Here is a 57,671-nt window from a genome sequence, read left to right as displayed (position 1 = left end):
GACTCTATTATGCGGAGAACTGGGAGGACGCAGTTGACTACAAGCCTTATGTTTATGTAGATTTCTCCAGAGAAGCCTATGATCTGTGGGTTAAGGCAGTGTCCTTGCACTGGTTCGTGACAGGCAGCGCTTCCTTCCCTTATCTGGAATACTACAAGCATTTAGTTCGAGTTCGCGGCATTGAAGCAAGAAAGGAATATGCGGAAACCTTCATGGTTCCAGAAGAAAGCATGCGTGTGCTTAAAACTGAATTATAACAACAAATGACTGTAACTACGCATCGTTACAGTCATTTTGCAAATTGCAAACGAATGATGGGAGGCACCTATGATCCGAAACGGTATTGATTGTATTGGACAGTATACTCATCTGTTCAAAGGAAAACGATTAGGGCTGATTACGGCACCGACCGGATTAAACGATGACTTTGTAGCTACGATCCAAATTATGCATGAGAATTTCAACTTGGTCGCTCTATTTTCACCAGAACATGGCGTACGTGGCGATCAAGCTGCAGGAGCTCAGGTAGATACTTATTTGGACCCTATTACGGGGGTGCCAGTGTATAGCTTGTATCGTAAGGATTCCAAACGATTAAGTCCAGACATGCTGGATGAAGTAGATATGGTCGTATACGATATTCAGGATGTGGGGGTCCGGTATTATACCTTTATTTACACGATGTTGTACGCATTGGAAGACTGTGCTAAAGCGGGGAAGGAATTCGTCGTATTGGACCGGCTCAATCCATTGGATGGAGTGACGGTAGAAGGAAATATATTAAAGCCGGGCTATCAATCTTTTGTCGGCAATTATCCGCTATGTGTGCGTTACGGTCTGACAGCCGGCGAGGTGGCGACGATGGCGAACGAGCAGATGAATTGGAATTGCAAGCTGCATGTCGTGCGTTGTGACGGTTGGGAGCGGAAGATGCAATTCCCCGATACCGGGCGTCCATGGGTAATGCCCTCCTTGGGAATTCCGCGGTTCGACACGGCATTGTTGTATTCAGGCACCTGCTTATTCGAGGGCACCAACATTTCTGAAGGCAGAGGAACGACAGCTCCCTTTGAAATCATCGGGGCCCCATTTATCAATGCTGAGAGACTAGCAGATGAAATGAACAGTCAGAAGCTGCCCGGGGTCATATTCCGCCCCGTTTATTTCAAGCCTTCTTTTTCTAAGTTTCAGGGAGAACAATGCAGTGGCGTGCAACTTCATGTGATCGATAACCGTTCGTTTCAGCCTTTGGAAACAGGGGTCATGCTGATGTATGCCATCAAGCGTAACTATGAATTGTTTACTTTTTTGCCGCCGCTAAAGGAGAATTCCAGACCTTTTATTGATTTGTTATGCGGAGATAAGCTATATCGGAATGAATCCGTAGATGTTCCGGCTTTGTTGGAGCAATTCCGTGAAGAGAGTCGGGAGTTTGCTCACATGAAGCAACAATATCATCTATATGAATAGTTCGTGTTCCAATGAGCCGCACAGGGTAGAGGAAGGATGTGAGCCTATGTTGAGATATGTGGCAGGACTGGATGGCGGCGGCACGAAAACCGCCGTAACCGTGGCGGACGAGAAGGGAGTGGCCGTGCACGCCTTTACATCCGGCGCGATTAACTATAATGGGCAGGACGAGGCCAGTATCCGAAGCAGCTTGCGAGAAATATTCGAAACGATAGCCAAGGTATGCGGGGGATTGGATCGTTGCGCTCAAGTCTGCATCGGTGCGGCTGGTGTTAGCAATCCAACGGTCATTACCCGCCTGGAAGCGAGTGTCCGAGCATGCGGGTATCAAGGAGGATTATTCATTACGGGCGATCAAGAAACGGCGCTGTGCGGCGCGCATGATAGCGAATACGGTATTATTCTCATTGCGGGGACCGGGTCTATCTGTTATGGCAAAAATGAATCCGGCCGTTCTCATCGCACTGGCGGTTGTGGTCACCTCATTGATGATGAGGGCAGCGGTTACAGTATCGGTCGGGAACTCATTTCAGCTTTGGTGCGCGCGCATGACGGGCGTATACCCGCAACACCAATCACTGGTATGGTGTATGAGCAGCTTCAATTGGAATCGGTTCAGCAGATTATTGGTTTTGTGTATGACAAACGCACCAATAAAAAGGACATAGCGGCCTTGGCTCCGCTCCTGTCACGCGCTTGCGCGCTCGGTGATGAAGCGGCTCTGTCGATTGCGAAAAAAAGCGCTTGTTCCTTGTTCGAACTGATAGTTCCCGTTGTAGAGAAGCTGTCCCTGCAGGCTGGAACCCTTGCGATGGCAGGAAGCGTTCTGCTCAACAACACCTATGTGCAGACTGCTTTTGCAGACATGCTGACACAGCGCTATCCAGACCTGAAGTGCATAACTGCCAAAAAAGATGCATCGCACGGTGCGGTTCTAATGGCATTGGCAAAGCTCGCTGCCCGCTCATAGACATTTCATCTGGCGATCCTGTTGGTCGCATAGCCGTCCGCATTTTGATAACGGAACAAGTAAATGAATGTTTAAAGCGAAAACCGTCGATCCACCATTCGAAATAAAAGGCTCTGGACAAGCTTGATCCCATTTTGATACATGAACTAATTCAGAACTTTGCTAAGTTATTGGACACATTCCAATGGTCGAGACAAAAAGGGTCGTATTCCCACTAAAGGAATCATGACCCTTTTTTTCTGTAGACAAGGCCAGTCGTTGCCAGTACACTAATAAATATTATTGAGCTACGGAGTTACTATCCGAGTGACAAATAAATTGATCGTATACAAAATATATGATATGGAGGAAGCCTATGTTTAGTCATAAGATAAGTGATGATATTCAATTGAAGATACTTGAAAAGCGATATGCTGACAGAGTAGAGATCAGGGCAGCTGTATTAAATTCGAAGAGCAGGGTAATCCCTGAAAGACTCCATTTTGTTAATGAAGGTACAGTCAGACGAGCTGAATGGCTCTATGATCATTATGTTGATCATGTTGTCTACGGGATGTTGAAGGACGATTGGAATGCGAATTCAGCAGGCAACCCTGCGAAGTGCGAAGAAAGAGAGGAGAATATATGAAAAGCAGGAATTCTATTAAAAATCTTCTTTTGCAGATTAGGCAAGAACAGTACAAGGTTCCTAAAGAAATATCCGCATTCGAATTGGCATTAGAGATGATGACTCAAATCGGAACCGTTGATGCTGAGCTTCGAGATAAGCTCATCTATTCCACGCTGTGTAAATGGTTTGAAAATAATGAATTTACACCAGAGCAAATGCGAAGTTTATTACAGATTAGCCTTAGTGATAGTCACCTTTTTTGCGGGATAGGCGAGACGGAGACGGATACAGTTTTTACTCGTTCTTTCTCTGTATTAATCGTGCCACTGGCCGTATATGCCCATAAACAATCCAACTATTTAACTGAAAATGAAATCAGTTATATGAAAGAAAGATTGATTCTATATGTAGAGCTTGAGAATGATTTAAGAGGGTATGTGACTGGGAAGGGCTGGGCTCATGCCATTGCACATGCTGCCGACGGTTTGAATTCTATTTCAACCTTACCATCTCTCAATCATGTTGATCTTCTCGATATCCTGCATATCATACAGAACAAAATATGTATAGACAAATACTTATATATTAATGAAGAAGATGAAAGAATGGTCACTGTCGTGAAGACTATTATAAATCGTGAAATAATTGAAGAAGATATATGTATTGAATGGATAAACAGTCTAGGTTTGATAAATAAGAATGGAAGGTTTCCCGAAGATGATATTTTAAAAGGAAATACGAAATGTTTATTAAGAAGTCTGTACTTTAGATTATTTGATCAAAGTAAATTCAATAGGTATACTGATGCAATCATAAAATCTTTAAGCACATTATAATACGGCTGTGCGGCTCCTACGGAGTCTAGGTGTGCAGCAAGCCGCTAAATGAGCGGTTTCCAAGAAGCATTTCCCTTGCTTTGCAAGGGTTTTTCGTCGTTCCCGCACCTTCGGTTGTTAGTGAGAATCATTATCGTTTATAATGGTTATTGAAGCAGCGGGAATTGAATCGGAGAGGGTTGAATGGACACGATGATCGAAAATGACCATATATTGCTGTGGAATCATGCTTCCATTACGGTGCTGGATGTGCGCCATACGATGATGAGAACAGGCGAAGCCTTGCGTTCTTACAGGCTGCCGGCCAGTGTGTTTCTGCTTGCGACGCGCGGTGGCGCCCAAGTGCGGCTGGACGGCATGGAATATATCATAAAGCGATTTCAAGTGATGCACAGCGGCAAAGGGGCATACCTGGACATTTTCCTGACAGAAGAAGAATTTGAATATTATATGATTTTCTATAAAGCATCGATTCCGCTTCCAAGTCGTCAGGACATGGTGAGCCTAATGGAGAGGAACAGTCCGTTTCATACGCAATACAGTTTTTCACCGAACTACCCGCTTTCACTTTTTCACAAAGTTAAATTAATGGATCAGGAATGGAGACAGTCAGGGCAGATGGAGCAGTTCCAGGTGAAATCGTTGTTTTATCAATTCGTCTGCAGTATATTGCAGCAGCTTCATAGACAAGGGATTGATATGAAAGAGCCGGATCTTGCTGCTCAAGCGATCATGTACATCCAGGAGCATTATTCGGAGACGATCACTTTAGAGTCGCTTGCAGAAAGCCTGAACTACAGCGTTCCGCATGTATCGGCTTTGTTCAAAAAGAGTACCGGATACAGCCCGATCGAGTATTTGATTCGGATACGGATCGATATGGCGGCAAGCCTGTTGGTGGAAACGGATGCGACCTTGCGCGAAATTGCTGAAAGCGTGGGATATAAGGATCCTTATTATTTTGGCCGGCTTTTCAAAAAGTACAGGGGGATTTCGCCTGCCCGGTTTAGAGCCAGGGAATCGGGGCAGCGCAAAGCAGAAGATAATCCCTCTACAATCATTCGATCCTCCATTGTTGTTCGAAGATTTCGGCGTTATATCGATGATGATAATCGTTATCAATACGAGAGAGTGGGAGATATACCGATGTACAGACAATCCAAGTCAACTGCTGCGGCAACATTATTGCTTTGCCTCGCATTGCTGCTCAACGCTTGCTCTGGGGGCGCTTCGAACACGAGCACGTCAACCGGGGGGGAGCGATCGCCCTCAAATTCGGTGTCTGCACCGCAAAGTTCGGCCCAATCCAATTCCGGCCAGACTTCCGATAACCTGCAAACCAAAGTGGTATCGACGATTAACGGTGAAATAGACATCCCTGTTAATCCCAAGCGCATTGTAGCGGATCAATATTTAGGCAGTTTCATTGCGCTCGGCATCACTCCGATTGGAACGCCCGGACTGCACCGGAAAAATCCGTATTTCGCCGAGGCTCTCAAGGACGTGGAGGATATTGGCGATGTGAATGGATCTTTGGAAAAGGTGATCGAGTTGCAGCCGGATCTGATAGTGACTGGGGCGACACCCGACCAAAGCAGATATGAGCAATTATCCATAATCGCCCCTACTGTTTCTGTTCCCTATGGTGAATTAAAGAACGCGCATGAAGAGTTGACCTACTTCGGCAAGCTGCTGGGCAAAGAAAAGGAAGCGGAAGCTTGGCTTGCCGAATACGATCGCCGTATTGCCGCTGCAAGAGAAAGTGTAGGGAAAGCAGTACCGTCCGACGCGACGTTTTCTATCTTTGAGTTGACGAACAAGTCGACCTATGTTTACGGCGACAATTTCGGACGGGGTGGACAAGCCGTATATCAGGCGCTGGGCTTCAAACCGCCTGCCCATATCGCGGCGGAAATTTTTGATAAGCAGTGGGCGGAGTTGTCCAATGAGTTATTGCCGCGATATGCCGGCGACTATATCATCCTGACGTCTAACGACCGCACCTTGGAGGATATTAAAGCCGACCCGATCTGGGCTACGCTTGATGCGGTCAAAAACAATCGCGTGTACGTATGGAAAGAGGAACGTTCTTGGTACTTTGATCCGATTGCGGTTCTGTCGCAGACGGAGGAAATCGCTGCTTGGCTGACGGGACAGCACTAAATTACCGCCAGTCTTTCCTGCGTGTACGTGTTCAACATGGATATGGATAGAATAACTGCTTATCCATTCGACGCTTCCGGCCACTCTCCCTTTCGATCAGTAACAACAACATTCGCGCATGCTCAAGCGCCAGACGATGTGAACTAACGGTGATGTTGCTGTATCGTCTGAGAAGCGATGTTACTAGAGACACGCAACCAAAGTTAACCTTAGCAACGAAAGGGATGCCTCTCTGAACAAGAGGGAGAGTGGAGAGAAGTACTTGGCAGCGTATGTTAATTGATACTAAAATTGTTGAAAGGCCTGCAATTAATCGTTTTCCAGAAGAAGTATATCGAAGGGATGATTTCCGAACCGATCTGGCGCGATCTGCCGGCCGTCAAAAAAGGAAACGTTTATTTTATTAGCGGTGCCCTCTGAAATATGATCCCTTTCGAGTTCATCGAAAATTACAATTCGAATTTAAGCCTGTTAAGAAATCTCTTGGAAACCTGAGAAGCGTGCTTCTCTTCAGGCAGCACCCATCCGTAATAAAGGGGCTCGGTATTTGGTGATTCCAGCTCTAAGGGAATAATATGCGGTCCATCGCTTTTGAACGAATAATCAAGTCCAATGGTAAGCGCTAACCCTTCTGTGACCGCATTTTGGATAGCCTGCGTATTGTTGCTGATAAAAAGAATGTCAACGTCCCCATATGTAGAGATAAACTGTGTCATGAATTCACGAATGTGCTCATCATCATACAAAACTAACGTTTGCCCCACTAACTTTTCTGGCGTTATCGTTTTCTCCAGCAAAAGAGGCGACTGTTTATTTACCCCGACGACTATTTTCCCTTCCAGCAATCGTTCAAAGGATAGAGTATGATGTTTTTCTATTAGATTTTCGGATAGAGCGATTAACCCGATATCAATTTTGTCGTGCTTCATTAGATTTAATATTTCCTTAGGCCCCTTTTCGAATATTTCGATTTTGACATTGGGAAAATCCCGCTTGAAATTCGATACGACGCCCACCAGCAAATGCATGGGCCCGGGTATCGTGGCTATTCTCAATTGTCCGCTTAAGGCATTGCTATATGATTGGGCTTCTTCTCTGAGCTCATTTATTTTCAATAATACTTCACTGGCTTTGCTGATGATAGCCTTGCCCTCCGGCGTCGGGACAGCTCCCAAGCCGCGCGAGCGGTTGAATAAACTTAACGCTAACTCCGATTCGAGCAAGGATATCGATTGGCTAATCGCCGAGAGGGTGACGTGGGAATTTTGCGCAGCCTTCGTTAGAGAACCGGTTTTTGCCACTTCAACGATGTATTCCAATTGTTCAAGATTCATGTGTTCACACCTCCTCTTAAGTATTTCTTAACTATAATTTAATATATGTAAATTTTAGTTAATAGAAAGCGATGCTACAATAAGAACATAAAAGAATATTTGCTGTCAGTGATTATACTCACTATAGAACAAAAAACTGAGAAATGTAAGATAAGGGAGGAACAAGAGATGACTTCAATTAAAAGAGTTGCCGTCATTACGGGTGGAGCCAGCGGGATCGGAAGACATACGGCTTTAAAATTTGCGAGTAAAGGCGATCGAGTCGTTGTCGCAGATTTTAACGAAGAAACAGGAAATGAAACCGTCGAGTTGATTAAGGCGGAGGGCGGGGAAGCGATCTTCGTCAAAACGGATGTATCCAAACTTGAAGATGTAGAAGCATTAGTGGAAAAAGCGGTCGAGACATTCGGAAGAATCGACGTCATGTTTAATAATGCCGGCATCGGACGCGTGACGCCCGTGCTGGATCAAAATTTGAATGATTATCATAGCGTAGTTAATGTGAACCAACATGGAGTAGCCTACGGAATTATTGCAGCAGGCCGAAAAATGAGAGAATTGGGCATTAAAGGCGTCATTATTAATACAGCATCTGTGTTTGGATTCTTAGCGTCACCTGGAACTTTTGCCTACCATGCAACAAAAGGGGCCGTTATTATGATGACCAAATCAGCAGCGCTCGAGTTAGTTGCCTATGGAATTCGTGTTGTGGCAGTTGCGCCAGGAGCAGTAGATACGCCAATTATTCAAGGATACAAGGATAATGGTTTAGTAGATTCGATGAAAGCCAAGGTCATGGGCAATAAATTGACGCAACCTGAACAAGTAGCAGATACCGTGTATTTGATTTCATTAGAAGAAGCAAGCGCTATCAATGGCAGTGTTGTGATGGCTGATGAAGGATATGCTTCTTTCAAGTAATTATTGATCGGAATGAATATGATAGAAAACTCAGGCTAAAATCCGGCTTGAGTTTTTTTATGTTTGCACAAAAACTGGGAAATATATATTTAGTGAAACTTTTTATAAACTCCATACATCGATAGGCCTGAGAAATTAAAACAAACACACTAAGTAGAGTGCACAGAATGAAAAAACATAACTTCATTCTTATGTTGACAATCATATTAAGCTTGGTGCTTAGTGCCTGTTCCAGTAACAAGGAAACACCGATTGAAGCAACGCTGCCTGCGAAAGAAATGGCCGATCAGATGATTGCACAAGTGGAGCAACCCGCGTTAATAGAACTGCAAGCGGATATGGTGAAGGAGTTATACCATCTAGACCCTGCGTTGGTCCGACAACGACCGTTGAGCAGACGATTCAGGATACTTATGAAGTCGTGGAATATTTAAAATGTAAATATAACAAAAAGAAGATTATACCCGCCGCTTGAATCTCAATAATGAAATGCTCAAAAAGCTTGCAAGGGTTCGAAGATATCAAAGCAAATATAATTAGCGGCTGGAGCTACATTAGATTTAGTGGTAAACGGGTTCTGTTCACCATTTAATAGACTCAGGGACGTGAGATGCTTTTTCCGCACTGGAATTACCAGCAAAGGTCAGCGTCAAATTATGGAATTTCTGATGGAATCGTTCGATCTGCCATCACTGGGCACAGAATATGAAATACCTGTCTTTTATATCCAGGGTGAACGAGACTGGCAAACACCCTATCCATTGCAAAACAATTTTTTCCGAAAATAGCAGCGCCGCTCAAGCTATTTTATTCGATTCCAGATGCGGGACACATTCCGATGATAGATCAGAAGGAGAAATTCAACGAGGCGTTATTTGATATTTTGGAGCAGATAAATAATTAGGTTAACTTCAAACCATATTCGTAGTTTGCTCTGTATCGTATGGAAAAGGAAGCGCCCTAGATAATTCTATCTCTAGGGTGCTTCATTGGTTCACATTACAATATGTGTTACCTATGGTGCTTGATTTATTTCGATGTTGAAGACAGCCGCCGGCGGGTTAATGCCCAGAACAAGAGCGCGAAGGCACTGACCGCGGCACCCAACAGGCACACTCCGGTCCAGCCGGCTAATGCGTACATGTTGGTCGATGCGATCGAACCGGCGGCACTGCCGATGGAATAGAAGATCATGTAACCTGCGGTAAGGCGGCTCTGTGCCTCAGGCCGTACCGCATAGATCATACTCTGGTTAGTCACATGCACGGCTTGCACTGCTAGGTCAAGGATAATGACACCAATAATCAAAGCGGATAGCGATTGTTCGGTATAACCGATGAGCAGCCATGATGCCAGCAGCAGCGTCAGGGCAACGCCGGTGGTCCGCTGTCCTAACCCTCTATCGGCGAGGCGGCCTGCCCGGGCCGCCGCCAATGCTCCGGCAACGCCTGCGAGACCAAACGCTCCGATCTCGGTATGCGATAGCGACAGCGGCGGCGAGCTGAGAGGCAGCACCAGCGAAGTCCACAATATGCTGAATGCGGTAAAAATCAGCAGAGCGAGCACGGCGCGGATGCGCAGGATTCGCTCTTGCGCAAATAGCATAAGAACTGAGCGCAGCAGCTGCGGATAGGACAGAGACGTTCGATCAGGTTCATGATGTGGAAGCACACGGAACAACGCGCTGGCCATTATAAGAGTCAACACCGCAGAGACGAGATAGACCGAACGCCAACCCGCGAGATCGGTCAATATGCCGGCAACGGTTCGCGCCAGCAGGATGCCGATTACCACTCCGCTTGTCACCACCCCGACTATTCGCCCGCGCTCGGCCGGAGCCGCTAAAGATGCCGCGAACGCTACAAGCGTCTGCGTCACTACTGCAAGCAGTCCGACCGCAGCCATGCCTATGAGCAGCATCGTGCTGTTGGCGGCGGTGCCAACCACAATAAGAGCCAACACAGACAGCAGCATTTGACCGGCGATCAGCCGCCGCCGATTCAGAAGATCGCCGAGCGGCACCAGCAGCAGCAGTCCCAGCGCATAACATATCTGCGTGATGGTAATGACAATGCCAACGGATGAATGGCCGATGCCGAACTCACTTGCTAAAGTGTCGAGCAGCGGTTGTGCGAAGTAGATGTTGGCGACAGCCAGCCCGCAGGCGGTTGCAAACAACAGTGCCACATAACGCGGCATTGAAGAGACGGTTGCCTTTTCTTCAAGCTTCCCCATTTTTATACACTCCCCATATCATCATTTGTTAGTTATATACTAATAAGTATAATATACTGAACGGTATATAATGTTTGTAGGTAAATTTAACTCGAAAAACCGGTCATGTCAAGAAGTTATTTGCAAGTCAGTATAGGGAAATACTGTTTTCTATAAGAGGATTAATAAACGAAAAGGAATACCCATAAGTTGACAACGCATCTTTTAAAGAATAAAATCATAACATACTGAACGATATGAAAAGAGGGGTTGTCATGGTTCGGCCAAGGGAATTTGATGAGGAAAAGGCATTAGACGCAGCTATGCAAATTTTTTGGAAGAAGGGGTTCGATGCGACTTCACTAACCGATCTGACGACCGCAATGGGCATTCAGCGGCCAAGCATTTATTCAGCCTTCGGAGACAAAAAAGAATTATTCGAAGCCGCGCTGCGAAAATATACGCGCTTCCACGCTTCTTATGTTCGAGCTAAACTTCAAACCAGTCCATCTGTAAAAGAATCATTCCGCGCTTTTTTTGAAGGTATGGTGTCAGAGCAATATGAAGGTTGCAACCGGGGATGCTTTTGCCTCAATACGATGGTGGAGCTTGCACCCCATGATGAGAAATTTGAAATCCTTACAAGGGAACATCAGATGTATCTTGCGGCCATATTTCAAGAGACGATTGAAAGAGGTATCCGATCAGGTGAGCTTGAAGAGGGGAAGAACGCAAAAACTTTAGCGCAGACACTCGTTGTGTCATTAATCGGACTTACCGTGATGATGAAATCCCGTCCAGAACGATCATTTGTCGATAATTCTGTATCGGTCATACTTACATTGCTAGAGTAGCAGAATAGGTCAAGCAAGTTAATATGCCAATGGAAGAGAGTTGAAGGGGCACAAGAGTTACAAGTTCCGTGCCCGGCATTGATGTGAACAGGTATAACGATATTTGGAATGAACAGATGGCGATGTCGACATCACATAACAAAAGTGTGCTAGGGACATTAAATGAAATCATTTCTGCAACAAAGGATACGTATGGTGATTTCTCTGAACATCATGAACAAAACCCATGGAATAATAGATTTATATATAAAGCAAGAAATCGAAAAGCAATATAAATGAACTTTTACAATAAAAGGCGGAGGGAAACGTGGTGGAAACTAATAGATGCAGACTAATTAAACAACAAAAATGTGTGATTATGACGATGTTAAAAAACTTTATATGAATGAAGAAGTGCGGAAATTCCTCGGAGGAACGATTATTGATGAAAAAACATTCAAAGCTAATTTTTCGAAAGGTGGGGATTTTATGCTGTCAAGAAAAGAAGAACAGAGCCTAAGCAAGTTTATGAGCAAAATACTTCGTCACACCCCTCACGAATTCGGCTTATCCTTAGATCATCACGGATATTGCAGGATTGAAGATTTGCTCCATGCGATCCGAAGTGAACAGAGATGGATCAGCGTGGAACAAGAGGATATTAAATTAGTCGTGAACCATTGCGATAAACAACGTTACGAGATTAGGGGCGAACATATTCGCGCTAAATACGGTCATAGCTCTGAGCGTTTGAACTATAAAGCTTTGCAGCCTCCCGAAGTTCTATATCATGGGACGAATAGTAAAGCAGCGGACCGTATATTTACCGAAGGGATCAAACCTATGGGCAGAAAGTATGTTCATTTATCAGAAAAGCTGGACTTCGCTATCATTGCCGGTAAAAGAAGAGGCGAGTTAGTGATCATTCAGGTTGATACGAGCAAAGCGTTGTTGGATGGAGTCGAATTTTATTTTGCTGAAAATGGGGTGTGGTTAGCTGATTATGTAGCGCCCCAATATTTGGCGTTATATGAGTAGTTATTCACTTCACTCCATTCTCCCTATCATTCAGAATGGGAGGGTGAACGGAAACGCCGACAGATTTCAGCCTTTGATGTTCAAGAAAAATGAAGAATTAGACTGAGATAGCGGCGAGGCTGACACCCCGAGGAATAGATGTATCGTTTGGCATTATTGAAAGTAACCCAGATAGGAAGCAGGTGTAGTACAATGATAGATTTGGATAAATTAGCCGAGATATTTGCTAGTGGTTCCTGTGATATAGAAGGTGCCTACCGTTTAGTCATCCAGCCGAAAAGTATATTGCGTGACTTTAGGACCGTAAAGCATGGATTTCTTTTTATCATTCGTGGAGAAGCTAAAATGTGTGTGAACGGAACTGCCTACGAATTACTTCCAGGATCAGTATTTCATGCGGCTCCAGGCATGCAACTGGACTCCCAAGTTATAGGACAATCAGAGTTCGAGTACTATTCACTTTTTTATCGATTGGACAAGTTAGGTGATGAAAATAGAGGTCATGAATGCGACGCTCATTTCAAGCTTGAACCGGGAGCAAATCCGAGAGTGATAGAATTACTGATCATGCTCCATCAGAATGCCCATACACTTGGAGGGATTGGGAAACTTCGTGTCAAGGAATTATTCTTAAGCATCGTGCATCAAGTTCTGGTGGGTTGCAGGTATCGGGAGAGTGGCAGTTTTCCAAGTAAAAGGGTGATAGAGGAGGCCATTGCATACATTAACGGGCATTATATGAATCCGTTGACACTCGACGAGTTAGCTGAGTTGCATGCAATGAGTCCCAAACGCTTCTCATACTTCTTTCACAAATATACGGGGTTCCGTCCCATCGACTATGTCATTAATTATCGTATGGAAAGAGCGAGTGAATTACTTAAAGCAGGCCATTTTCCCATCCGCGATATTGCTGTCAGTGTCGGTTATGCCAATCAGCTATATTTCAGTAGAGTATTTAAAAAGAAATTCGGTGTGTCTCCCTCCGCATACACACATAAAATAGATAATCATAAATAACCACACAGCAAGCCTGGATTAGATAATCATACATATAGCATTCGCGATTTGTGTATTTTCATTTTTTTTAGTCCTTGCTACACTTATATTGATAATGAGAATCATTACTAATATTTCTGGGGTTGCATTATGATCACTGGGGCGTTTGATGCCGTGGAGAGGCGTAAGTCTTTGATGACCAATCGGTCTGTTTCGTCTTTTTGAACATGCACGGATCGGAGTATCTCCTAGGCGCAAAATTATTATTATATATAGGGAGGCTGGTAGAATTGACTACAAATAGACAATTATGTATTGGATTATCCTTATCCGCAACTTGGATGAAAGGAGTCGGCTGGCGGCACCCAGACAGCAATGTGGAAAAAATGGAGTCAATTGACTATTACATTGATTTGGCAAAAATGGCGGAGAAGGCAAAGCTCGATTTTCTTTTCAAGGCGGATTATCTTTATGTTAGCCCGCAGATGCTGGGCGATTCCGCTAATTTTGGCAGCCCAGACCCTACAATGATGTTTGCGGCGATTGCTCGTGAAACCGAGCGGATTGGACTGGTTACAACTGTCTCCACTACTTTTAATCCACCATATGTTGTGGCAAGGCAGCTTCAGTCGTTGCATTGGCTCAGCAACGGACGTGCTGGCTGGAATATCGTAACTTCAATAGAAGGCGCAGAAAATTTCGGTGATTCACCTATGCCTTCACCGCAAGAAAGATATGCGAAAGCAATGGAATTTACGGATGTCGTACGCAAGCTATGGGATAGCTTCCCGAATGAAGCAATTGTGATTGACCGTGAGTCAGGCATCTTTTCTGATACGGATAAGGTTTCCTCCATTAATCATTCAGGTGAGTTTTTCAGTGTCCGGGGACCGCTTACTTTACCTGCCCATAAATCGGGATCCATCCCGTTATTTCAAGCAGGCGCTTCAGATATAGGACGAAATTTCGCCTCTTCAGTAGCGGATGCTATTTTTGCAGCGATGCCGGACCTTGAGTCGGGAGTGGAATTACGAAATGATCTGAGAAGAAGGGCCAAGGAACATGGACGCAATCCGGACGCAATCAGAGTTTTGCCTGGATTATATTTTTTCTTGGCTGAAACTCGCGAGGAAGCGCATGAATTACATAAGGCTGCACACGCACATTTGAGTGTGGAGCGCAGACATGCATCGCTCCAATCAGTGCTGGGCCTTGATTTAAGCAGCTTTGCTTTGGATCATCGCGTAACTGCCGATATGCTCCCCGATCCGAATCAGCCAGTCCGCAGTCGGACACATGCTGAGCTGTTGCGCCGATATATTACAAACTATCAGCCTACAGTAGAAGAGGTATTGGCAAGGCCGGAGGTCGTCGGATCTGCTCACTGGGTTTCTGTTGGAACGGTTGAGGACGTGTCGAACGATATTATTGAGCGATTTGAGGCTGGAGCGATTGACGGTTTTATAGCTCTTCCAGGCGGCTCAGAACAATCGATGGAAATATTTTTTGAAAAACTGATGCCGCAGCTGGTTGAAAGAGGATTGTTCAGAAGCGAATATGCAGGCTCGACTTTGAGTGCACATTTGGGTATTTAACATCTGATACTTATTAAAACATAGGACAGCCCTTCTAAGCTGAAAGCCTGGAGGGGCTGCCCAGTTTGTTTAAATAGGAAGCCGATGTTATCACCATAAAATTGTTGATTCGATGATGCCGCAATTAGATAATTATACATATAGTATTCGTGATTTGTGTATTTGCATTTGTTTCAGTCCTTGCCACCCTATATAATGCCAAGTTAATCGATTATGGGGTAGGTCAGAGGCTCTGGTATGTTGTACTACCGTCGTCAGCCGACGCTCCATACGAGATTGAGGCAATTAACGGCGAAGGGACGAAAGTTGCCAGCAGATCGTTTGATGATTCGCGCGATCTTGCCAGTGTTCTCATGTCTAAGTAGCAGGGCGGCATTAAACGAACGAAGAACGATAACTCAATGAAACAGCGGTAGTCTAGGACTTTATTTTCCCATCCAAGGCTGCCGCTGTTTCTATTATTGTGGTTAGTCTAATACTTATTTTACGAAGACTTGCTGCTGGATGATTTCCAGGTAAGGGGCCTGCGAACTGCAAAGCTCAAAATTCCGGGAATTAGGGTTCATAAAGAAATGTTCCTGCTTCAGCAAAAAAGCCAACGGAAACGCCAACCGTTGGCTGCGGATTTTTGATCATGATTACGTGCTGACCGTCAGCCCTTCGCTAGGCTCAATTGCCATGTCACCCCGAATTTATCTGCAACCCAGCCAAACTTCTCACTAAATGGATAAGCGCCCAAAGGCATCAATACAGAGCCATCTTGAGATAGCTTCCCAAATACCCTGTCAATCTCTTCTTCCGTATCGCATGTTACATACAATGAGATTGCCGGAGTAAATGTGAAGTCATGCTTGACGCTGCTATCGATGCACATGAACACTTGTCCATGCAACGAAAATGCGGCATGCAGCACGCTCCCCTCGGCACCGGGTTCGTTCGCTCCATAACGCTGAATGCTGATGATCTCCGATTGGTCGAATAAAGAAACGTAAAAATTCATTGCCTCCTCAGCCTGTCCATCGAACATCAAAAACGTAGTGATTTTTTGATCTATAGTACCCATTTCACACCAGCTCCTTTTATTAAAATGCAGACGGGGTTAACGACGAAACATATGTTCTTGTTCGAATTATCTGTGAGCGGAAACGGATTGTCAACGGTTATTATTTTCTCTTTACACATAAAAATATTCCATTTGATGTGCAAAAGGAGCAAACAATCATACAAAATGAATGAGCACTCGTGGCAATGAATCATAGATGTAACCCGATTGTTTTGCGATAGGGGCTCCATTTATGAATAATGCGGCTAAAAAGGGCGCCTGAATTGGGGGAAAGGCCTATTATATTATATGTCGGCGCTTCTATTGTTTTATTACCGGGGCTTAAATATACTTTTGTTAGTGATACATAAGGTTACCGTTCCGGAGGAGGAGACACAGCATGGGACGTTTCGAAGATGAACCGGGATACAAATACGCATTCAGCTCCGTTCTTTATCGCAGAGAGCAGGTCGCGGTGAAATGCGCAAGGTGCGGCGGACTGGCCTATATCTTTAAGGGAGAGCATGCGAACGAGGTGAAGTGCACCACATGCTTTTACCACGAGAAGGAGCCTGAATCCTACCGATATTCGGCCAGCGGAGTGTGCGAAGCCTGCGAGAGATGGTTTAACGAGGACATGACGGACAAGAAGCAGCTTACGCAAAAGGTCATCCATATCCGTTGTCCCCATTGCTCTGCCATGAATCAGGTTCCGCTGCGCAGAACCTTGAAATATGCGGGTTGTTACAGCGATATCCGGCACGAACGCGACCCCGTATTTAACTTGGAGCTTTACTATCTCGATTACTTCCGGGGAAAACCGGTGTGGGCCGTGAACCGGGCTCATCTGAATTATCTCATCGCCTACATATCGGCGGATCTGCGCGAGAAGCCGGGAAACGGCATGAAGCGAACGGCTTCGCATACGCTGCCTAGATATATGAAGGAAGCCAAAAACAGAGAAGCGATGGTCAAGACGCTGCGCAGGCTGCAGCTTAAGGATGAATGACTGCCGGACCTTCGAAATTTTATGTTTTTTATTACGGTGAATTGATGGACGATCTGATTGCTATGACCGAGTTCGCACCTTAGCTGATTGTTGCAGAGGATGCTGTCACAGGCAAACGCTACGTTCTGTTCGACGGCTGTAAGCACGGGTACGATGCCATGCTGTGCGATACCTATTCAGATGAACAACAGAACAACCGGACGCCGCTGCTGCCGTATGTTGATGCTGATGGTGAAGATACGTTCGAGATTCGCTTAACCGTGTTTTATAATGCCGATTGGGATGAGGAATTCTCATCCGATGTGGACGAGCAGGGACAGATTGAACTGATTAGCGGGGAACGCTGTGATTTTGAGGAAGCAAATCGAAACGGTTTTGATGCGCTGAGCATTACCGTTGTGAATACACGGGGGCTGAAGACGGAAATAGCCCAAGAAGAACTGGCCTGATGGATATGCAGCGGAACAGTCAAAGCAAACGGAAGGAAAGCTTGTCATCACGTTTGCTGAAGAGAGGCTTGAATATTACAGAAATTAGCTAAGAAAGCCCTTGCCTTTAGGCTTGGGATGAATTGGCGTAGGACAAGGGCTGTCTTTAGACAGCTTAATTGTCCTACAGTTTTCCATGTTTTAGTTGCAGTCTTGTATTTAAACTAATACAATCGGTGTATGGGACAAGAATATAGAAGAACGACAACAACCGTTTCGCTCATCAATTATCATTTTGTGTTTTGTCCGCGATACCGTCGAAAAGTATTAGTCAAACATATAGAAGCACGATTTAAAGAGCTTGTGCAAGAGCTTTGTGTAGCCAACGATTGGCTCATTGTTACACTGGAAGTGATGCCTGATCATGTACATCTATTCTTAAATGTGCTACCGACCGATTCTCCAGCCGACGTTATGGCGAAGTTGAAAGGAGCGACGTCGCGAGACTTGCGCAAAGAATTTCCGCACTTGACGCACCTGCCAAGTCTCTGGACACGTTCCTATTTTGTCAGCACGGCAGGTAACGTATCAAGTGAAACGATCAAACGTTATGTCGAAGAGCAAAAGAAAAGGGGGTGAAACCATGCAAACCGTAACGGTTCAAATTCGTCTATTCCCCCGTGATCCCGCCATTATGAAAGAGATGGGAAATGAATATATCCATACGGTCAATCACTTAACCGAACAAGCAGAAGCATCGGGCGCATTTCCAAAGGTGACATCCAAGGATGTCGAGGCCAATCTTCCTTCCGCAGTAAGGAACCAAGCCATTAGAGATGCGCGAAGCATCCATAACAAGACGAAAAAGCAAGGGAAACGCCCGATTCTAAAGCGTAGAGCCTACTACGTGAACAATCAAAACTATTCGTTTGGCGACAGTAACGTTTCATTTCCTGTCATGATGAACGGAAAGGTACAGCGGCTCACGGTTTCTGTTCGCATAACCGAACGGGAGCAACGTCTCCTATTCAGCAATAAACTCGGGCTATTGCGAGTCGTCGAAAAGTCAGGTAAGTGGTACGTGCACATAGCTGTTGAAATACCAACAGAACAACTAACGAGCGGCGCAACGATGGGGATTGACTTGGGATTAAAAGTCCCCGCCGTCGTTGTCACCTCAACAGGTAAAACTCAGTTTGTCGGCAACGGCAGGCAGAACAGGTACATGCGTCGCAAGTTTCAAGCGCGCCGAAGAAAGATGGGTAAGCTTAAAAAGCTGTCGGCGATTCGCAAGCAACAGAACAAGGAACATCGCTACATGAAAGATCAAAACCACAAGATCAGCCGGAAGATCGTGAACATGGCGATAGAAGAACAAGTATCGGTCATCAAGATCAAGAAACTAACGAATATTCGCCAAACGACAAGAACAAGTCGTAAAAACGCTAAAAATCTGCATAACTGGTCGTTCTATCAACTGCAAATGTTTATTGCGTATAAAGCGGCATTGGCGGGAACCAAAGTCCTCGAAGTGAATCCTGCGTACACTTCGCAAACATGCCCGGCGTGTAGTAAACGCAATAAAGCCGATGACCGAACGTATCAGTGTTTATGCGGGTTTCACACGCATCGCGACAGAGTTGGTGCGATTAACATCATGCGTCAACCTGGGGCAGATGGTAATAGTCTGTCAGCCTAAGATGCTAGATGCACTGTCTTAGGACGGGCTGATGGCACAGCCCTAAACTTAGCAGTTTTCCAAACCAGAAATGGACTGAGGAAGCACCAACTAGCTAAGAATCCCACGGCTTTAGCCGTGTGGAGTGTCAATAGGAATCAGTAACTTCGGTTGTGGCGTTTCGATCCATCTGGTAGTGCATGGAGAATCTTATGGCGAAATCTGGGTTGATGATCGCGCTAACGATGGCGGCATATACCCGGACGAGTACTTCGGAAATACGAATCGGCTGCATTTTCTGGACTGGTATGAATTGTGGCTCGATTTGTCGTTGAAGGAACTAGCCGAGTCAGCACCTTCGGGATAGGGACTCTGGTTTTGACAGTCATGTTGACAGCGGTGTTCGTTTTATCTACCATAACAATATGAGTTTTAATGATAATAATTCTCAATTGGATGGGCGGATGATGGATGAGAGACAGTGGATCTGGAGATTTTTCTGCATATGACGTCAATTACCCATTAGTCGCAGGGTTTCATGAGACGTTCCATGCGCCTCTGGAAGCGGGCGAATTGCAGTTCGACATCCCCGGGCCTGTGGGAACAGGGAGATGCAAACGGATTCGTATCAACGACGCTGTGGAGATGCATTGTAATGATATGACTTTGAATGAAATACGAAAATTGAAGGCATGACGGCGGGGCCCGTCTATTCGATGGTCCTCTGCTTGGCCGACAATATGAACTGGGAGGTACAGGGCAGGCGGCCGGATTATCATATTCAGACTGGGGAATGCCCGCTCAATCCAACTAAAATATCAACTAGTGATAATGGTTCTCACTGGTTGATATTTTTATTTTATGGGAAAGAAGTCATTTTCGATGAAACACACTTCATTGCGCTCCATGCTCTTCATATTGCTTGTCATTATGTTCACCCTGAATGCATGCGGCAGCACTCCATCAAGCTCTAATCAGAACGTATCTTCCAGTTCGGGGCAAGGAGCGGACCCCCCAAGGATACTTTGTATACAGTGATAAGACGGTAAGCACGTACTACGCTGATTTGGGCTTTGCGACAAACCCGGAAGTGAATCTCGATCAGGAGGTAAGCCTGGAGGGATTGAGCAAGATTGACGCTGATTTTATTTTCTTGGGCGAGGCTCCGCTCGCATAAACCTTGATAAGGTTAATATGTATAAATATACTAATTAAACGTCATGCAAATCCATTATAAGGAGGGTTATGATGAGTGCGACAGGCACGAACTCGGCCATAGAGCCGGTGTCAAAGAAGAAAAGAGGCGGATGGCGCGTCGTATGGATAACGGCGCTTATTCTCGCGCTATTGCTCGGCAGCGTAAGCGGTATAGCCTATTGGATTGCGCGGAACAGTCTTCCGCTCATTCAAGGAAAGCTGGAGTTGGAGGGACTGCAGCAGCCGGTTTCGGTCTGGCGCGATGTGAACGGTGTGCCGCACATTGAGGCCAGGAATGAGCATGATTTGTATTTGGCGCAAGGGTATGTGACAGCCCAAGACCGGCTGTTTCAAATGGATATGATGAGACGTTTAGGTTCGGGACAGCTTAGTGAGATCATGGGGGAACAAACTTTGGAACGCGATAAGATTTTCCGGGCGTTCAGTCTGCGGCGGGCGGCAGAAGCTTCACTGGAGGTTTATTCCGCCGATGCAAAGAATGTGCTGGAATGGTATGCCCAAGGTGTCAATCAGTATATTCACCAAGCGCAGGCTTCGGGATCGCTTCCGGTCGAGTTTCGCCTGTTGGGCTACAAGCCAGCCGATTGGGAGCCGATTGATTCGCTGGTGATTGGCAAAAATATGGCCTATGATCTGGGAGGACATTGGACAGGGCAGGCATTCCGTTACCAGCTTGCCCAGCGGGTGTCGCCGGAGATGGCGTTGGAGTTGTTCCCCACGTACCCCGAAGGGGGAGCGTTGATCATTCAGGCGCTGAAGGATCATCCCATAGACCTCAAAGCGATGCTTGCGGCAGCCGTAATCCCCGATCCGCTCAACGGCAGCAATAACTGGGTCGTTTCCGGAAAAAAATCAGCCTCTGGAAAGCCCATGCTCGCAAACGATCCTCATCTGCAACTGGGCACGCCGTCCATTTGGTATGAAACGCATCTTCAAGCGGCAGAGCTGAATGTAAGCGGCGTTGTTTTCGCAGGCATTCCGGGCATTATTCTCGGGCACAATCAGCATCTGGCTTGGGGCGTCACGAATTTGAACCCGGATGTGCAGGATCTGTACATCGAGAAGCGAAACCCGGATAATTCTAATGAGTTTGAATATATGGGCAAGTGGGAGCCAGCGAATCTCTATGACGAAGAAATAAAGGTAAAGGGCAAGCCTGCGGTTACTTATCAGGTAGCCGTAACAAGGCATGGTCCGATCATTTCCGAATTTGCTCAGGACAATCAACAAGATCTGGCGCTTGCGTTGCGATGGACCGCGTTGGAGCCTACCAAGGAGCTCGAAGCGTTTCAGAGGTTTGGCAAAACACGCAATTGGGAGGAATTTAAAGAAGCGCTCACTTATTTTGATGCCCCTGCGCAAAACTTTGTCTTGGCCTCGAATGACGGGACCATTGCTTACCGGGCGAACGGTAAAATCCCCATCCGCAAGAAAGGGAGCAGCCAGGTCCCCGTTCCGGGGTGGACTGACGAATATGAGTGGACCGGATACATTCCATGGGAAGAACTGCCGACCACCGTTAATCCGCCCACAGGATATATCGCGACCGCCAATAACAAGGTTGTTGATGACAGCTACCCTTATCACATCACGAACACATGGTCGGAGCCGTACCGGGAAGCCCGTATTCAGCAGGTGCTGGAAACCAAGGAGCTCTTGCAGGCGGAAGATCTCCAGAAGCTTCAATTCGACCGTCACAATCTGCTGGCGGAGGAATTCCTGGAAGGACTGTTAGCAGAGCTTCGGAATAATGCATCCCTCCGTTCGATTGACCAAGAAGCCGCGGAGCTGCTTCAGGCTTGGAACAAGGAGGATGATGCGGAGCAGGGAGCGCCGCTCATTTTTACTTTCTGGATGAGACAGCTTGAAGAAGTCATATTTAAACCTGAAGTGACCGATGATTTAATGAAATTATTTGAAAACAGGGAGAGTGTACGGAATGGCCTGCTTCGCAAGGCGCTTGCCGGAACTCCGACGCTGTGGATTGATGGAAAAGGCGGCATCGAAAAGATAGCGCTGCGCTCTTTCCAACTTGCCGTGGATCAAGCAGTTTCCCTGCAGGGCCGAGATCCGGAAAAGTGGAGATGGGGCCGTTTTCACCAAGTTAAATTCGCCCATCCGCTAGGCGCAATTAAGCCGCTTGACCTTTTGTTCAATGCCAAGGCTGTCGGCATGGGGGGCAGCAAAGTCACGGTCGGCATGGCGGGGTGGGATGAGAACACGGGGGACATGAATCTAGGAGGCGCTTGGCGTACCGTTATCGATCTCGCCGATCCGCTAAAGTCGTTCAATGTCGTGGGGCCCGGACAATCGGGGCAACTGCTGAGCCCCTGGTATCACGACCAAGTTGACGCTTGGACAACAGGCAAGTATCACGAGACTAGCATGGATCCGGGCGCTTACCGGGCAGCGGGACATCACTTGGAACTGGTTCCAGCCGCGGTAACCATTGAAAATACAAGATGAGCATCGCCTTCTGCCGCATCACCTATAAAGGGACGATGAAAAGATTATGTATGGTAAGCAAAGTTGGGATTGGTCAACTGGATATGAAAACTATGGCGCAAGACGATTGTCAATAATGCGGAAACCCTTCGAACATGTGAAATGTTTGGAGGGTTGTTTTTATTTTCGCTCCTTCCATAGGGAAAAAAACTTCCTCTGCAGGTAGCATGAAACTTCGTTGATAATGATAATCATTATTGATAAAATCCGCAACCAGACTAAAAATCAGGCAATACGGAACCAACCCTATGTGAGGAGTTTATTCATGAAAAAAGCATGCTGTAAAAACTTTTCTATTATCAGCAATCATGACGCCTTTGCTATCCTCAGCTTGCGCACAATCGGCCCAAGCAGAGGGGACAGAACCAATCGACTCGGCAGCAGCTGCTGACCATGTATGGAAGACAGAAGCTGAACCAGAAAAGGTTATAGCCGTTGGTCAAACAACGGCAGAACTTCTCGTAGAATTCGGCTTGGAGGATAAAGTGGTTGGACAATGCAATGACTTGAGCTTTGATTTCACGGTACATGAGATGGTGATGATGGGCAGAACGCCCCATAAGCATGCCATGGAAGCCGACTACAAGGAAGATTATGAATTCGTGCATGCCGCGCTTGAAAAAGTGGATATGCTCGCTATGCAGACAGGAGCTACTTAACCCTGTCCGGCGGCGAAAAACAAAGGGTCATACTGGTGCGGGCAATTGCGCAGCAGCCCAAATTTTTAATTTTAGATGAGCCAACCAATCACTTGGATATTAAATATCAGCTGCAAATTTTGTCCATTGTCAAAGCTTTAAAAGTGGGCACTCTGGCTGCGCTGCATGATCTATCCCTAGCCGCAACGTATTGCGATATTTTATATGTTGTCAAAGACGGAACGGTGGTGGCAAGCGGAAGCTTCCGACTATTTAGAACAGCCTGCACGCCAGCTTCTCCGAAGCGCAGCTTATTGTCACTGGCTTTTCACTCGGTATGGCCGCGGCGCTTATCCAACCTCAGGTGCTGTCCACGATGCAGGTCAGCTTTCTGCCGCGGGAGAAGGAGCTCGCTTTCGGCTTTTACGGCGCAATGATCGGGTTCGGATTCGCCTTTGGTCTCATCCTCGGAGGAATTCTCGTCACTTGGAATCCGTTCGATCTCGGTTGGCGGACCGTATTCTTTTTCAATGTGCCGTTCGGTATTCTTGTTCTGCTGTTATTGCCGATTATACCCGAGTCACGCGGAGGACGGGCGCAAAGTATCGATTGGGCCGGGACTGTCTTACTGATGAGCGGATTGTTTCTGCTTGTTTATCCGCTATCGGAGGGGCAAAAACAAGGATGGCCGATTTGGACCTGGAGCTGTCTGTTATTAGCTCTTCCGGTTCTGTTTGCTTTTATGCGGTAGAAATTCGGAAACGGAAGCGGGATGCTTCTCCGCTAGTCGACCTGACTATTTTCAAACATCGTTCTTTTGGCGTAGGCATGGCAACAGTTGTGCTGATTTATCTCAGCATGTTCTCCTTCTTCTTCATTTTGAGTTATTATTTGCAATTCGGTTTGCATTATAATGTTCAATATACGAGTCTGATTTTTCTGCCTCTAGGCGCAGGTTTTTTCCTGACTTCCTTGGTATCGTCTCGAATCGTCAGGAAATGGGGGATGGCTGTGCTGAAAACAGGCGCTTGGTAATGGGTGGCTGCAGCCTATTACTCATTGGGTCGCTATATGTTGATGCGATGGATCTGCTGCATGTCCGAAATATATTGATATTATTGATATATGGTCTCGGTCTCGGTATGGTCACTACGCCGCTAGTCAACGTCATTCTCAGCGCAGTGCCTATAAAGGATGCCGGGACGGGTTCGGGCTTGTTCACTACATTTATGTATTTGGCAAATTCGTTAGGGGTGGCCTTGATCGGTATTTTGTTCTCGGCCTCGCTGGGGCAATCTCTTATCGAAGCGGAGCTGCCGGATTATGTAAGGGCGTTTTCCACCTCTTTAATGGCAAGCGGAGGACTGGCTTTGGCAGCATTCGTATGTCTCTGTTTCTTGCCCGACCGCACTAGGCGAATGGTTGGAGAATGATCATGAGAAGGTGGAATTCATGTGGATGCTTGGTTTTATTTAGATAACTCCTTTTGAATTTCATTGCGGATTCTCCTGCGGCGAGTGGGGCATGAAGGCGGTCCCGAACCAGTATAAAGCTCTGGTTCAACAATGTCTGGAGGAATACAGCGGGACCGCAAGCAGCGTAGAGTTGAATCAGCCTAAATTAATCGACCTTTGCCGACTATATGCAAAAGGAAATAAACCGATTGTTAACAGGCGTTCACCCAAATTGAACGGGCAGAGCAGTAAATCCCCTCATAATGTAAGTGGGCTGCCATTCAAGGCGATCGGGCGCGACAGCAAGCTTCATGTTCGGCAATCGTCCGAGCAGCGTGCCAATGGCAATCCGTCCTTCCATGCGGGCGAGGGGCGCTCCCAAGCAATGATGGATTCCCGTTCCGAACGCAATATGGTGGTTGTTGCCGCGCGTGATATCCAATCGCTCCGGATGCTCGAAACATTCGGGATCGCGATTGGCTGACGCAAGCGCGATCAGCACGACATCGCCTTTGGCTAGTGTCTTGCCGCCCCATTCATAGTCTTCTCCAGTCCAGCGGTTGGTCGCAAATTCGACAGGGCCCATGAAGCGGAGCAATTCTTCGATTGCCGAGTCAATTAGGGCAGGCGTGTCTCGAAGCGCTTCCAGCTGGTCCCGGTGCTGCATCAATGCGTACATGCCGTTACCAATCAGATTTACGGTCGTTTCATGCCCGGCTACGATCAACAGAAAGATCATCGATACGAGTTCTTGTTCGGACAGTGTGCTGCCTTCGGATTCCGCTTGCGTGAGCAAAGATAACAAATCTTCCTGCGGATCCAAGCGGCATTTCTTGATCAATGCCTTGATATATGAGGTGAATTGATCGATTTCTGATGTGATTTGTTGATATCTCTCCGGATAATTGAAGGCTGAGACCATGGCGTGAGACCATGTGCGGAACTGATCGCGCTCTTCATTGGGCAGCCCCAACATGTCGCATATGACGATGATAGGGAGAGGATACGCATAATCTCGAATGAGTTCCATGGACCCTTGAGCTTCTACCTTGTCAATGAGCCAATGTGAGATTTCCTGAATACGCGCTCGCATTTTTTCAATCATGCGGGGAGTAAATGCCTTTTGTACCAAGGAACGCAGGCGGGTGTGATCCGGCGGGTCAGAGTTGAGCATGTGACGTAATAGCAGATCCATTCTGCTCGCAGGGACGCCTACTTCTTCGGGCCTTACGAACTGAAACAGATTTTTTTTGAAACGTTCGTTTTTCAGAGCGGCTGCGGCATCTTCGTACCGCGACACGATCCAGGCCGTGTTGCCGTTGGGCATGACCGTTTTGTGAATCGGATCATGGATCCGAAGCTGTTCATACAAGGAGTATGCCTTATCTTTAAAATCAGATGAAAAAGGGTTGACGGAGAGAAACGTGGAATTTTTCGTCATCTGTGCGCCTCCTATTACTCATTGTAAAAGACGATGTATTATATACCTGATATGTAATGATTATTATAGCATGAGAAAACATAGAACTTAGCGCTTCGCCTCCTGAGGTGGAAATGCTTCAGAACTTCTCGGCATGAGGCGCTCAGTTATGATGGACAATGAGGTATTGCTCGAACAGAAGCTGACCCTCTACTTCCAAGCGTTGTTTGCCAGCCTGCATAAGCAGCAAGATTTGATCGTCATGTGTTTCGGCGAAGTTCAACGCAACCCAGCCGTTCGCACACTGAATCGGCTCAGAAGTACGAAGACCATTATTTTTGTTACTCGAGCAGGTAAATGTAAATTCAGTGAATATGATCCGGAAGATTACCTTTTCAAAATAGAGAATCGATAATCATTGGATGGTGCGCATTCATTCATGATAAGCCCAAGAGCTGGCCTTTCCTCACTGCAACGGGCTTTTCTGCTGTGCCTGCCGCCTCATTTGTCTTCCATTTATTTCAATGTGACCGATTGGCTTGGAGATCTACCTAAGTATATGAGCAAGCAAATGGGGAAGGGAGAACCCGCATGTGGACATAGAACGAGAGGTAAGACGGGCGCTGAAAGGCGAACATGAAGTCTTTGTACGTCTTATCCGACCGATGGAGCTTCAACTGCGGGATGGCCAAGTCCATGGTAAGACAGGAGGAAGATTATGCGGATGCGATCCAGGAAACGATGCAGAAAGCCTATAAGTCGCTGCATACGCTGCAGGATATCCCGCAGGCATGCCCAACCATTGGCTGTACAAGGAAATACCGAGTTTGCAATTTACCGTCGTCGATGATCGGGGCATCGTGCTACAGAAACTTATCGACCGCAGGCAGAACGGTTAAGGAGGGCGCATGGTCTAATGAGGATAGCTTTTTTCATATATGTTGAATTCTCCAAGTTCTAGTGGTGCTATAATTAACCTCATTGTTTATAACCTAGTAAATGCGAATGAACGAAAAAAAACGTCAGATTTTGGAGGTTGCATACGTTATATATAGCAAGAAGAGCCGCTTCCTAATAGAGATATTGCGGGCATCTATTAGAATCGGCTCTTTTCGCTCCTTCTTTTACAAAGGTAAACGGCAGCCATGTAACATGGCAACTCCCCATCTTCTTTGTAAAGCAAAGGGAAGCTTACAAAAAAGGAGGTATCAATAGGAGAGAGATTAGGAAGCAAGTAAAGCTGGAAATCTGCAATGATATGAATATTCGTTAAGGTGGTGTAAACATAGTGAAGCGAGTTTCTGTGAAGAAAAATGCGTTAATTGCGTCGGTTGCCGCTTTGCCTATCGCTGCAATGGTATTATCTTCTGTCGTCTCGGCCGCTTATTTCAGCGGTGGGAGAGCCGCGGGGTCGTTCTCTGCCTACTATCATTCGTCCGTCTCTTCTTATGGATATGACAATCATTACGAGACGGCGCGCACCAACTGGAATGGAATTTCTTCGAAGGTAAAGGTATCCAAAACGACAACAACCAGCGGCGACCCCGATCGATATTATGTAGGAACTACGGGCACGAGCACGCTGCTTGGTCAGATCGTCCCTTATAAACTTTCCGGAGGCACTTATGTAGAGGCGTCGCCAAACGACAAATGGGCGTATTCCACGGCTACCATCTATGATAATACGATGAAAAGTTACAAGATGACCCACAGCCAGATCGTGTCCAATGCAACCCATGAAATTGGCCATACGGTAAGCCTCGCCCATAGTCCAAGTTCATCGGGCCCTTCGGTCATGAAACAAGGCATTCAAGACATCGGCCCTCAAACCTATGATAAAAACGAATTAAAAGCAAAGTGGGGCAATTAATACGCTATTCTAATAGTATGAAGGGAGATTGGCGAAATAATGCGACGGAAAATAAACACAGGTTTGTTTGTTGCCGCAGCCGCACTGCTTCTGGTGATGGCATGGGGTAATATAAGCGGCTCAATGCTTGAAGCGACATCAGATTCAGACCCATCCAAAACGATCTCGATTCATGCCAACTTTGTCAATTTTGAGAACGCTGATCAGTTGGATTCCTTTGCGGACTTGATCGTAATTGGTACGGCGGTGCAGCGTTTCGAAGAGCGGAATCCGGTGTCTACTCATTTTGATGACGGCACATTGCAGGATTTCTACACATTAACGGATATCAGCATCGACAAAGTGCTCAAAGGTCCGGAACAAATATGGCAAGAGGATGCGCCATTAACTATTATCGAACCATTGGCCTATTTGGATATCGAAAATGAGAAGACGAAATTGACGCGCGAGAATTACATTGAATTGTACGAAGGCGACAAGAGCGTTATTTTTCTGAAAAAGAACACGTTCGGTCAGTATGCTATCATCAATCAAAACTTGGGCAAGTTCAGTTTGAACGAAACCCCCGAATTTCAAGTGACGGCCGACAATGAAGAGGCAGCGGAGTATGCAATTTTGCGGAAAGACGTGTTTGAAAAATACGGACTGAATTAAATAATGATTTATTGGCGGCGTATTCAAAGCTTCGTTATCCGGGTTTGAATACGTCTATTTTTTATCCGAACGAAGGGATTTCCCTCCTCTGATCATCTTTTCTTACTTCGTCGGCCGTGCTCACCCCATTTTCTTGAAAAATGTTGAAGCAGCTTCTTGCGTGCTCTCGCCAATCGTTGGGTGATAACTTGTTCGGTTACGTGCAGCTCCCGGCTGATTTCCTTATAAGTCTTTTCTTCCAAATAATACATGGTGAGCAGCGTGCGATATTCCGGCTTCAGTTCGTGGAGGGCTTGATGCAGTAACGCGTCGCGTTCTTTGAGCTCGACTTCTTCCGCGACATTCGTGTAGGCGCAATGTGTCCATTCCATCGGATGAGGGGAGCAAAACGCAAACAAGCGGCGGTCTTTTTTGTTTTTTCGCAGCCAATCGAAGGCGGTATTGCGCGCCACTCGCATGATCCAGCTTTTAAGGTTGGTGGAATATTTGGTGGTTGGACCGTATGTAATGATCTTCATGAAAGATTCCTGAATAATATCTTCGGTCAATGGATGATCGCGGACCAGCAAATAAATGTCCTTATATACGAACCGGTGATAGGAACGATAGAGTCTTTGTTGTAATTCACTATCCAGGTCATCAATTCGGCTGCGCAGCAACCAGAACCATTGCTCCATAATACAACCTCTCTTTTCGAAAAAATAAAATTCCAGCCTTCATGCATCAAAATATGTATATAAAGGAAATTACAATAATTATACACTAAATTTAGTTGTTTGTATAAAAAATAGGCGATGTAAATTTGAAGATCGTTTGGAATATTCCGCAAGGATGGAGCTTGGTGGCGCAAATGCCATATGGTGAACCTAACGATCAACCGGGCGAGAGAACATTTTTTCCTTTTGAGGATGTAGTTTTATTAATATCGATATGGAAGCATGGAGTGGAAAAATGAATCAACGAACGAATCGTGAAATTCAAACAATATGTAGAGAGACTATATGCTGAAGAAGCAGAGCATTTCCGTCAGTCAATGGCCGGGAATGCTCTGCTTGTTTTTGGCACTGCGAAAAAGGGAAGAATTAGAGAGGCTTAAAACAAAGAGTTGCTTGTTCCCATAAAGGATTAGAACGGCTCTATTCATGCAGTCTGAACTCAGTTGTAATCCTCTTCATCGTCATCTTCTTCTACTTCATCCCCGTCATCGTTGGAATAGGACTCGTCATCCTCGTCCTCTTTATCGTCATCGTCTCCATCTTCTTGTTCTTCAAGGTTGAACTCAAATTTCTGACCGCTAATCAGTTCCAATTTCAGTTCTTCAACTTCGTCCCAATCTACGGTGGAAATCCAATCATTGTAGGAAGATTCTTTTTCGACATCTATACCGCTGTCAAGCAGGTCCTCGTAGCTGTACTTGGAAGTGCTGCCGTCTTCGTATTCGACATCGATCTCGTCAATTTCATCTAATCCGTACTTGGAGAGCTCAGCCTTGAATCTGTCTAATTTTGACAATCGAATCAATTCCCCTCTGTAAGAAAATAGAAACTACGCAAGTTTCATTCTATAGTATGCTTGCTGTATTTGTATGATTGGGTGAATGAACGACGTTAATCGTGGATGTTGCGCCCATTATGTACGGCAGGGGATGAAGTACAGAAGTATATTTTCCCTATTGTCTCATACTAGCCCTTACTAATAGTTAAGAATAATCATATTTTAATGCAACTCGATGAAAGACAAGGAGCGAACATATATGAAGGGATTGATTCTTTGTGCAGGCAATGGCACCAGGCTCCAACCTTTTTCGAATACAACCTCCAAAGTTCTACTTCCAGTAGCTAATAAGCCGCTTCTATTCTATAGCATTGAGAAGCTGCTTGATCTGGGTATCAAGGAGATTGGTATCGTTATCCAAGCGGCGCATGATTCTTTGTTCCGTGAAAGTGTTGGGAATGGAGAGCAATGGGGGGGATCTATAACCTACCTCTATCAGGCAAGGGCGCTTGGAATAGCAGATGCGGTCAAGCAAGCAGAAGCATTTATTGGTTCTGATAGCTTTATTCTACTGCTTGGTGACAACTTGATTGGCCAGTCGTTGGAAGGCTTGCGGGATTCGATTCTGCTAGAACGACAAGATGGAGCGTTGTTGTTAGGAGAGGTTGAGAAGCCGCATGATTACGGAGTTGCAGAGATAAAGGAACATCGCATCATAGGGTTAGAGGAGAAGCCAGTCCAGCCGAAATCCAATCTCGCCATTATGGGAGCATATGCATTTACTTCTAAAATCTTTGAAGCTGTACACGCAATCTCTCCATCGAAAAGGGGAGAATACGAGATAACGGACGCCATTCAATGGTTAATTGAAGCGGATTACGCTATATCCTATGATATTACCTATCAACCTCACACAGATGTAGGCACGATAGAACGTTGGCTGGAAGCTAATCGATGGATGCTTCAGCAATTAGCCGATGAAGGTACCCTCGCAATGGAGACGACAAGCAGTACCAATAAGTTCAGCTCTCCGGTTATGGTGGGTAACACGAGCCAGTTGGCAGCATGCGAGATCGGACCTTATACCACGATAGGCTCCCTCGTGAACTTGGAAGACTGCCGGATTGAAGATTGTATTATTCTTGAAGGCGTATCCCTTAAGAACATGAGCTTGAAAGGCGCGATCGTCAGTCGAGATTATATGGTACAACCTGCTCGGGAGGCGAACCTATGAAAACGTTAGTTGCGGGTGTTGGTTATGTTGGGACGACTACCGCACTATTACTAGCCGAATTAGGATGGAAGGTACTTGGTTTTGATACAGATAACTCCAAGATTTCAGCCCTGTCGAATGGGACCTTGCCATTTTATGAGCCTGGCTTGGACACGCTGCTTCGTACCCATTTAAGTAATGCGAATATTTGTTTTCTAGTCGATCCGGTGCAAGCGATTCGTGAGTCGCAAGTCGTCTTTATCTGTGTAGGCACTCCATCTCTGGAAGACGGAAGCTCAGATATGCGATATATCCGCAGTGTAGCCAAGATGATCGGAAATCATATGCAGGAATATAAGCTGATCGTGGTGAAAAGCACCGTTCCGGTCGGGACGCAGAAGCAAGTTGTGCAGTGGATCTCAGAAGCCCAGATAAGTTCTATTCCGTTTGATGTCGTATCCAACCCGGAATTTCTTAGGGAAGGAAGCGCAGTATATGATGCGTTTCATCCTGATCGGATCGTGATTGGCAGCGACTCTGATGCAGCCGCACAACAAGTGAAGATGATATATCGGGATATCGATAGTCCCTATGTGGTGACGAAGCCTGCGACCGCTGAAATGATCAAGTATGCGGCAAACGCTTTCTTGGCAGCCAAAATATCGTATATGAACGAATTAGCCAGATTATGCGATCAGATCGATGTATCTATTTCCGACATTGCGGTAGGTATTGGGTATGATCCGCGTATTGGCAAGTCGTTCCTGCAAGCGGGCATCGGATACGGAGGCTCCTGTTTCCCTAAGGATGTGAAGTCGCTCTTGCATATCGCGAAGGAGCATGACACGAACTTAAGTCTGCTGCAGCAGGTCGTGTATATTAATGAGACCCAGTATCAATATTTCATCGAACAGATGGTGCGGCGTCTTGGAGGGCTTGACGGTAAAATAATTGCGGTGCTTGGATTGTCATTTAAGCCGGGAACAGACGATTTGAGAGAGGCTCCTTCGCTGAAGATGATCTCACACTTGCTGCAGTCAGAGGCGGCAATCCAGGTTCATGATCCGGTGGCGGCATTGCCGGAACAGCTGTTACACAAAAATATCGTGCAGTTCGAGTCAATTAAGGACACTGTACGGCAGGCTGATGCGGTTGTCATATGTACTGAATGGCCGGAGTACGCTTCTGCGAGTTGGTCTGACTTGATTCAATTGATGAGAAATGCGGCGGTGTTCGATGGCAGAAATGTGCTTGACGGTGAGCAGATGAAGGCATGGGGCTATGATTATTATGGAATCGGGAACGGGTGAAGGGAGCTGCCGCAAGGACTTATAACGGTAATGTATGACGCAAGATGCCCGGGTGAAGCCACGGGCATTTCTTAATTGATTCTTATTGCCTAATTAGCTAGGAAAAATATTAAGCCCTTAAGCAGTTCCAGATTGGAGTCGGAAGGGCTTAATTACGATCAAGACAAAACTTTATAACTTTATTGTTCCGATGCTTCGCGTGATCTGAAGCTTTATCATACTGGTCCATGATCCTGCTTTCTTAGATTTACCCCCACACGGACAATATCTCCTGAGCTACCCGGTCCCAGTTGAAGCGTTGTTCTGTTAACCGTCTGCCGCGAAGGCCCATCTGCCGGGCATTATCCATATTCGACAGCAATTGGTTCAGCTTCTCGGCATACTCCAGAGGATTGTCGGGGTCTGTGATTAGCAGACCGTTATCGTTCATGATAACTTCCGGATTGCCTCCTCGGGCAGTTGTAATGAAGGGCAGTCCTGCGGCCATCGCTTCGTAATGTACCCGTGCAAGCGGTTCATCCCATATCGAGGTGCATACGAATACGTCCGCGGCGCAGAACCAACGGTGCACATCATGCGCTTCAACGTATCCGGTGGTGACAACTGGCAAGGATGCCCTTTCAGCCAGAGCCCGCACATAAGCAATATAGTCGCTGACTCGATTATCGCTGTACCATGCGCCTCCGACGACGACAAGCACAGCATCGGAATGCTTCAGTTGAGACATGGCTCGCACTAAGACGTGAGGTCCTTTGTTCCGAGACAGGCGGCCTACGAACAAAATTACTTTCTTGGATTCCAACTGATGCTGTGCGCGTAACGTCTGCCGCTCTTGGTGAGCTGATTGCGATTCCATCCATGGGGCGAAGCGATTGAGATCAACGCCGGAATAGATCGTTCTGAGCTTTGGTTCGGCTTGCGGATAATAGCGGAGAATCTCACGGCCGATGAAATTGCTGATCGTAACAATTCGTTCGACGTTTGCAATGACCGCATGCGCTTCCTCATGATGAATTTTAGCTGGGTGAAACATATCATTGTGCATGCTGAGCACGATTCGGGAATGGGGGGAAGAATTACGGACGGGAAGAACCATGCGTGGTCGGTTAAAGATATGGATCAGGTCGTAATGTTCAGTTCTCTGATTCAAAAATTGAATGACGCCTTCGGCATATTTATCGAACAGTCCATCTGAGGGCACTCTAACGTATTGAATGCCGTTTACAATCTCGTCTCCCTGTAGTTCAGGATCTGATCTGCCGAGTATTGTCAAGCGGTGATGACCACTGATCTGCTGCGCGACGCCGCCAATATAAGTCTGGATTGCACCGCCTCTTATATTGGGAACCGGGAGCTTTTCAGTGCATATGATGAGTACGTTCATGCTTGCAGTCTCCTCCTCTCGTTAAGCGGTCTTCCTTGAGACCTTTCTTGTCTTCTGCTTTGGAGCCAATTGGGGAGAGGTAGGGCGTTTGGATAGAATACGCTTGCTTGGCCTATTAGCTTTGGTTGTTCTGCTCTTGGCAGAGGTTATTTTCTTGACGTTTCGCTGCTTGTTGCATACGCCCACAGCTGTCTTTCTCTTAGATACGCCGCTCCTCTTCGATGACTTTAAACGGCGGCGTGATGCGGTGATAGTACGACGGGCTGTTCTGCGTCGTTTCCTCTTCGCATTTGAACTTGATCTAGAAGGACGGAGAGATACAGGCTGCTGAGGGGTTAATGTGGTTGCATGAACAGGAAGTGCTGCAACCCCCTGGGAAACTATTGGTTCTGCAGGAGCGAAAGGAGCTGAAGGAGCTGAAGGAGCGGCAGGAGCGGCAGGAGGAGCAGAAAGGGCAGAAGGGGCAGGCTCCAAAGATAGGGACTGGGCTGCTGCTGGCTCGTTATATGGGATCAACTCAGCAGGCAATGGGTCCGATGCGCCAGATTGTTGACTTTGAGAAGTGAATGCAGGAACAGGAACTGTATAATCGAAGAATGGAGCTGGGGCGGAGAGAACAAAGCTTCTATCCAGTTCTGGAACCGCAAGATTCCATTGCTCGGGAACATATTGCTGCTCGTAAATGCCGACAGGGTATTTCTCCTTGTCTGCGTACAGTTCTTGGAGAACTTGCCACTTTGTCGATTCTGTCGCAAGAATACGCTGTAGAATTGGCGCTAATTCAAGGTTAAGGAAGTTGACAGGATCGAATACCATTTCTTTGACGTGCTTATAGAATTCATTCGGAAATGCCATGTCGATCCATAAGATTTCGAACATTTGCTGATCGATCGGGTTGCCGCGATTATAAGCCTCAATCATGCCGCGAATCCAAGTAATGTCCCAAGCGCCCATGTCATCCATCGTACTCGTCATAATCTTGCGAAGATCGCGGAATGGCAGATCGTAGGATACGCCGTCCAAATCGATAACCCATATCCCTCCGGGTCCCATCTGACCGTTAGACCAGCCATAATCTTGGTGGGCAAGTCCCCAATGAGGCTCTCCCATAGCGACCATGTTCGCATACTCCGATGCGTTTAAGCGGTCTAAGGCTTCCCGTGCTTGACGTTCGAATTCGTCTGCCACCTGCAGCAAGGGCTGGCTGCCGGCTGTTTCCTTGTAAGCTTCTGCAATATCCCGGAACCAGCCGATCTTGGCGATAATCTTCTGATAGTATTTCACCCAACCATGAAGCCGCGAGGATTTGGCCGCACCTTGAGGAGGACGATACCCTTTGGTCCACAGGTGGAACTCCCCTAGACCTTGGCAAAGCTGAGAAGCGCCCTCAAGATCGATCTTGGATACAGGCGCAAGTGTATCGATCCAGTCGGTTACAATCCAGCTCTTCCCGCCGGCCTCCACGTACAAGCGATTATCTATGGTTGGAATAAGAGCGGGGACTCTGGCCCCCTGCTGCACCAGATATTCTTGAGCACCTATACTGAATAAGCTCCTCTGAGGATGACGGTGGAGAACCTTGATGCTTCGCGGCCCCTTGTCTGTGTCTATTCTCCAGATCGCGCCTCCTTTGTCCGGCTTGGATGTGATGAGAACCATATTAGACACCTTCATGTCATACCGTTCCATTACTTGCCGTCCCAATGCTTCAAGCTCTGGGGGAACATACTGCTCTAGCACCGTACCAGGTGAGACGGTATTGATTAGGTGATCCCAAGGTCCGATTTGATACTGTTCCAAAATTATTCCCTCCTATCCTGCGTCTCTAACCGTAATAAGCTTTCTTTCAGCTTAGCGTTAATAACTTCACGATAGACCGTTACTAGCTTGCTGTATCGGAGAGATGATATCGGTCGATCACATGGTTTCTTCCCCAACGCGTGAGAAGCGAGATGACGCCTGTTTGGTTTTGGCCTTAGTTGGTTGCTTCTGTTGAGGCACGCGTTCACAACCTTTCCACAGGCGTAAATCTTTATTTATATACATATGTCATAAGGAAATGGATGAAATGTACATTCGTGGATATCACTGAAAAAGATATATTTCCATGTTTGTCCGATGGAGTGTAGACGGGGGCGGTATATACTGTATCACCCAAAATTTTATCATGGAGTGGTTGACTTCTAATTTAGTTGTAACTATAATGGTTGCATCAGGGGCGCGAATTTGAAAATGGAGGAAAGTGTAAATACAATCCAGTGATATTTTAATTCCACGAGCAGCCCAATCCTGATTGTACAATACGAGCAGACATATGCTTTGCAGTATGTGTCTAAGTATTCAGGTGCAATTCTCTATAGTAGAGCATGCATATTTTTTTGCCTACGTTGTAATCGCTATTGTTACAACTAGAGGGGGGGATAAGAGGAAAGGCGAGGTCGTGTATACAAGGAATTAGCAAATATATCATTTATAAATAAAACATATATTGGAGGAACCAAAAATGTCAGTAGCCACAACAAACCTAAAAGATGCAATCATCAATCGCCGTTCAATCCGCAAGGTGAGAAAGAATGAATGGATTACGAAAGAAAGAATCAATGAAGTTCTAAAAACGGCTTTACATGCGCCATCTTCTTTTAATATGCAAAGTGGACGCATGGTTGTATTAATGAACGCCGAGCATGAAAAGTTTTGGGATATCGTAAAAGAAACGCTTCGTGCTCGCGTTCCAGCAGAAAATTTTGAAGCAACGGTGGAAAGATTACAAGGATTTCGGGATGGAGCAGGGACGATTTTATTCTTTGAAAACCAAGAGACCGTCCAACAAATGCAAGAAAAAGCTCCACTCTATAAAGAACAATTTCCTTATTGGTCTCATCAAGGAAGTGCAATGCTGCAGTATGCAGTATGGATGTCTCTAGCAGCAGAAGGCATTGGGGCATCTTTACAGCACTATAATCCAATTGTTGACGAAGAAGTGAAGAACACTTGGAATATTTCGCAACAATGGAGCTTAGTAGCGCAAATGCCATTTGGCGAGCCAAATGAACAAGCAGGTGAAAGAACATTCTTGCCATTTGAGGATGTTGTTAAATTTTATTAAAACGAACGAATATCGATATAGAAAATGGAGCAACGAAAATAATGAGTCAATTTACCAATTTAGAAATTGTTCGCAGCACATATGAAGGTCCGTCCTCTTCAAACGCTCAGCGTTTGCTTGAAGCTCTTTCAGAGCATGTAGAATGGACCGAAGCGGCAGGTTTTCCATATGGCGGAACATACATCGGTCCAGAAGCTGTCATGGAAAATGTATTTAGCCGCCTGGCATCCGAATGGAATGATTATAAAGCAAGTGTGCATACGTATCATGAAGTAGAAGGTAAGGATATTATTATTGCGGAAGGTGCCTATTCGGGAACGTATAAAAAGACGGGAAAAGCATTTCAAGCAGATTTTGTACACGTCTGGGAACTCGAAAACGGAAAAATCGTGAAGTTCAAACAATATGTAGATAGTCATGTTGTTCAGAAGGCAATGACAGTCTAAAAAGATATATACTCTCTTATTTTTACTATATAACTGAAGCAACGATGTAGAAGCAGCAGAGCATTTCCACCAGTCAATGGCCGGGAATGCTCTGCTGTTTGTTTCCTGTTTCTGCGATGCATCGCAGGAAGATTGACGCCCTTGAAGAATATATATCATTTAAAACCACTACACGAGGGGAAAGTTTTCTTCGTTTTGCAAATTGCAGCCTGCGAAGAATTCACGCTCACAAGAAAGGAATATATTTTATGATTATTGAAAAGGCGACAAGTCTTGATCTAGAAGGCATCTGCCAAATCGATAGTAGCGTTATCGGGAATGACAGCAGGAAAGAGTATCTATCGGAAGCCATAGAAAAAGAAACGTGCATTATCGCGAGAATGGATGGTAAACCAGTTGGCTTTGCCGTGTTTGATACTTCGTTCTATGATAATTGCTTCATTTGGTTAGTAATCGTACTTCCTCAATTCAGAAGGAAGGGTACTGCAAGCGGGCTTATTCAGTATGTCGAAAAAAACTGCCCAACATCCAAATTATTCACATCAACGAATGAATCCAATGTAACGATGCAGAAGGTCTGTGAATCACTTGGGTTTGTCAGGAGCGGCGTGATTGAGAACCTTGATGAAGGCGACCCGGAATGGGTCTATTTCAAACCAATAAGTTAAGTGCTGCAACTCTGCTCAATACGTTCGTTCTTGCCCCATGGCTTTTTCAGATGAGGACTTTTGAAATGTTATTAATCACCGTCAATGTCCTATTGCTCGGTTGGTTGATATTTGCTCGGAACAAGTCGCAGCGAGGGCTGCTCGTTGGTTTCGGCATCTCCATCTTATTTATGGTTACACATGGGCTCGTCGAAGGCCTGCGTTGGCCTATGATTCCGGTCTATCTGATAACGTTATTCCCAGTGGTCAGTGTTGCGCTAAGGCACATTTTCAAACCGAAAGGACAGAAACAGAATGCACCGCGCCGGATACGGATCATTCTGGTTACGACACTCGCAGCGCTCTATTCTTTCATCGCCGTGGTCTTGCCGATCCTGTTTCCTATATTCTCATTTGAGAAGCCGACAGGTCCATACAAAATAGGAACCGTATCATACCATTGGGTAGATAACATGCGAGAGGAACACTTTACTAAGGCACCCGACGATAAGCGTGAACTGATGGTACAGATTTGGTATCCGGCTAGTTCAACCACAAAGGGAAAGACAGCACCCTATGTTTCTCATCCTGATATTTTTGCAAATGGATACAGCAAAGCCTTAAATATGCCTAAACTGTTATTTACAAGCATCGGCTTCGTCAAAACTCATGCTATTGAAGAAGCAGAGCTATCCGATAAGGAATCCACCTATCCGGTGCTCCTATTTTCGCATGGATTAAACGGGGTTAAAAATCAAAACACATTTGAGGTCGAACAATTAGCAAGTCATGGTTATATTGTTGTAGGGATTGATCATACTTACCATAGCACTACATCGGTTTTCCCTGATGGCCGTGTTGTACATTTTGTTCCCCAAGAAAGTAATACGATCGACTATTTAGATAAATTAAACGAAAAATGGGTGGAAGACGCTACGTTTGTGCTGAATCAAGTGGAGAAGCTGGCCAAGAATGATCCGGACCACCGTTTTACAGACCGAATGGATATGCAGAATGTGGGGATGTTTGGTCATTCCTTCGGTGGAGCTACAAGCACCCAGATGCTGATGACAGATTCCAGAATTAAAGCAGCGATCAATATGGACGGCGGACTATATGGCAAACTCCGGATTCCGGCAGACGGACTGAAGAAGCCGTTTCTGCTGATGAGCGCCGATGACACGCTAACGGGTACAGAGAATATGAGCGATGAATATATCGCTTCCCAAGGAACGACAAGAGCGGAGTTAACCAAGTCTTTTAGTGATACTTTTGCACGGCAAGAGTCTGTAACAGTAGGTGGTAATTATTGGATGAAAATTAAATACATGAAACACATGGGCTTCTCCGACATGTATCTGATTTCACCTGTGTTCGAAAGGATGGAAGGGGTGGATGTACGAAGCGCACATCGGCTCATTAACGATTACTCGCTTGATTTCTTTGACCACTATTTGAAGCAACAGCCGTTTGAACGAATGGAACAGAATATCGGTGACCATCCGGAGTTCACACTGCAGAGAGGTTGAGACCGAATTTCTGAACCTGTGAGGGCGGCTAGCCCTCGGCTGTTCGGTAATGTTGTTTACATATGTTCGAGCTTCCACTGTATTCCTTGAAGCAGCAAGGTGTTTCCTTTAGAAAATGAGCGGAATTTAGGGCTTAAGATGGAACATAGCGTATTGAAACGTTCGATCCGTTCTGTTCTGGGATTTTGTGCATATTCGGCAAAGTAGCGAAAAAACTCTTCTTTGTTGATAGACTGCTCTGAGTTCGCATACAGCATGGCAGCATCCTCGACAATGGCCTGTACGAAAGGACTATCGGCAGAACACTTCTGCTTCAATGCAGTATCTAGTCGGATATGGATGTCCTCAAGCTTCTTGACCCAGGTGGCAGCATCGAATCGAGGCTGATGCACCATGTTAAAAAAAAGAAACTCATCGTGCCTAAGATCCGATAAAAACTGAGGATCGTTTACGAGCTCCTGCAATTCATTCCAAGCGACGGTTTGTTTAGCCGATACTTTTACTTGATTGATAATATATTTGTTAAAGAAATAAAAAAGTGAACCTCTCCATTCTTCAGAAATGCCATCTAAAAATTTGGATTTCTCCACTTTTTCATTTATGAATTGATTTCGTTTTTCGGGATTTATTACCCGTGTGTTTACCAGATCATAGATATAACGCAACGAATCCCCTTCGTGTTCCTTCGCTTGACGCAGTATCGATATCATATTGGTAAGCGTGCTGACCTGTGTCTCCAAGGCTTCAATCTGCCAGTCGAGCGCTTTGGCAACTTGTATTTCTCCAGACATCATCTTACGTATGTCATCAATTCCAAAGTCTAGGTAGCGAAGGGTTGTAATCAGCTCTAAACGCCATATATCTTCCGTCGTGTATAGTCGATGCCCTCCCTCGGTATAGCTTGTGGGCTTAACTAATCCGATTTCATCATAGTAACGGACGTTTTTACGGTGGAACCGATCATTTTAGCTGCTTCCCCAATCGAATAGGTTCCGTCTTGTGTTGTGGAATCAGAAACATGCTGTATCTTGTTGTCAATCTTGCCCTTTGAATGCAAACCATTACACCTCCTGTTCGAATTATACCACCTCCTGTAGCTGGAGAATCAATCATACTGTTTTAATCAAGGCAGCGTATTGCTTTATTTTTTTCTATTGCGAAGGGAATGTATGTTCTCGATAATGGATGCAAATGGAAATGTTAAGGAACATACGTATGGATGTAAATGCGTTTGGGGAAAGGCGGACATTTCGCAGCGCTGGAAGATCCGCAGCTCGTGGCGGGTAAGATTCATGATTTTTTCCACTCTTTAAGGTGTGTCAAGCAGCCGTAATTTGTAAGATTAATGAAAGAATAGTGAAAGTGAAGAGAAAGAGAAATCCTGTAACATGAACTTTAGTTGGGAAGTTAACTATACATGTCAACAGGAGGATTCGGAAATGGAGACGATCAAAGAGAGAGCCAATCATATCATCCGCAAATTAAAAGTGAATCGTAAACATATAAAGCCCTTATCTGCGGGATGGAAGGGAGCATCCTTCGTCTTAGCTGCAGCAACCTTGATTCTTGTCATCATGCAAGCGAACTATTTATTGGGGGCGCGTGGATTTATTGAATTTGCTGTAGGTACGGTTATATCCATCGTCGTTGTCTTGATCATAAGCGGATTGCTTGCGATCATCGTACATGGGATTAAGCAAATTCCAAGCCGTTATCTCTGGTTGTTCTTCAGTTCCTTTATCTTATTATTCATTTGTTTTATGGGGCCGATGGAAGTTTCGAGCATCTTTGTCCTCTTGGTCATCGCTATTCTCTCCCTATGGGGCGCTATCCTGTATAAGCTTGTGACGGGCAGCTACAAGCATGCGAAACGATCGAAGAAGCTGACAGCTATCGTATTATCCGTTACGACAACTGTGGCTATCGGGATAGGCGGGTACTGGGTTGTCAATGATGGCGATGAGGGAATCCGTGGAGTGACTTTGCAAGAGTTGAAAACATCAGCGCGCTACACAAATCATGTTCTTAACAACCCCGCGGAGGAAGGTCCTTATCCAGTCAAAACGTTAACGTACGGCAGTGAGAATAGCTATCGCAAAGAGTTCAATCGAAGCGATTCTTTCACGACGAAAACGGTGGATGGGTCAGCTTACGTGGAGAAATGGTCCTCCTTGAGAACGAAGACTGTAGGCTTTGGGCCAGATGCGATGCCTGTGAACGGATTGGTCTGGTATCCAGAAGGAGAAGGTCCATTTCCATTGGTGATTATCGCGCATGGGAATCATATGATGACAGATTATTCTGATCCAGGCTACGATTATCTAGGTGAACTTCTTGCAAGTCGCGGCTATATCTTTGTTTCCATCGATGAGAACTTTTTAAATGTATCTCCCTACGATGATATGTTCGTGGTCAGTGCTTTAGAGAAGGAAAATCCGGCAAGAGGGCTAATAATGCTCGAGCATATTAAGGCTTGGAAGGAATGGAATAGCAGCAGTAGCAACCCGTTCTATCATAAAGTAGATATGGGCCAAATTGCGCTTATCGGTCATTCCAGAGGTGCAGAAGCGATTACGATTGCAGCTGCTTTTAATAAACTAAGCACGCACCCGGATAATGGAAATATCAAATTTGATTATAACTTTCATATTCGTTCCCTAATATCAATCGCAGGCACAGACCAACAATATCGCCCTTCCGGAAAACTGATGCCTCTTCAAAATGTGAACTATTTAGCTTTACATGGAGCTCAGGATATGGATGTCAATACCTTCCGCGGTTCGAGCCAATATAATCGGATAAGCTTTACCGATAAGGAAGACTTCATGAAAGCCTCCGTATATATCTATGGGGCCAATCACGGCCAGTTCAATCGCGTGTGGAGCAGAGGCGACGGCTTAGGAACGGCGAATCAACTGTTTAACCTGAAGCAGCTTATGGCCCGAGACGAGCAAGAAACGACAGCAAAGGTATTCATTTCTTCCTTTCTGGATGCGACGCTGAAGAATAAGCATGAGTACACAGAAGTGTTCAAAGATATTGGTTACGCCAAGGAATGGCTTCCCGATACGATGTATATCAGCAACTATGATGATTCACAGACCACTTTAATCGCTTCATTCAATGAGGATATTGATTTACAGAGCACGACGATTCCCGGAGGCAGGATCATTGGAGAGAATTTGCAGGAATGGAAGGAAGAAAAGGTTAAAATGAAATTTGGAGAGGACCAGCACAGCGCCGTTCGTTTAGGATGGGATCGCAGCAAACAATCCAAGGCTGCTTCCTATTCGGTCGTCATGCCTGATGAAGGCTTGGATGTCGGAAACAATAGTTCAGTTGTATTCTCGATAGCGGATTATAGTGAGAGAAAAAACATATCGTATGAAGAAGGTTTGATCGATTTAACTGTAACAGTCGAAGACAAGAACGGCAACCAAGCAAGTCTTCCGCTAAGTCATATTTCAAAATTAATACCTAGTATAGAAGGGAAATTGCTAAAAAGGCCATTTGCAAATTTCGGGCAAACGAAAGAACCTGTATTTCAAAACTTTGGTTTTCAGTTCAATGACTTTAAACAGGTTAACCCTCGCTTTAATCCACAGCAAGTACGGACGGTAGGGTTTGAATTCGACAAAACTGAGAAAGGCACCGTCTTAATCAACAACATCGGAATCAGAAAATAGCATGTAACATGTAGATGCAACAACAAAAAAAGGCTGCTGGCTTATGCAACAAGTCAGCAGCCATTCAGTTTTGAATCACTTAGGCAACGTGATCTGGAACATGGTGTTTCCTTGGCTTGTGTCTAAACGAATCTGACCGCCATGTTTCTCAATGATATTTTTAGAGATGGTCAATCCAAGACCCGTACCCCCGTCGCTTTTTCTCGACTGATCTCCTCTAACAAAAGCATCAAATACTTTTTCTTTGTAGGTATCAGAAATCCCAATTCCATCGTCGATGATATGAATATGGACATGTTTGGGGTCATCGAGCAACTTTAGGAGAACTTCAGTCCCTTGTGAATTATAGGTTAAAGCGTTGGACAGGATGTTGGAAACAGCACGATATAACAGTTTATAGTTAAAAGGAACGGTTATTTCATGTGCGGGAATATCAAACTGAAAGTTGAACTGTTTCTCCTCGAATGGAACATAAAATTCCACCACAATTTCACGGATAAATTCTGCGATATCTAATAACTCTGTTGAAAATGGGTAATCAGGGCTTTCAAGCTTGGACAGTTCGAATACATCTTCAATTAATGCCGTAACTAGTTTCGCTTTCGTGTAAATGAGATCGAGCGTGCTTTGTCTCTTCGCTTCATCCTGGATAAGTCCCCTCTGCAATGCTTCAACGTAGCCTTGGATCGTGGTGATTGGCGTTTTCAGATCATGGGAGATATCGACCAGCATGCGCTGCTTACTTTCCTCCAATTGTTTCTTCTCTCTTTCGGTTTTCTCCAGCTTTTCAGCCATAATGTTGAAATGTTTCTGGATTTGTTGTAATTCATAGTTTGCTCTAAAATCAAGCCTTTTGTAATAATGACCGTTGGATACATGTTTGATGCCCTCCGCAATGTAACGCAGCGGGTTGGTTATTTTGGCTGCTGTCCATCGGCTGTAGATATACACATTGATGCCATATAAAATGAGAAAGAGAATGAACGATTGCATCATTAACTTCCAAAAAATTGCATTATGGCCTTCAGAACCGCTTGTTATCGTAAAGTTGCGCGAAACATATTCTTTGGGGATTTTAACAAGACAGTAGAATGTTCGGCCGTCTTCCGTCTCAAAGGGTGCTAGGGTAGCATGATATAAGCGCTCTTCTTGATCGTAAAATAAGCGGTTTAATTCCTTTTCCGAATAGGAAGAGGAATGATCTAGTTTTTTTCCTTTGATATAAACAATTTGTAGATGATCATCGAGAATTTCTACCCATCCTTTCAGCAATTCAATCCCTTCGGAAGGCATTTCAACATAATTTTGGCGTACAACCTCACTTGCTTTTAATTTCGAAAATGCAGTACCTCCAAACTCGTGAATCAGACGATAATTAGCTACGACCAGTAGTATGAATACGATGATTCCTACAGTAAAAGAAAAGAAAACATAATTTTTGATGAGGGTGCTTGATATCTTTTTTTTACTTCCCATCGAGTTCATCCTTTTTCGCGAATCGGTATCCCAGTCCACGAATCGTTTTGATATACATCGGATTTCTTGGTTGATCTTCAATTTTGTCCCGGAGTCTGCTGATTTGAACCATAATGGTGTTGTCATCAGCAAAATATTGATCCGACCATGCCTTCTCAAAAATCTGTTTCTTAGTGTAGATGCGTCCGGGAGCATCCATGAAAAGCTTTAACAGCTTATATTCTATGGAACTAAGCGAGATTGGCTGTCCTCGCTTATACAACATACACGAATGGTGGTCGAGTGCCATGTCGCCTACACATGTCTGTGAATCGAGTGCAACCGAATCTGCCTCATTGAACTCGTAGGTTCTTCGCAGCTGAGCCTGTACGCGGGCGAGCACCTCCATGGAACTAAACGGTTTAGATATAAAATCGTCTGCTCCGATACCGAGACCTAGAATTTTATCCGTTTCCTGATTTTTGGCAGATAAAATGATAATGGGCAGCTTATAATCTTTTCGAATTAACTTTATCAATTGATAACCGTCGAGCTCAGGCATCATGATATCTATGACAGCCAGATCGATGCTAATGTTTTGTATATACGCTAAAGCCTCTTTACCATTGCTCGCTTCGACCACTGAATATCCTTCTACTTCTAAAAATAGTCTTAGCAATGCTACAATTTCCGGTTCATCATCAGCGATGAGGATCGTTTTGCCCATGAGTTGTCCCTCCTTATCTGTCATTATGTAATTCAAGCTAGTCCAGCAATCTCCTCTATGTAAGAATGAATGTAAGATTAATGTAAGAAAAGTGAAAGTGAGGGGACAGATTCGCTCTGTACAATAACGTTATCTGACTAAAGAATAACATATGGTAACGGAGGGGAAATGATCATGATTCATTCTCGTATACGAAAAAAGGCAGTGATCATACTTGCCAGTCTGTTAATGGTCTCATCAGCCGTGCCTTCGGTTTATGCCTCTTCGGCAGAAGCGGGTTCATACGCGAACAAGTCGTTGGGTCTTGTAAGCTCTAAGGAGGTCGAGGCGTTTGCCGACGAGTTTTTTGAACGGCAGGACGTTAAAGACATGGGGATTCCAGGAGCCGTCTTTGTGGTGGTCAAAGATGGAAAGGTGCTGTTGCAGAAAGGATACGGTTATGCGGATATAGACAAGAAAACGCCGACTGACCCGGAAAAGACGGTGTTCCGCATTGCATCGGTTTCCAAAGTCTTTACTGCAACCGCCGTCATGCAGCTTGCAGAGCAAGGTGAAATTGATGTGAATCATGATGTTCAGGAGTATATGGGGGATATCAAGATCAAAAATAATACGGACTTCCCCGTTACAGTGGAGCATTTATTAACACATACGACGGGATTTGATATCGTTGACCCTCCACAGGGCGACTCCATTTCATATGACTTGTCTAAAGTGTATCCGCTTAAGGAGTATGTGAAAGAATGGATGCCTACCGTTATTCGAAAACCAGGTGATGTGTTCAAATACGATAATATTGCCTCTATGCTGCAGGGATATATCGTTCAGAACATGTCGGGCTTGCCATTTAACCAATACGTAAACGAGAACATATTTAAACCGTTAGGAATGAATAACAGCGGCTTTTTGATGACGCCCGAGCTTCGCGAGAAATTGGCTGCCGGCTATAATGAACATAACAAAACCTCTCCAATCTACCATTTTGCTCCGAACGATATGCCTCATGGAGGCATGCTGACTACGGGCAGTGACATGGCCAAGTTCATGATTGCCTTCTTAAATAAGGGGAAGTTGGATGGCAACCGGATCTTGAAGGAAGAAACGGTCAAAGAAATGAGTAAAGTGCACATGGGAATTCACCCCAAAGTGCCAAATATGGCTTACGGATTCGAATACGCTTATCAGGATTACTATAACGGACAGAATGTCATTGGCAAAAGTGGGGCGGCTCCGGGTGGTTTTTCCTCCTGGATGTGGCTGTTGCCGGAACAAAATGTAGGCGCGTTTATCGTTTACAATAAATCGGGGAAGCTGCAGGAAAAAATATTCAAAGCCTTTATGGACCGTTACTATCCCAAGCCAGAACCAGCGCCAAAAAAATACCTGACTCCAACAAAAGAACAGCTGAGACGCTTTGAAGGCGTGTATCGCGATCTGCGAGTGAGCTACGTGCTTACCCGTATACATGCCGCTGCAGACGGAAGGCTAGAGCTGGAAAATCTTACAGGCAAGCAAGTCGTTCGGCAGGTGGATCCCCTTCTGTTCGAAGACGAGAATGGAAGCCAGGTCGCTTTTAAAGAAAACCCGGATGGCACGATCGGATATATGTTTTCCAAAACGAATCGGGTAAGTTGGGTAGAAAAGCTCCCTCAGCCCGAGCGGTTTCAAGATGTCCCCGACAATCATCCTTACGCGGAATACATTGAAGGCTTGCATCAGCTCGGCATTGTTGGGAGCAAGCCGAATGGAACATTCGGTCCGAACGAACCGCTAACGCGTGCGGAATTTGTGGTGCAGCTGATGAACTGGACAGGCATCCCTGCGTCAAAAGCTCCATTAATATTCGAAGATATTCACGATATGCCAGAAGCCGGAAAAATCCAAACGGCCTTGGAATATAACTTTATCAAGGGAACAAGCGAGCGGTTGTTCGAACCGAATCGGCCGATTCTCCGGCAAGAGGCGGCCGCGATCATGTCGAGAGTGATGTCGGGCTTTGGCGCCAAGCCGTCAGAAGGCGCCATTGCCGGTGATACAGATCCATGGGCAGAAAGCGCGGTGAAGTTCATTGCAGGCAAGCAATATTACGGACCAGAGGTTTCCATTTCTCCTGATGGAGCAGTGGATTATCGCTCAAAGAAGATGATGACTCGTCAGGAAGCTGCGGCACTCATTTATTTAGCGAGTAAATGGAGCGTTTCTTCTTAAAGCAGTCTGAGTCGCAACATGATAGGGGGGAATGAGTGTTGGAGACCCGATGCAGAGAAAAATTATTGATGCTCCAAGCGGAAATGATAAAAGCCAACATTTCAACAATACATTTTATATTGTCGCTAAGGGAATAGAATATAAGCTGCAGAGAGTAAATTATCTGCCTAAACGAACAAAGCCGCCCTGGAGCTCGGCTGCTCATTCACGAAGTCCAGCGACATCGCTTAGTACCTGCGAAAGTTCTGAATGATTATATTGCATACAAAGAAGCTGCAAATTGAACCATATACGGTCAATTGCAGCTTCTAGCAATAAATATATAGAATGCCAGATGCGGGATAGACGATGGTTTGTGCATGTTGGAAAACGTTTATTATCTCGATCGGGATGATCCGACGTACAACTTTGTTAAGCCCTAATTTAGGATTGGCGGTTGCGTCTCCGAATCGTATACACGCATTTTCTATCCCCTTTTGACAAGCACTCCGGACGAGAAATATCCGCGTCCAACAAAGACTCAAATAACTTCAGTTCACATGTGCAGGCATGGTTATACTGGTTGGCAATTTGGGAGATCGGACAATTATGCTCCGTAAAAATGAACTCGTCATCGTTGTTTTTTTTCAACTCCACCATGTAGCCATTTTCGTTTTGAATATTAGCAAGTAAAGCTATTTTCTCTTGAAAGCTTTTATCTTCCATTGATTCAGCATGCTTTTTGTATAATGCATCTTTGCGGCGTTCAAACAATCGCTCTACCATATTTTCTCCCGATTCCTGCACCAATTCATGAAGGAGATCGAGGGCTACGGCGTGATACTTATTTGGAAATAGTATACTAGCACGCTCTGTTAGATGGTACACGGCAGACGGTCTCCCCATTGGTTGCCGTACAGTTCTCGAATCAATAAAACCATCGCGTTCTAGAGCGTCGATATGGCGGCGGACCGCCATGGAAGTAATGTTGAGCCGTTCCGTAAGTTCTTTGGCGCTAAGCTCATCATTCGTTTTTAACAGATATAAAATGGTCTCCCGGGTCGACATATCGTCTCGTGGTTGCAAATGCAGTTCACCACCTTGTTATTAACTTCATTTAGCAGGCTGCCTTTACAGCGGGGCACATTGCTCAGAGCAATAACCATTATAAATGCTATCGCATTCTTCACAACAAATATGCTGCTGATGGCAAGCATCATTTGCACAATTAATGTATCGATCAGTAGGTTTGCTGCAATGATGGCAACGTCCCACGACGATATCTTCATCCGTATGGTTAATCGGCACAGATATCCGTTCATCAAATACGTAGCATTTGCCATCGAAAAGTCTTCCTTTTATGTCAGGATCTTTTCCGTAAGATACGATACCGCCATCTAATTGGTATACTTCTTGAAATCCTTCCTTCAGCAAAAAGCCGCTCAATTTCTCACAGCGGATTCCTCCTGTACAGTAGGTCAGAATAGGCTTGTCTTTATGTTCGCTCATATACTCCCGAATCCATTCCGGGAATTCCCGAAAGCTCTCCACATCCGGTCGAATGGAATTGCGGAAATGGCCGATATCATATTCGTAACCGGTCCGGCCATCCAGCACGATAACGTCGTCACGCTGAAGATGTTCATAAAATTGTTTGGGATTAAGCTTTTTACCGCTCAGGATATTGGGATCAAGCTCCTCATCATCAACACGAAAGGTAACCAGCTCTTTTTTGTAACGCACAAACATCTTTTTGAAGGTGTGTCCATCTGCTTCGTCTATTTTAAACACGATATCGGCAAAGAGAGGGTTCTGACGCAAATCATGCATGTATTGATCTGCTTGTTCAATGGTACCGGACAGCGTTCCGTTGATTCCTTCGTCGGCAATCAAAATCCGGCCTTTGATGCCAAGATTCTTGCAATAATCCAGATGCTCCTGCGCAAATTGCTCGGCATCGGGAATGTTTACGTATTTATAAAATAGCAGCACTGAGTATACAGATTCTTGGTTCATTACATTCCACCTGGTTCATTATATTTTATGGAAAACATTAGACAATGTAAAATTTTATCTATAAAAAGTATTGTAACACAACATGACGGGTTGACAAGTGGGAGTTCAGTCCTCATTATTAGTATACATAACACTATACTATGTATAAATATATTTAAAGTATTTTGTTATAAAAGTTATTGGAAGTTTCATACACGTTATCCAGTTCAAAGGCACGAATCGAAATAGGGGAGTGAGTAGCCATGATTCAAATTAGCGATGCTGCAGCGGATAAAATTACTGGAATGCTAAAGGACATTGGCGCTGAACCGTCGTATTTTCTGCGTCTAGGAGTTAGCGATGGGGGTTGCAGCGGTTTATCCTATAGCATCCTCTTTGACGATTCACGGCAAGAAGACGACCGAGTAATAGAATGGAAAGGATTTGAGGTTGTCATTGGCAATGCCAGTGAGGAGTACTTTGAAGGTGTACATATTGATTATATGGAAACCGGAATGACGGGTGGCTTTTACGATAGACAACCCCAATGCTAAATTCACATGCGGTTGCGGAGCCAGCTTTCGAACGGCTGCCTATCGGGGGAAAGCCAAAAAATGCGATTGATCGTCAAGGAAAGGAAGGTTTCATATGAGCTTTGTCATTAGCCCGATGTCTCGGCTATCTATATACGCACGCTTATTTCTTAATATGGAGGGATAGACCTTGAACATGATGGTAACGAATGCCGCAGTAGCTTGCTTCCAAAGAGACTGGGAATACCGCAAGGGTGACTTTATCCGTATTTATGTCCGATATAGCGGCGGGGGAGAAGATGCATTCGCTTTTGGCATCACGAAAGATGAACCGCAGTATCCCGTGAACACGTATGTCGGTGACGGAATTACATTCTTTATGGAAGAAAATGATGCATGGTATTTGGACGGTCGCAATTTAACGATCGATTGTCTCCACGGTGATATTGTGTTTGCCCGTGGCTAAAGTTCAAAAGCAAGACAGCGGCAGAAATGAGACTATTTCTGCCGCTGTCGCATTTCAGGGCGACTATTTTTTGGAGGGCTTCAAGAGCTTCTTTTCAAGAGAATGAGATTGACGTATAGATGTACCGGCGCGCAGCGGGGACTTGAAATGAAGGAGAATATAATGGCATGATCAAGAAGACAGAACATATCCATGGAACAACAAGACCGCTGACTCAATAGCAAGGGGGAGACATATGTCGGGCTTATATGAAACGGATGAGAGTGATGTTCTCGTGCTGCCGCTCGGAGATCGTGCGATTGTTGTTGATTGGGGCGGCAGTATCCACCCGGACACCCATGGCAAAATACGCGCCTTGTGTTCGCAAATGGAGCGGAACCCTGTTCCGGGCGTCGTGGAAGTTGTGCCAGCGTATACGACGGTCACCGTGTTCTACGAGCCGCTGAAATTGCGGGATCCGGTTACGGGTGACCAATGGTCTCGCAGTGGTGGCAAGGGCGCCCGATCCCCTTTTGAGATCATCAAGAGGATCGTCAGCAGGATGGTGATGGGTCTAGAATCAGTGGAAGCAGGCAGTTCCAGAATCGTGGAAATACCGGTGTGCTACGGAGGTGAGTTTGGGCCTGATTTACATGATGTTGCGGTGCACACCGGGCTGAGTGCGGAGGAAGTCATTAAGATTCACGCGAGTCAGGACTACTTGGTGTATATGATCGGATTCGCGCCGGGCTTTCCTTATCTCGGCGGCATGCCGGAACGGATTGCTGTCCCTAGACGCAGCTCTCCGAGACCAATCATTGACCCGGGTTCAGTCGGAATAGGAGGCAAGCAGACCGGCGTCTATCCGATTGCCACGCCCGGGGGGTGGCAGTTGATCGGAAGAACCCCATTGAAGCTGTTCCGTCCCGCTCATGCTGCGCCGAGCTTGCTGCAAATGGGTGACATCGTCCGCTTCCGGCCGATCGGCCCCGAACAATATGCCGCGTGGAAAGAGGATGACATATGAGTCTGTATATTATAAAATCAGGACTTCTAACTACGATTCAAGATCAAGGAAGGTTCGGGTATCAGCAGCAGGGGGTCATTGTCAGCGGAGCAATGGATTCGTTCGCCCTTCGCGCAGCGAATATGCTGGTGGGCAATGACCAAGGGGACGCTGCCTTGGAAATTACGCTGCGAGGACCGTCCATCCGCTTTGATGCTGAAGCGCTTATCGCCATATGCGGAGGCAATCTTTCGCCGAGTATCGGCGGGCAGAAGGTTCCATTATGGAGACCGGTCCTCATCAGAGCGGGAGAGGTGCTCGAATTCGGTCCCTGCATATGGGGGGCTCGCGCTTATCTAGCCGTTGCGGGAGGGATCGATGTGCCGCTGGTGTTGCAAAGCCGCAGCACCTATTTGCGTGCGGGGCTCGGAGGGCTCGAAGGAAGAGCACTGAGGACCGGGGATGTGCTCCGCTGTGGTGCTGTTTCCGACTGTGCGGCGAAATATACGAGGAATGGTCTGGCAGCGCTAGAGTCAAAGCCTTTTGCGGCTGCGCCTTGGTTTATCGGTTTCCCGTCCCGCCCCGCGTATGCGCAACAGCCGGTGATCCGCTTTATTCAAGGCCGTGACTTCAGGCATTTTACCGAAGAGAGCAAGGCGGCTTTTGTCAGCCGGCCATTCCATGTCACACCTCAATCGGACCGGATGGGGTATCGCTTAGAGGGACCGGCTATCCGATTAATGCAACCTTTTGAACCGATCTCCGAAGCGGTGTCGTTCGGAACGGTGCAAGTCCCGCGGGAAGGGAACCCGATCATATTAATGGCGGACCGCCAGACGGTAGGAGGCTATCCGAAAATCGCGCAAGTGGCGAGTGTTGATCTTCCTGTGCTGGCCCAAGTGAAACCTGGGGAAAGCATACGCATGGCCGAAATATCGTTGGAACAAGCGGAAGTGCTGTATATGGATACAGAGCAGTCATTTGCTCTGACGGAAAAAGCGATCGGGCTTTATCTCACGAAAGAAAGGGGCGTTTGAATGTATACCGTCGATCTGAACTGTGATATGGGGGAGAGCTTTGGCACCTATACGTTGGGAAACGATGAGGCGATTCTTGATAAGGTGACGTCTATTAACATTGCTTGCGGTTTTCATGCGGGTGATCCGCAGACCATGAGAAAAACGGTAAATATGGCTCTGGAGAAGCAAGTGGCTATCGGTGCTCATCCCGGACTGCCGGATCTGGCGGGCTTCGGCCGCCGTAACATGAATATTACGCCACGAGAAGCGTATGACATGACCGTGTATCAGATCGGCGCCTTAGAGGGGTTCGTTCGAGCCGAAGGCGGCAGAATGCAGCACGTCAAGCCGCACGGAGCTCTATATAACATGGCGGCTCAGAACGACAAGCTGGCTCAAGCGATTGCCGAAGCCGTCTATAAGGTGAATCCCGAGCTGGTCTTGTATGGTCTCTCGGGCAGCGAAATAATTCGTGCCGGAACCCGAACAGGGCTGAAGACGGCCAGCGAAGTGTTCGCTGATCGGACCTACTGCCGAGATGGAAGCCTCACCCCGAGAAGCGAGCCAGATGCGCTAATCAGCGAACCCTCGCAGGCTGCCGCCCAGATTATCCAGATGGTGAAAGAGGGCACCGTCCGCTCGCGAGAGAATATGGAGATTAAGCTTACGGCAGAGACCATATGCATACACGGAGATGGGACACATGCGCTGCACTTTGCCGCTCGAATCCGGGACATGCTTCTATCTGAGGGGATCCAGCTTCAAGCTGTGCGCGATCGTAAACCTGACGGGAATTTCCAATGATATCATTAGATAACAGATCGGAGGAATTCCATGGAATGGGAAACAGTCTACAAGAACAATCTGACAATGCTTACTGCGATTGCGTACCGCATGCTCGGTTCCTTGGCCGACGCGGAAGATATCGTGCAGGATCTGTTCATCGAGGTGCAGCAGCTCGACATGGTACATGTCCGCAATATGAAAGCATACTTAACTAAAGCGGTAACCAATCGTTGCATCAGCTTCATGACATCGGCCCGTAAACGGAGGGAAGTGTATGTTGGTCCGTGGCTGCCTGAGCCTCTGATCAATCTGACAGAACAGGATCCGATGGAGCTGGCGGTGAAGGATGAATCCATTTCGTACGCGGTTCTCGTTCTGCTCGAACAATTGAACGCTGTGGAAAGGGCCGTGTTCATTTTAAGGGAAACGCTTGCTTATAGTTACAGTGAAATCGCCCGGATATTGGATAAGTCAGAAGAGAATTGCCGTAAAATTTACAGCCGCGTCAACAAGAAGCTGCGTCAAGAGCTGCCTGCGGCTTCTCCCCATACGGAAAAAGAAGAAGCGCTCGTCCAAGCCTTCATACTTGCATCCAAAACAGGCGATTTCGCTGACGTAATTCGCATGGTCACTGATGACGCCCTACTCATTATGGATGGCGGCGGCAAAGTTCGCTGCGCATTACGTCCGATCATAGGCAGGCAGCGAATAATGGCGCTATTGAACGGAATTGTGCCGAGAGGGTATTTCGAAGGGGAGCTCCTCCCTGTCGAAGTTAACGGCCAGAGAGGAATGGTGCTTGTCAGAAATGGCAGTCCGGTTCTCGCGATATGCTTTGGCTGGGGCGCGAAGCCGGGAGAGCAGAAGCGTCTTGTACGCATCTTTTTCATATCGAATCCTGACAAGCTCGAACGCACGCATTCAACTTTTTAAAGCTTTGTAAGAATTTCAGGCCCATTGTCGGTAATGGCAACGGTATGTTCATATTGGACACAAATCGAGTGGTCGATCGTTCGTGCCGTCCAGCCATCACTTTCGACATAGGCGCGCCAGTCTCCAAGCGTGAACATCGGTTCGATGGCGAGCACCAAGCCATTTTTTAATCGGGGCCCCATCCCTTGTCTGCCGTAGTGGGGAACAGGCGGCTCTTCCCACAGATCCTTGCCGAGCCCATGGCCCGTAAATTCTCTGACATTGCCGTACCCGTGGCGCGTCGCAAACGTGTCGATCGTAAATCCGATATCTCCAATATGGTTTCCGACGACAGCCTGCTCAATGCCAAGCAGCAAGCTTTGATGACAGACATCCATAAGCTGAGCGATTTCCGTCGAGACGGTACCGACCGCATAGGTCCAGCCGGAATCTCCATGGTAACCGTTGTAGAACGCCCCGACATCAAGGGTAACGACGTCCCCATCCTGCAATGGCGCATCATCTGGAAATCCATGACAAATAACATCGTTTTTCGCCACGCAGATGGAGGCTGTGAAGCCATGATGTCCTTTGAAGCTGGGCACCGCTCCTCTTGCGCGAATATGCTTTTCCACCATTTGATCGATGGCAAGTGTCGTAATGCCGGGCTTAATCGTGTCTGCAATTAACGCATGGCACTCAGCTACGATATGGCCTGCTTCCCTCATAATTCCAATCTCTTGATCGGATTTCAATATCATCATCGTGTTTCCTCCAGCTTCATCAAGTTCTTTTTTTGCAGGTAGTTATAACGATTGCGGCATTTCGCGCTACAAAACTTGTTTACTTTAGCCCGCTGATAGGGAATGAACCAGCTATGACACTGGATGCAATGCTGCAGCTCCAGTTGCTCTTTCTCCATAGCTTCAAGCAGACTTAGGATGGCTTCCATGTAGATTCGCTTCAACTGATTCGGAGGGTCTACGAACTCGGTATGAAGCAGAAACGGAGGAGCACTGTCCTTGTTAGAAAGGTTGCTTGATGCAGGCACAGGCATATTTGCAGGCGTGGCAATGCTTAATTTTAGACGGATAGCATGATAATGTTGAAAAGCGGTATTGATTCGCTGCACGGAATCGGCAGTTAATGCCTGTTTGGCTTGGACGGACTTCGCCAGCAGCAGCAATAGACTTTGCAGCTCTTGTTCCAGACTGCCTGTCTCCATCTGGTTGTCATGCTCTTTCATCTGATTGAGTACGCTGAGAAAAAAATTCGGACGAGATAGGACGGGACTCAATACTAGCATCTCCTCACGATTTTATCTTTTTCAATGGATTGATGTGGTTAATCCATTTATAACAGAACGTGATCATGAAGTCAAACTTCAATAAAGGTATGCCGGTTTCGTCTTTTGCCTCATTCTCCCCTTTATTCAGAATGGCAGACTTTCTTTGTCATACGAACCAATTGTCGGTTTTCCATGCAGTGCAGTGGTCCATATATCCAATCTCCCTTACCGTCAGGAAAGAAAATCGCGAGCATAAGGCGCATGCCGCTACGCAAATCATGGCATGGCGCGGCGGATTACAATGCAGTTAACCAGCATCGTCTTGGGCACGCTCACTCCTGAAGGAAGGGGAGAATGGAGCAAAGGGGCTAATGAAGCGAATTATCGTCAATCCGATCACGCTATTGTACAAAATATGATTTTGTTGATCCGAGTTGATGTCACAAATTCAGCACTCATTTTGTCAAATAGGTGAAAGGTAAGCGATGAGAAGTCATCTCTTGCTTTTATTCAATGCCAATACCCAAGGAGGAATTGTACATGGACACGAGATTTAAAATGGAAGAGGTAAACCCTAAAGGCTATGCGGGCATGATCGAACTAGAGAAGGCCCAAATGTCTGCCTGCATCGATAAGCGAATGAAGGAACTAATCAAAATCCGCGCTTCCCAAATCAATGGCTGTGCATTTTGCATCGACATGCATACGAAGGACGCGCGCAAGCTCGGCGAAACGGAGCAGCGCATATATGCGCTTAACGCATGGCGTGAAACGCCCTTCTTCACTCCGGAAGAGCGGGCCGTGCTGGCTTTAACGGAAGCAGTCACCTTAGTAACCGAAGGTCATGTGCCTGATGAGGTATACAAGGAGGCGCGCCGTTATTTCGATGAAAAGGCAACCGCAGAAATCATTATGGCTATCGCTACCATCAATGCATGGAACCGAATTGCCATCTCGTCAAGAAAAATGCCTGCCTGTGAATAGAATAACGGTGTTCTTGAAGGCAGGTCCCCTCGGGGAACTACATTAATAGAGTTATATCGTTTAAGTCCTTGGTTGAAAACCATGGACTTTTTAATTTATGCTGGAATTAATCAACAGGTTTCGACGTAGATCATAGCAGGTTAACTTTTTCATAACCCTTTATGTTTCATGGTACGTAAGATGAAAAACACTAAGAGCCAGAACAAACGCAGCCATAAGCTGCAAGCTCTCTCTTTATTGGGGGGGCTCTTTGTGTTTACATTCATCGATCAGTCGGAGGTTTGCATGAGAAAAAAATATGTAAAAATAAGTCTCGCGGTTTTGTTGTCATTTGTCATTATTGCAATAGGCTGTACGATTTATATTTATCGTGCTATGGAAAAGACGGCGGACAGCATTATCGTTGTGTCTTTGAATCCTGCGGTTAAAAATGCATTGATGTTTAATATTCCACGTGATTCGCGAGTAGAGATCGTCGGGAAACATAAAATGGATAAAATCAATCATGCTTATGCATATGGTGGAGCTGAAATGATGAAAAAAACGGTCGAACGCTTTTTGAACCATTCGATCGATTACGTCGTTCAGACAAACATGGAGGGGTTAACTCAGCTTGTTGA

Annotated in this window: 56 protein-coding genes and 5 pseudogenes (2 of these 61 only partly in view); 44 read left to right on the top strand and 17 right to left on the bottom strand. The window is 46.0% G+C overall.

What is annotated here, in order from left to right:
• The 6 genes and pseudogenes from M3650_RS03610 to M3650_RS03585 all read left to right on the top strand — a co-directional run.
• Positions 1-257: the 3' end of a PIG-L deacetylase family protein gene (locus tag M3650_RS03610; protein ID WP_019419895.1), read on the top strand. Its footprint begins 448 nt before the window's first position; the window shows 257 of its 705 coding nt (coding positions 449-705); its start codon lies off the left edge, out of view; it ends in the stop codon at positions 255-257.
• Between the two features lie 70 nt (positions 258-327).
• On the top strand, positions 328-1,470 hold the full coding sequence (locus M3650_RS03605) for an exo-beta-N-acetylmuramidase NamZ family protein (protein WP_251572441.1): 1,143 nt from the start codon (positions 328-330) through the stop codon (positions 1,468-1,470).
• Positions 1,471-1,519: 49 nt separating this feature from the next.
• Positions 1,520-2,440 (top strand): N-acetylglucosamine kinase, encoded by a 921-nt coding sequence (locus M3650_RS03600; RefSeq protein WP_251572748.1) that lies wholly within the window; start codon positions 1,520-1,522, stop codon positions 2,438-2,440.
• A gap of 418 nt (positions 2,441-2,858) precedes the next feature.
• A pseudogene (locus M3650_RS03595) lies at positions 2,859-3,068 on the top strand (GNAT family N-acetyltransferase); the annotation flags it as partial.
• Positions 3,065-3,886: a DUF2785 domain-containing protein gene (locus tag M3650_RS03590; protein WP_251572439.1), complete on the top strand. Its 822-nt coding sequence runs from the start codon at positions 3,065-3,067 to the stop codon at positions 3,884-3,886. The pseudogene M3650_RS03595 and the gene M3650_RS03590, both read left to right, overlap by 4 nt.
• A gap of 183 nt (positions 3,887-4,069) precedes the next feature.
• A complete protein-coding gene (locus M3650_RS03585) occupies positions 4,070-6,049 on the top strand; it encodes an AraC family transcriptional regulator (RefSeq protein WP_251572437.1) in 1,980 nt (659 codons plus the stop codon).
• Between the two features lie 449 nt (positions 6,050-6,498).
• On the opposite strand, the gene M3650_RS03580 is transcribed toward M3650_RS03585, so the two are convergent.
• On the bottom strand, positions 6,499-7,383 hold the full coding sequence (locus tag M3650_RS03580) for a LysR family transcriptional regulator (RefSeq protein WP_251572435.1): 885 nt from the start codon (positions 7,381-7,383) through the stop codon (positions 6,499-6,501).
• Positions 7,384-7,551: 168 nt separating this feature from the next.
• On the opposite strand from M3650_RS03580, the gene M3650_RS03575 reads away from it, so the two are divergent.
• Both M3650_RS03575 and M3650_RS03570 read left to right on the top strand, forming a co-directional pair.
• Positions 7,552-8,304 (top strand): SDR family NAD(P)-dependent oxidoreductase, encoded by a 753-nt coding sequence (locus M3650_RS03575; RefSeq protein ID WP_251572433.1) that lies wholly within the window; start codon positions 7,552-7,554, stop codon positions 8,302-8,304.
• 167 nt (positions 8,305-8,471) lie between these two features.
• Entirely contained in the window at positions 8,472-8,738 is a 267-nt protein-coding gene (locus M3650_RS03570) for a hypothetical protein (protein ID WP_251572431.1), read from the top strand.
• A gap of 595 nt (positions 8,739-9,333) precedes the next feature.
• Here the strand turns inward: M3650_RS03570 and M3650_RS03565 are convergent.
• Positions 9,334-10,539, bottom strand: coding sequence for an MFS transporter (locus tag M3650_RS03565; RefSeq protein WP_251572429.1), 1,206 nt, complete (start codon positions 10,537-10,539; stop codon positions 9,334-9,336).
• A gap of 254 nt (positions 10,540-10,793) precedes the next feature.
• Here M3650_RS03565 and M3650_RS03560 point away from each other — a divergent pair, with 254 nt between their 5' ends.
• The 4 genes from M3650_RS03560 to M3650_RS03545 all read left to right on the top strand — a co-directional run bounded on the left by M3650_RS03560 (position 10,794) and on the right by M3650_RS03545 (position 14,983).
• Positions 10,794-11,372, top strand: a complete 579-nt coding sequence (locus M3650_RS03560) for a TetR/AcrR family transcriptional regulator (RefSeq protein WP_251572427.1) — start codon at positions 10,794-10,796, stop codon at positions 11,370-11,372.
• Positions 11,373-11,840: 468 nt separating this feature from the next.
• A complete protein-coding gene (locus M3650_RS03555) occupies positions 11,841-12,389 on the top strand; it encodes an RNA 2'-phosphotransferase (protein ID WP_251572746.1) in 549 nt (182 codons plus the stop codon).
• Positions 12,390-12,581: 192 nt separating this feature from the next.
• The gene (locus tag M3650_RS03550; RefSeq protein WP_251572426.1) at positions 12,582-13,409 is read left to right on the top strand and encodes a helix-turn-helix transcriptional regulator; all 828 of its coding nucleotides are present in this window, start codon (positions 12,582-12,584) and stop codon (positions 13,407-13,409) included.
• A gap of 269 nt (positions 13,410-13,678) precedes the next feature.
• Positions 13,679-14,983 carry an NtaA/DmoA family FMN-dependent monooxygenase gene (locus M3650_RS03545; protein ID WP_251572424.1) on the top strand — a complete coding sequence of 435 codons (1,305 nt, stop codon included), beginning with the start codon at positions 13,679-13,681 and terminating at the stop codon, positions 14,981-14,983.
• 652 nt (positions 14,984-15,635) lie between these two features.
• Here the strand turns inward: M3650_RS03545 and M3650_RS03540 are convergent.
• The gene (locus M3650_RS03540) at positions 15,636-16,046 is read right to left on the bottom strand and encodes a VOC family protein (RefSeq protein ID WP_019418919.1); all 411 of its coding nucleotides are present in this window, start codon (positions 16,044-16,046) and stop codon (positions 15,636-15,638) included.
• A gap of 379 nt (positions 16,047-16,425) precedes the next feature.
• On the opposite strand from M3650_RS03540, the gene M3650_RS03535 reads away from it, so the two are divergent.
• The 12 genes and pseudogenes from M3650_RS03535 (at position 16,426) to M3650_RS03480 (ending at position 24,934) form a co-directional block, all read left to right on the top strand.
• Entirely contained in the window at positions 16,426-17,034 is a 609-nt protein-coding gene (locus M3650_RS03535) for a hypothetical protein (protein ID WP_251572422.1), read from the top strand.
• 2 nt (positions 17,035-17,036) lie between these two features.
• Positions 17,037-17,483: pseudogene (locus M3650_RS03530) on the top strand (hypothetical protein); the annotation flags it as partial.
• A gap of 219 nt (positions 17,484-17,702) precedes the next feature.
• On the top strand, positions 17,703-18,101 hold the full coding sequence (gene tnpA / locus M3650_RS03525; protein ID WP_251572418.1) for an IS200/IS605 family transposase: 399 nt from the start codon (positions 17,703-17,705) through the stop codon (positions 18,099-18,101).
• A gap of 4 nt (positions 18,102-18,105) precedes the next feature.
• Positions 18,106-19,161 carry an RNA-guided endonuclease InsQ/TnpB family protein gene (locus M3650_RS03520; protein ID WP_251572416.1) on the top strand — a complete coding sequence of 352 codons (1,056 nt, stop codon included), beginning with the start codon at positions 18,106-18,108 and terminating at the stop codon, positions 19,159-19,161.
• Between the two features lie 136 nt (positions 19,162-19,297).
• Positions 19,298-19,507: pseudogene (locus tag M3650_RS03515) on the top strand (SMI1/KNR4 family protein); the annotation flags it as partial.
• A 104-nt stretch (positions 19,508-19,611) separates the two neighbouring features.
• Positions 19,612-19,836, top strand: a complete 225-nt coding sequence (locus M3650_RS03510; RefSeq protein WP_251572414.1) for a hypothetical protein — start codon at positions 19,612-19,614, stop codon at positions 19,834-19,836.
• A gap of 247 nt (positions 19,837-20,083) precedes the next feature.
• Complete coding sequence (locus tag M3650_RS03505) at positions 20,084-20,317, top strand: hypothetical protein (protein ID WP_251572412.1); 234 nt, start codon at positions 20,084-20,086, stop codon at positions 20,315-20,317.
• 68 nt (positions 20,318-20,385) lie between these two features.
• Complete coding sequence (locus tag M3650_RS03500) at positions 20,386-22,824, top strand: penicillin acylase family protein (RefSeq protein ID WP_483311722.1); 2,439 nt, start codon at positions 20,386-20,388, stop codon at positions 22,822-22,824.
• Between the two features lie 524 nt (positions 22,825-23,348).
• Positions 23,349-23,938: pseudogene (locus tag M3650_RS03495) on the top strand (ABC transporter ATP-binding protein); the annotation flags it as partial.
• A complete protein-coding gene (locus M3650_RS03490; RefSeq protein ID WP_251572406.1) occupies positions 23,839-24,252 on the top strand; it encodes an MFS transporter in 414 nt (137 codons plus the stop codon). The pseudogene M3650_RS03495 and the gene M3650_RS03490, both read left to right, overlap by 100 nt.
• Complete coding sequence (locus M3650_RS03485; RefSeq protein ID WP_251572774.1) at positions 24,186-24,536, top strand: MFS transporter; 351 nt, start codon at positions 24,186-24,188, stop codon at positions 24,534-24,536. The genes M3650_RS03490 and M3650_RS03485 overlap by 67 nt, the downstream gene beginning before the upstream one ends.
• Positions 24,537-24,610: 74 nt before the next feature.
• Complete coding sequence (locus M3650_RS03480; protein ID WP_251572404.1) at positions 24,611-24,934, top strand: MFS transporter; 324 nt, start codon at positions 24,611-24,613, stop codon at positions 24,932-24,934.
• A gap of 244 nt (positions 24,935-25,178) precedes the next feature.
• Here M3650_RS03480 and M3650_RS03475 read toward each other — a convergent pair whose 3' ends face one another.
• On the bottom strand, positions 25,179-26,396 hold the full coding sequence (locus M3650_RS03475; RefSeq protein WP_251572402.1) for a cytochrome P450 family protein: 1,218 nt from the start codon (positions 26,394-26,396) through the stop codon (positions 25,179-25,181).
• Positions 26,397-26,544: 148 nt separating this feature from the next.
• On the opposite strand from M3650_RS03475, the gene M3650_RS03470 reads away from it, so the two are divergent.
• The 4 genes from M3650_RS03470 (at position 26,545) to M3650_RS03455 (ending at position 28,899) form a co-directional block, all read left to right on the top strand.
• Complete coding sequence (locus M3650_RS03470; RefSeq protein ID WP_251572400.1) at positions 26,545-26,790, top strand: hypothetical protein; 246 nt, start codon at positions 26,545-26,547, stop codon at positions 26,788-26,790.
• A gap of 221 nt (positions 26,791-27,011) precedes the next feature.
• Complete coding sequence (locus tag M3650_RS03465; protein ID WP_251572398.1) at positions 27,012-27,320, top strand: hypothetical protein; 309 nt, start codon at positions 27,012-27,014, stop codon at positions 27,318-27,320.
• Between the two features lie 343 nt (positions 27,321-27,663).
• Positions 27,664-28,245, top strand: a complete 582-nt coding sequence (locus M3650_RS03460; protein WP_019419865.1) for a hypothetical protein — start codon at positions 27,664-27,666, stop codon at positions 28,243-28,245.
• 39 nt (positions 28,246-28,284) lie between these two features.
• On the top strand, positions 28,285-28,899 hold the full coding sequence (locus M3650_RS03455; protein ID WP_251572396.1) for a hypothetical protein: 615 nt from the start codon (positions 28,285-28,287) through the stop codon (positions 28,897-28,899).
• 92 nt (positions 28,900-28,991) lie between these two features.
• Here the strand turns inward: M3650_RS03455 and M3650_RS03450 are convergent, their stop codons facing one another.
• A complete protein-coding gene (locus M3650_RS03450) occupies positions 28,992-29,576 on the bottom strand; it encodes an RNA polymerase sigma factor (RefSeq protein WP_019419863.1) in 585 nt (194 codons plus the stop codon).
• A gap of 478 nt (positions 29,577-30,054) precedes the next feature.
• Positions 30,055-30,411 carry a hypothetical protein gene (locus M3650_RS03445; protein ID WP_251572394.1) on the bottom strand — a complete coding sequence of 119 codons (357 nt, stop codon included), beginning with the start codon at positions 30,409-30,411 and terminating at the stop codon, positions 30,055-30,057.
• Between the two features lie 241 nt (positions 30,412-30,652).
• On the opposite strand from M3650_RS03445, the gene M3650_RS03440 reads away from it, so the two are divergent.
• Complete coding sequence (locus M3650_RS03440) at positions 30,653-31,627, top strand: sugar phosphate nucleotidyltransferase (protein ID WP_251572392.1); 975 nt, start codon at positions 30,653-30,655, stop codon at positions 31,625-31,627.
• Positions 31,624-32,916: a UDP-glucose dehydrogenase family protein gene (locus M3650_RS03435; protein ID WP_251572390.1), complete on the top strand. Its 1,293-nt coding sequence runs from the start codon at positions 31,624-31,626 to the stop codon at positions 32,914-32,916. Before M3650_RS03440 ends, M3650_RS03435 begins: the two co-directional genes overlap by 4 nt.
• Positions 32,917-33,163: 247 nt before the next feature.
• On the opposite strand, the gene M3650_RS03430 is transcribed toward M3650_RS03435, so the two are convergent.
• Positions 33,164-34,300, bottom strand: a complete 1,137-nt coding sequence (locus M3650_RS03430) for a glycosyltransferase family 4 protein (RefSeq protein WP_251572388.1) — start codon at positions 34,298-34,300, stop codon at positions 33,164-33,166.
• Positions 34,301-34,321: 21 nt separating this feature from the next.
• Positions 34,322-36,100, bottom strand: coding sequence for a CotS family spore coat protein (locus M3650_RS03425; RefSeq protein WP_251572386.1), 1,779 nt, complete (start codon positions 36,098-36,100; stop codon positions 34,322-34,324).
• A gap of 703 nt (positions 36,101-36,803) precedes the next feature.
• Here M3650_RS03425 and M3650_RS03420 point away from each other — a divergent pair.
• From M3650_RS03420 to M3650_RS03405, 4 genes are all read left to right on the top strand, one after another.
• Complete coding sequence (locus tag M3650_RS03420) at positions 36,804-37,406, top strand: nitroreductase family protein (protein ID WP_019419855.1); 603 nt, start codon at positions 36,804-36,806, stop codon at positions 37,404-37,406.
• Between the two features lie 41 nt (positions 37,407-37,447).
• On the top strand, positions 37,448-37,852 hold the full coding sequence (locus M3650_RS03415; RefSeq protein WP_251572384.1) for a nuclear transport factor 2 family protein: 405 nt from the start codon (positions 37,448-37,450) through the stop codon (positions 37,850-37,852).
• 248 nt (positions 37,853-38,100) lie between these two features.
• Positions 38,101-38,520, top strand: a complete 420-nt coding sequence (locus tag M3650_RS03410; RefSeq protein ID WP_251572382.1) for a GNAT family N-acetyltransferase — start codon at positions 38,101-38,103, stop codon at positions 38,518-38,520.
• Positions 38,493-40,028, top strand: coding sequence for an alpha/beta fold hydrolase (locus tag M3650_RS03405; protein ID WP_251572379.1), 1,536 nt, complete (start codon positions 38,493-38,495; stop codon positions 40,026-40,028). The genes M3650_RS03410 and M3650_RS03405 overlap by 28 nt, the downstream gene beginning before the upstream one ends.
• Before the next feature lie 56 nt (positions 40,029-40,084).
• On the opposite strand, the gene M3650_RS03400 is transcribed toward M3650_RS03405, so the two are convergent.
• From M3650_RS03400 to M3650_RS03390, 3 genes and pseudogenes are all read right to left on the bottom strand, one after another.
• On the bottom strand, positions 40,085-40,819 hold the full coding sequence (locus M3650_RS03400; RefSeq protein ID WP_251572377.1) for a MerR family transcriptional regulator: 735 nt from the start codon (positions 40,817-40,819) through the stop codon (positions 40,085-40,087).
• A gap of 51 nt (positions 40,820-40,870) precedes the next feature.
• A pseudogene (locus M3650_RS32215) lies at positions 40,871-40,951 on the bottom strand (MerR family transcriptional regulator); the annotation flags it as partial.
• On the bottom strand, positions 40,942-41,085 hold the full coding sequence (locus tag M3650_RS03390) for a hypothetical protein (protein ID WP_251572375.1): 144 nt from the start codon (positions 41,083-41,085) through the stop codon (positions 40,942-40,944). The pseudogene M3650_RS32215 and the gene M3650_RS03390, both read right to left, overlap by 10 nt.
• Before the next feature lie 382 nt (positions 41,086-41,467).
• Between M3650_RS03390 and M3650_RS03385 the strand changes: the two genes are divergently transcribed.
• A complete protein-coding gene (locus tag M3650_RS03385; RefSeq protein WP_251572373.1) occupies positions 41,468-43,714 on the top strand; it encodes an alpha/beta hydrolase in 2,247 nt (748 codons plus the stop codon).
• 75 nt (positions 43,715-43,789) lie between these two features.
• Here the strand turns inward: M3650_RS03385 and M3650_RS03380 are convergent, their stop codons facing one another.
• Both M3650_RS03380 and M3650_RS03375 read right to left on the bottom strand, forming a co-directional pair.
• On the bottom strand, positions 43,790-45,190 hold the full coding sequence (locus tag M3650_RS03380; protein WP_251572371.1) for a sensor histidine kinase: 1,401 nt from the start codon (positions 45,188-45,190) through the stop codon (positions 43,790-43,792).
• Positions 45,180-45,896, bottom strand: coding sequence for a response regulator transcription factor (locus M3650_RS03375; RefSeq protein ID WP_251572369.1), 717 nt, complete (start codon positions 45,894-45,896; stop codon positions 45,180-45,182). The genes M3650_RS03380 and M3650_RS03375 overlap by 11 nt, the downstream gene beginning before the upstream one ends.
• A gap of 174 nt (positions 45,897-46,070) precedes the next feature.
• Between M3650_RS03375 and M3650_RS03370 the strand changes: the two genes are divergently transcribed.
• Positions 46,071-48,104 carry a serine hydrolase domain-containing protein gene (locus M3650_RS03370; protein ID WP_251572367.1) on the top strand — a complete coding sequence of 678 codons (2,034 nt, stop codon included), beginning with the start codon at positions 46,071-46,073 and terminating at the stop codon, positions 48,102-48,104.
• A gap of 423 nt (positions 48,105-48,527) precedes the next feature.
• Here M3650_RS03370 and M3650_RS03365 read toward each other — a convergent pair whose 3' ends face one another.
• Complete coding sequence (locus M3650_RS03365; RefSeq protein WP_251572365.1) at positions 48,528-49,169, bottom strand: helix-turn-helix transcriptional regulator; 642 nt, start codon at positions 49,167-49,169, stop codon at positions 48,528-48,530.
• Positions 49,170-49,214: 45 nt separating this feature from the next.
• A complete protein-coding gene (trhO, locus tag M3650_RS03360; protein ID WP_251572362.1) occupies positions 49,215-50,099 on the bottom strand; it encodes an oxygen-dependent tRNA uridine(34) hydroxylase TrhO in 885 nt (294 codons plus the stop codon).
• Between the two features lie 242 nt (positions 50,100-50,341).
• Between trhO and M3650_RS03355 the strand changes: the two genes are divergently transcribed.
• From M3650_RS03355 to M3650_RS03330, 6 genes are all read left to right on the top strand, one after another.
• Positions 50,342-50,632 carry a HesB/IscA family protein gene (locus tag M3650_RS03355; RefSeq protein ID WP_483311721.1) on the top strand — a complete coding sequence of 97 codons (291 nt, stop codon included), beginning with the start codon at positions 50,342-50,344 and terminating at the stop codon, positions 50,630-50,632.
• Between the two features lie 175 nt (positions 50,633-50,807).
• A complete protein-coding gene (locus M3650_RS03350) occupies positions 50,808-51,077 on the top strand; it encodes a HesB/YadR/YfhF family protein (protein WP_311295019.1) in 270 nt (89 codons plus the stop codon).
• Between the two features lie 235 nt (positions 51,078-51,312).
• On the top strand, positions 51,313-52,083 hold the full coding sequence (pxpB, locus tag M3650_RS03345) for a 5-oxoprolinase subunit PxpB (RefSeq protein ID WP_251572360.1): 771 nt from the start codon (positions 51,313-51,315) through the stop codon (positions 52,081-52,083).
• Positions 52,080-53,099: a 5-oxoprolinase subunit C family protein gene (locus M3650_RS03340; protein ID WP_285848279.1), complete on the top strand. Its 1,020-nt coding sequence runs from the start codon at positions 52,080-52,082 to the stop codon at positions 53,097-53,099. The genes pxpB and M3650_RS03340 overlap by 4 nt, the downstream gene beginning before the upstream one ends.
• A complete protein-coding gene (locus tag M3650_RS03335; RefSeq protein ID WP_251572358.1) occupies positions 53,100-53,885 on the top strand; it encodes a LamB/YcsF family protein in 786 nt (261 codons plus the stop codon).
• Positions 53,886-53,915: 30 nt separating this feature from the next.
• Entirely contained in the window at positions 53,916-54,800 is an 885-nt protein-coding gene (locus M3650_RS03330) for an RNA polymerase sigma-70 factor (RefSeq protein WP_251572355.1), read from the top strand.
• Here the strand turns inward: M3650_RS03330 and map are convergent.
• Complete coding sequence (gene map / locus M3650_RS03325) at positions 54,797-55,543, bottom strand: type I methionyl aminopeptidase (protein ID WP_251572354.1); 747 nt, start codon at positions 55,541-55,543, stop codon at positions 54,797-54,799. The genes M3650_RS03330 and map overlap by 4 nt on opposite strands.
• Positions 55,540-56,085 (bottom strand): hypothetical protein, encoded by a 546-nt coding sequence (locus M3650_RS03320; RefSeq protein WP_251572352.1) that lies wholly within the window; start codon positions 56,083-56,085, stop codon positions 55,540-55,542. The genes map and M3650_RS03320 overlap by 4 nt, the downstream gene beginning before the upstream one ends.
• A 522-nt stretch (positions 56,086-56,607) precedes the next feature.
• Between M3650_RS03320 and M3650_RS03315 the strand changes: the two genes are divergently transcribed.
• Positions 56,608-57,051, top strand: coding sequence for a carboxymuconolactone decarboxylase family protein (locus tag M3650_RS03315; protein ID WP_251572350.1), 444 nt, complete (start codon positions 56,608-56,610; stop codon positions 57,049-57,051).
• A 285-nt stretch (positions 57,052-57,336) separates the two neighbouring features.
• Positions 57,337-57,671, top strand: partial view of an LCP family glycopolymer transferase gene (locus M3650_RS03310; protein ID WP_251572348.1) — the 5' portion only. Its footprint extends 466 nt past the window's final position; only the first 335 of its 801 coding nucleotides appear in the window; it begins with the start codon at positions 57,337-57,339; its stop codon lies off the right edge, out of view.

The sequence above is a fragment of the Paenibacillus sp. MER TA 81-3 genome, assembly GCF_023713585.1.
In the GTDB taxonomy this organism is placed as follows: Bacteria; Bacillota; Bacilli; order Paenibacillales; family Paenibacillaceae; genus Paenibacillus_B; species Paenibacillus_B profundus.
This window is presented reverse-complemented; position numbering and strand designations above follow the sequence as displayed.

Coding starts and splice junctions, on each gene's coding strand:
- M3650_RS03605 (WP_251572441.1), top strand. CDS start 328: ATGATCCGAAACGGTATTGATTGTATTGGACAGTATACTCATCTGTTC.
- M3650_RS03590 (WP_251572439.1), top strand. CDS start 3,065: ATGAAAAGCAGGAATTCTATTAAAAATCTTCTTTTGCAGATTAGGCAA.
- M3650_RS03585 (WP_251572437.1), top strand. CDS start 4,070: ATGGACACGATGATCGAAAATGACCATATATTGCTGTGGAATCATGCT.
- M3650_RS03580 (WP_251572435.1), bottom strand. CDS start 7,383: ATGAATCTTGAACAATTGGAATACATCGTTGAAGTGGCAAAAACCGGT.
- M3650_RS03575 (WP_251572433.1), top strand. CDS start 7,552: ATGACTTCAATTAAAAGAGTTGCCGTCATTACGGGTGGAGCCAGCGGG.
- M3650_RS03570 (WP_251572431.1), top strand. CDS start 8,472: ATGAAAAAACATAACTTCATTCTTATGTTGACAATCATATTAAGCTTG.
- M3650_RS03565 (WP_251572429.1), bottom strand. CDS start 10,539: ATGGGGAAGCTTGAAGAAAAGGCAACCGTCTCTTCAATGCCGCGTTAT.
- M3650_RS03560 (WP_251572427.1), top strand. CDS start 10,794: ATGGTTCGGCCAAGGGAATTTGATGAGGAAAAGGCATTAGACGCAGCT.
- M3650_RS03555 (WP_251572746.1), top strand. CDS start 11,841: ATGCTGTCAAGAAAAGAAGAACAGAGCCTAAGCAAGTTTATGAGCAAA.
- M3650_RS03550 (WP_251572426.1), top strand. CDS start 12,582: ATGATAGATTTGGATAAATTAGCCGAGATATTTGCTAGTGGTTCCTGT.
- M3650_RS03540 (WP_019418919.1), bottom strand. CDS start 16,046: ATGGGTACTATAGATCAAAAAATCACTACGTTTTTGATGTTCGATGGA.
- M3650_RS03535 (WP_251572422.1), top strand. CDS start 16,426: ATGGGACGTTTCGAAGATGAACCGGGATACAAATACGCATTCAGCTCC.
- tnpA (WP_251572418.1), top strand. CDS start 17,703: ATGGGACAAGAATATAGAAGAACGACAACAACCGTTTCGCTCATCAAT.
- M3650_RS03520 (WP_251572416.1), top strand. CDS start 18,106: ATGCAAACCGTAACGGTTCAAATTCGTCTATTCCCCCGTGATCCCGCC.
- M3650_RS03510 (WP_251572414.1), top strand. CDS start 19,612: ATGAGAGACAGTGGATCTGGAGATTTTTCTGCATATGACGTCAATTAC.
- M3650_RS03505 (WP_251572412.1), top strand. CDS start 20,084: ATGCATGCGGCAGCACTCCATCAAGCTCTAATCAGAACGTATCTTCCA.
- M3650_RS03500 (WP_483311722.1), top strand. CDS start 20,386: ATGATGAGTGCGACAGGCACGAACTCGGCCATAGAGCCGGTGTCAAAG.
- M3650_RS03490 (WP_251572406.1), top strand. CDS start 23,839: ATGGCCGCGGCGCTTATCCAACCTCAGGTGCTGTCCACGATGCAGGTC.
- M3650_RS03485 (WP_251572774.1), top strand. CDS start 24,186: ATGGCCGATTTGGACCTGGAGCTGTCTGTTATTAGCTCTTCCGGTTCT.
- M3650_RS03475 (WP_251572402.1), bottom strand. CDS start 26,396: ATGACGAAAAATTCCACGTTTCTCTCCGTCAACCCTTTTTCATCTGAT.
- M3650_RS03470 (WP_251572400.1), top strand. CDS start 26,545: ATGATGGACAATGAGGTATTGCTCGAACAGAAGCTGACCCTCTACTTC.
- M3650_RS03465 (WP_251572398.1), top strand. CDS start 27,012: ATGAAGTCTTTGTACGTCTTATCCGACCGATGGAGCTTCAACTGCGGG.
- M3650_RS03455 (WP_251572396.1), top strand. CDS start 28,285: ATGCGACGGAAAATAAACACAGGTTTGTTTGTTGCCGCAGCCGCACTG.
- M3650_RS03450 (WP_019419863.1), bottom strand. CDS start 29,576: ATGGAGCAATGGTTCTGGTTGCTGCGCAGCCGAATTGATGACCTGGAT.
- M3650_RS03440 (WP_251572392.1), top strand. CDS start 30,653: ATGAAGGGATTGATTCTTTGTGCAGGCAATGGCACCAGGCTCCAACCT.
- M3650_RS03435 (WP_251572390.1), top strand. CDS start 31,624: ATGAAAACGTTAGTTGCGGGTGTTGGTTATGTTGGGACGACTACCGCA.
- M3650_RS03430 (WP_251572388.1), bottom strand. CDS start 34,300: ATGAACGTACTCATCATATGCACTGAAAAGCTCCCGGTTCCCAATATA.
- M3650_RS03420 (WP_019419855.1), top strand. CDS start 36,804: ATGTCAGTAGCCACAACAAACCTAAAAGATGCAATCATCAATCGCCGT.
- M3650_RS03415 (WP_251572384.1), top strand. CDS start 37,448: ATGAGTCAATTTACCAATTTAGAAATTGTTCGCAGCACATATGAAGGT.
- M3650_RS03410 (WP_251572382.1), top strand. CDS start 38,101: ATGATTATTGAAAAGGCGACAAGTCTTGATCTAGAAGGCATCTGCCAA.
- M3650_RS03405 (WP_251572379.1), top strand. CDS start 38,493: ATGGGTCTATTTCAAACCAATAAGTTAAGTGCTGCAACTCTGCTCAAT.
- M3650_RS03400 (WP_251572377.1), bottom strand. CDS start 40,819: ATGTCTGGAGAAATACAAGTTGCCAAAGCGCTCGACTGGCAGATTGAA.
- M3650_RS03385 (WP_251572373.1), top strand. CDS start 41,468: ATGGAGACGATCAAAGAGAGAGCCAATCATATCATCCGCAAATTAAAA.
- M3650_RS03380 (WP_251572371.1), bottom strand. CDS start 45,190: ATGGGAAGTAAAAAAAAGATATCAAGCACCCTCATCAAAAATTATGTT.
- M3650_RS03375 (WP_251572369.1), bottom strand. CDS start 45,896: ATGGGCAAAACGATCCTCATCGCTGATGATGAACCGGAAATTGTAGCA.
- M3650_RS03370 (WP_251572367.1), top strand. CDS start 46,071: ATGATTCATTCTCGTATACGAAAAAAGGCAGTGATCATACTTGCCAGT.
- trhO (WP_251572362.1), bottom strand. CDS start 50,099: ATGAACCAAGAATCTGTATACTCAGTGCTGCTATTTTATAAATACGTA.
- M3650_RS03355 (WP_483311721.1), top strand. CDS start 50,342: ATGATTCAAATTAGCGATGCTGCAGCGGATAAAATTACTGGAATGCTA.
- M3650_RS03350 (WP_311295019.1), top strand. CDS start 50,808: ATGATGGTAACGAATGCCGCAGTAGCTTGCTTCCAAAGAGACTGGGAA.
- pxpB (WP_251572360.1), top strand. CDS start 51,313: ATGTCGGGCTTATATGAAACGGATGAGAGTGATGTTCTCGTGCTGCCG.
- M3650_RS03340 (WP_285848279.1), top strand. CDS start 52,080: ATGAGTCTGTATATTATAAAATCAGGACTTCTAACTACGATTCAAGAT.
- M3650_RS03335 (WP_251572358.1), top strand. CDS start 53,100: ATGTATACCGTCGATCTGAACTGTGATATGGGGGAGAGCTTTGGCACC.
- M3650_RS03330 (WP_251572355.1), top strand. CDS start 53,916: ATGGAATGGGAAACAGTCTACAAGAACAATCTGACAATGCTTACTGCG.
- map (WP_251572354.1), bottom strand. CDS start 55,543: ATGATGATATTGAAATCCGATCAAGAGATTGGAATTATGAGGGAAGCA.
- M3650_RS03320 (WP_251572352.1), bottom strand. CDS start 56,085: ATGCTAGTATTGAGTCCCGTCCTATCTCGTCCGAATTTTTTTCTCAGC.
- M3650_RS03315 (WP_251572350.1), top strand. CDS start 56,608: ATGGACACGAGATTTAAAATGGAAGAGGTAAACCCTAAAGGCTATGCG.